54 protein-coding genes (2 of these 54 running past the window's edge) are annotated in these 55453 nt (G+C 72.8%); 27 read left to right on the top strand and 27 right to left on the bottom strand.

The features are described 5' to 3' along the window. Window position 1 carries a 1-nt sliver of a transketolase gene (tkt, locus tag IO40_RS0115205; protein ID WP_016468197.1) on the bottom strand. The gene continues 2075 nt to the left of window position 1, outside the view, so only 1 of the gene's 2076 nt is visible here; the start codon is cut by the window's left edge — 1 of its three bases falls inside, at window position 1; the stop codon falls past the left edge of the window. 488 nt (window positions 2-489) lie between these two features. Here tkt and IO40_RS0115200 point away from each other — a divergent pair, with 488 nt between their 5' ends. Next, on the top strand, window positions 490-1449 hold the full coding sequence (locus IO40_RS0115200) for a heme o synthase (RefSeq protein WP_174500696.1): 960 nt from the start codon (window positions 490-492) through the stop codon (window positions 1447-1449). A 136-nt stretch (window positions 1450-1585) separates the two neighbouring features. On the opposite strand, the gene IO40_RS0115195 is transcribed toward IO40_RS0115200, so the two are convergent. From IO40_RS0115195 to IO40_RS0115180, 4 genes are all read right to left on the bottom strand, one after another. After that, the gene (locus IO40_RS0115195; protein WP_031175550.1) at window positions 1586-1906 is read right to left on the bottom strand and encodes a hypothetical protein; all 321 of its coding nucleotides are present in this window, start codon (window positions 1904-1906) and stop codon (window positions 1586-1588) included. 150 nt (window positions 1907-2056) lie between these two features. Next, entirely contained in the window at window positions 2057-3097 is a 1041-nt protein-coding gene (locus IO40_RS0115190; RefSeq protein ID WP_033228485.1) for a COX15/CtaA family protein, read from the bottom strand. Window positions 3098-3184: 87 nt separating this feature from the next. Next, window positions 3185-3901: an ABC transporter permease gene (locus IO40_RS0115185; RefSeq protein ID WP_041968860.1), complete on the bottom strand. Its 717-nt coding sequence runs from the start codon at window positions 3899-3901 to the stop codon at window positions 3185-3187. 56 nt (window positions 3902-3957) lie between these two features. Beyond that, complete coding sequence (locus IO40_RS0115180) at window positions 3958-4884, bottom strand: ABC transporter ATP-binding protein (protein ID WP_016468192.1); 927 nt, start codon at window positions 4882-4884, stop codon at window positions 3958-3960. 175 nt (window positions 4885-5059) lie between these two features. Here IO40_RS0115180 and IO40_RS0115175 point away from each other — a divergent pair, with 175 nt between their 5' ends. The 12 genes from IO40_RS0115175 (at window position 5060) to IO40_RS0115120 (ending at window position 14855) form a co-directional block, all read left to right on the top strand. Next, a complete protein-coding gene (locus IO40_RS0115175; RefSeq protein ID WP_016468191.1) occupies window positions 5060-5935 on the top strand; it encodes a helix-turn-helix transcriptional regulator in 876 nt (291 codons plus the stop codon). After that, on the top strand, window positions 5932-7353 hold the full coding sequence (gene sufB / locus IO40_RS0115170) for a Fe-S cluster assembly protein SufB (protein ID WP_016468190.1): 1422 nt from the start codon (window positions 5932-5934) through the stop codon (window positions 7351-7353). The genes IO40_RS0115175 and sufB overlap by 4 nt, the downstream gene beginning before the upstream one ends. A gap of 159 nt (window positions 7354-7512) precedes the next feature. After that, a complete protein-coding gene (gene sufD, locus IO40_RS0115165) occupies window positions 7513-8694 on the top strand; it encodes a Fe-S cluster assembly protein SufD (protein ID WP_031175547.1) in 1182 nt (393 codons plus the stop codon). Further along, complete coding sequence (locus IO40_RS0115160; RefSeq protein ID WP_016468188.1) at window positions 8691-9017, top strand: non-heme iron oxygenase ferredoxin subunit; 327 nt, start codon at window positions 8691-8693, stop codon at window positions 9015-9017. Before sufD ends, IO40_RS0115160 begins: the two co-directional genes overlap by 4 nt. A gap of 7 nt (window positions 9018-9024) precedes the next feature. Then, window positions 9025-9789: a Fe-S cluster assembly ATPase SufC gene (gene sufC / locus IO40_RS0115155; protein ID WP_016468187.1), complete on the top strand. Its 765-nt coding sequence runs from the start codon at window positions 9025-9027 to the stop codon at window positions 9787-9789. Continuing rightward, entirely contained in the window at window positions 9786-11042 is a 1257-nt protein-coding gene (locus IO40_RS0115150) for a cysteine desulfurase (protein ID WP_030408647.1), read from the top strand. The genes sufC and IO40_RS0115150 overlap by 4 nt, the downstream gene beginning before the upstream one ends. 9 nt (window positions 11043-11051) lie before the next feature. Then, window positions 11052-11525: a Fe-S cluster assembly sulfur transfer protein SufU gene (sufU, locus tag IO40_RS0115145; protein ID WP_030408648.1), complete on the top strand. Its 474-nt coding sequence runs from the start codon at window positions 11052-11054 to the stop codon at window positions 11523-11525. Continuing rightward, window positions 11522-11851 carry a metal-sulfur cluster assembly factor gene (locus tag IO40_RS0115140; protein ID WP_016468184.1) on the top strand — a complete coding sequence of 110 codons (330 nt, stop codon included), beginning with the start codon at window positions 11522-11524 and terminating at the stop codon, window positions 11849-11851. The genes sufU and IO40_RS0115140 overlap by 4 nt, the downstream gene beginning before the upstream one ends. 112 nt (window positions 11852-11963) lie before the next feature. Then, window positions 11964-12284, top strand: coding sequence for a DMT family transporter (locus IO40_RS0115135; protein ID WP_016468183.1), 321 nt, complete (start codon window positions 11964-11966; stop codon window positions 12282-12284). Further along, window positions 12284-12841, top strand: a complete 558-nt coding sequence (locus tag IO40_RS0115130) for a TetR/AcrR family transcriptional regulator (protein ID WP_016468182.1) — start codon at window positions 12284-12286, stop codon at window positions 12839-12841. The genes IO40_RS0115135 and IO40_RS0115130 overlap by 1 nt, the downstream gene beginning before the upstream one ends. Window positions 12842-12895: 54 nt before the next feature. Beyond that, a complete protein-coding gene (gene dapD, locus IO40_RS0115125) occupies window positions 12896-13885 on the top strand; it encodes a 2,3,4,5-tetrahydropyridine-2,6-dicarboxylate N-succinyltransferase (RefSeq protein WP_016468181.1) in 990 nt (329 codons plus the stop codon). Between the two features lie 67 nt (window positions 13886-13952). Then, a complete protein-coding gene (locus tag IO40_RS0115120; RefSeq protein ID WP_031175546.1) occupies window positions 13953-14855 on the top strand; it encodes an EI24 domain-containing protein in 903 nt (300 codons plus the stop codon). A 48-nt stretch (window positions 14856-14903) separates the two neighbouring features. Here the strand turns inward: IO40_RS0115120 and IO40_RS0115115 are convergent, their stop codons facing one another. Then, on the bottom strand, window positions 14904-16742 hold the full coding sequence (locus tag IO40_RS0115115; protein WP_030408651.1) for an endonuclease/exonuclease/phosphatase family protein: 1839 nt from the start codon (window positions 16740-16742) through the stop codon (window positions 14904-14906). A gap of 459 nt (window positions 16743-17201) precedes the next feature. On the opposite strand from IO40_RS0115115, the gene IO40_RS0115110 reads away from it, so the two are divergent. The 3 genes from IO40_RS0115110 to IO40_RS0115095 all read left to right on the top strand — a co-directional run bounded on the left by IO40_RS0115110 (window position 17202) and on the right by IO40_RS0115095 (window position 22768). Further along, the gene (locus tag IO40_RS0115110) at window positions 17202-18830 is read left to right on the top strand and encodes a hypothetical protein (RefSeq protein WP_031028601.1); all 1629 of its coding nucleotides are present in this window, start codon (window positions 17202-17204) and stop codon (window positions 18828-18830) included. A 949-nt stretch (window positions 18831-19779) separates the two neighbouring features. Further along, window positions 19780-21054, top strand: coding sequence for a YeeE/YedE family protein (locus tag IO40_RS0115100; RefSeq protein WP_016468176.1), 1275 nt, complete (start codon window positions 19780-19782; stop codon window positions 21052-21054). 172 nt (window positions 21055-21226) lie between these two features. Then, complete coding sequence (locus IO40_RS0115095) at window positions 21227-22768, top strand: MFS transporter (RefSeq protein ID WP_016468175.1); 1542 nt, start codon at window positions 21227-21229, stop codon at window positions 22766-22768. Here IO40_RS0115095 and IO40_RS0115090 read toward each other — a convergent pair. Both IO40_RS0115090 and IO40_RS0115085 read right to left on the bottom strand, forming a co-directional pair. Continuing rightward, complete coding sequence (locus tag IO40_RS0115090) at window positions 22755-23327, bottom strand: DUF1648 domain-containing protein (RefSeq protein WP_031028600.1); 573 nt, start codon at window positions 23325-23327, stop codon at window positions 22755-22757. The two genes, IO40_RS0115095 and IO40_RS0115090, sit on opposite strands and share 14 nt — an antisense overlap. Window positions 23328-23378: 51 nt before the next feature. Then, the gene (locus IO40_RS0115085) at window positions 23379-23594 is read right to left on the bottom strand and encodes a hypothetical protein (protein ID WP_031028599.1); all 216 of its coding nucleotides are present in this window, start codon (window positions 23592-23594) and stop codon (window positions 23379-23381) included. Between the two features lie 206 nt (window positions 23595-23800). Here IO40_RS0115085 and IO40_RS0115080 point away from each other — a divergent pair, with 206 nt between their 5' ends. Then, window positions 23801-24997: a TerD family protein gene (locus tag IO40_RS0115080; RefSeq protein ID WP_030408657.1), complete on the top strand. Its 1197-nt coding sequence runs from the start codon at window positions 23801-23803 to the stop codon at window positions 24995-24997. Between the two features lie 106 nt (window positions 24998-25103). On the opposite strand, the gene IO40_RS0115075 is transcribed toward IO40_RS0115080, so the two are convergent. From IO40_RS0115075 to IO40_RS0115065, 4 genes are all read right to left on the bottom strand, one after another. Continuing rightward, window positions 25104-25547: an SSI family serine proteinase inhibitor gene (locus IO40_RS0115075; RefSeq protein WP_016468170.1), complete on the bottom strand. Its 444-nt coding sequence runs from the start codon at window positions 25545-25547 to the stop codon at window positions 25104-25106. A gap of 115 nt (window positions 25548-25662) precedes the next feature. After that, window positions 25663-25740, bottom strand: coding sequence for a 50S ribosomal protein bL37 (locus IO40_RS39810; protein ID WP_374117516.1), 78 nt, complete (start codon window positions 25738-25740; stop codon window positions 25663-25665). Window positions 25741-25851: 111 nt separating this feature from the next. Then, window positions 25852-27324 carry a peptidoglycan D,D-transpeptidase FtsI family protein gene (locus tag IO40_RS0115070; RefSeq protein WP_016468169.1) on the bottom strand — a complete coding sequence of 491 codons (1473 nt, stop codon included), beginning with the start codon at window positions 27322-27324 and terminating at the stop codon, window positions 25852-25854. A 63-nt stretch (window positions 27325-27387) separates the two neighbouring features. Then, window positions 27388-28938, bottom strand: a complete 1551-nt coding sequence (locus tag IO40_RS0115065; RefSeq protein ID WP_051173452.1) for an MFS transporter — start codon at window positions 28936-28938, stop codon at window positions 27388-27390. Window positions 28939-29098: 160 nt separating this feature from the next. Here IO40_RS0115065 and IO40_RS0115060 point away from each other — a divergent pair, with 160 nt between their 5' ends. Further along, the gene (locus IO40_RS0115060) at window positions 29099-29914 is read left to right on the top strand and encodes a YihY/virulence factor BrkB family protein (protein ID WP_041968933.1); all 816 of its coding nucleotides are present in this window, start codon (window positions 29099-29101) and stop codon (window positions 29912-29914) included. A 27-nt stretch (window positions 29915-29941) separates the two neighbouring features. Here the strand turns inward: IO40_RS0115060 and IO40_RS0115055 are convergent, their stop codons facing one another. Beyond that, complete coding sequence (locus IO40_RS0115055) at window positions 29942-30736, bottom strand: SDR family NAD(P)-dependent oxidoreductase (protein ID WP_031028598.1); 795 nt, start codon at window positions 30734-30736, stop codon at window positions 29942-29944. 85 nt (window positions 30737-30821) lie between these two features. Between IO40_RS0115055 and IO40_RS0115050 the strand changes: the two genes are divergently transcribed. After that, the gene (locus IO40_RS0115050) at window positions 30822-31667 is read left to right on the top strand and encodes a helix-turn-helix transcriptional regulator (RefSeq protein ID WP_031175545.1); all 846 of its coding nucleotides are present in this window, start codon (window positions 30822-30824) and stop codon (window positions 31665-31667) included. Window positions 31668-31710: 43 nt separating this feature from the next. Here IO40_RS0115050 and IO40_RS0115045 read toward each other — a convergent pair whose 3' ends face one another. After that, window positions 31711-32277 carry a TetR/AcrR family transcriptional regulator gene (locus IO40_RS0115045; protein ID WP_016468164.1) on the bottom strand — a complete coding sequence of 189 codons (567 nt, stop codon included), beginning with the start codon at window positions 32275-32277 and terminating at the stop codon, window positions 31711-31713. Between the two features lie 143 nt (window positions 32278-32420). On the opposite strand from IO40_RS0115045, the gene IO40_RS0115040 reads away from it, so the two are divergent. After that, a complete protein-coding gene (locus IO40_RS0115040) occupies window positions 32421-33368 on the top strand; it encodes a TIGR03564 family F420-dependent LLM class oxidoreductase (protein ID WP_016468163.1) in 948 nt (315 codons plus the stop codon). Window positions 33369-33413: 45 nt separating this feature from the next. Here IO40_RS0115040 and IO40_RS0115035 read toward each other — a convergent pair whose 3' ends face one another. From IO40_RS0115035 to IO40_RS0115020, 4 genes are all read right to left on the bottom strand, one after another. Then, a complete protein-coding gene (locus IO40_RS0115035; protein ID WP_016468162.1) occupies window positions 33414-34070 on the bottom strand; it encodes a response regulator transcription factor in 657 nt (218 codons plus the stop codon). Further along, window positions 34067-35317, bottom strand: coding sequence for a sensor histidine kinase (locus IO40_RS0115030; protein WP_234336530.1), 1251 nt, complete (start codon window positions 35315-35317; stop codon window positions 34067-34069). Before IO40_RS0115030 ends, IO40_RS0115035 begins: the two co-directional genes overlap by 4 nt. Before the next feature lie 160 nt (window positions 35318-35477). Beyond that, window positions 35478-36701: a hypothetical protein gene (locus tag IO40_RS33575; RefSeq protein WP_135566623.1), complete on the bottom strand. Its 1224-nt coding sequence runs from the start codon at window positions 36699-36701 to the stop codon at window positions 35478-35480. A 143-nt stretch (window positions 36702-36844) separates the two neighbouring features. Then, on the bottom strand, window positions 36845-37615 hold the full coding sequence (locus IO40_RS0115020) for an IclR family transcriptional regulator (RefSeq protein WP_016468159.1): 771 nt from the start codon (window positions 37613-37615) through the stop codon (window positions 36845-36847). 213 nt (window positions 37616-37828) lie between these two features. Between IO40_RS0115020 and IO40_RS0115015 the strand changes: the two genes are divergently transcribed. Beyond that, entirely contained in the window at window positions 37829-38893 is a 1065-nt protein-coding gene (locus tag IO40_RS0115015; protein ID WP_016468158.1) for an aminotransferase class V-fold PLP-dependent enzyme, read from the top strand. Between the two features lie 189 nt (window positions 38894-39082). Here IO40_RS0115015 and thpD read toward each other — a convergent pair whose 3' ends face one another. The 4 genes from thpD to ectA form a co-directional block, all read right to left on the bottom strand. After that, entirely contained in the window at window positions 39083-39982 is a 900-nt protein-coding gene (thpD, locus tag IO40_RS0115010) for an ectoine hydroxylase (protein WP_016468157.1), read from the bottom strand. Between the two features lie 125 nt (window positions 39983-40107). Continuing rightward, on the bottom strand, window positions 40108-40512 hold the full coding sequence (locus IO40_RS0115005; RefSeq protein ID WP_016468156.1) for an ectoine synthase: 405 nt from the start codon (window positions 40510-40512) through the stop codon (window positions 40108-40110). An 80-nt stretch (window positions 40513-40592) separates the two neighbouring features. Then, on the bottom strand, window positions 40593-41861 hold the full coding sequence (ectB, locus tag IO40_RS0115000) for a diaminobutyrate--2-oxoglutarate transaminase (RefSeq protein ID WP_016468155.1): 1269 nt from the start codon (window positions 41859-41861) through the stop codon (window positions 40593-40595). 89 nt (window positions 41862-41950) lie between these two features. Beyond that, window positions 41951-42466: a diaminobutyrate acetyltransferase gene (gene ectA / locus IO40_RS0114995; RefSeq protein ID WP_016468154.1), complete on the bottom strand. Its 516-nt coding sequence runs from the start codon at window positions 42464-42466 to the stop codon at window positions 41951-41953. Window positions 42467-43117: 651 nt separating this feature from the next. Between ectA and IO40_RS0114990 the strand changes: the two genes are divergently transcribed. The 6 genes from IO40_RS0114990 (at window position 43118) to IO40_RS0114960 (ending at window position 49597) form a co-directional block, all read left to right on the top strand. Beyond that, a complete protein-coding gene (locus tag IO40_RS0114990) occupies window positions 43118-44218 on the top strand; it encodes an amidohydrolase family protein (protein ID WP_016468153.1) in 1101 nt (366 codons plus the stop codon). Window positions 44219-44323: 105 nt separating this feature from the next. Continuing rightward, on the top strand, window positions 44324-46237 hold the full coding sequence (locus IO40_RS35875; protein WP_041968938.1) for a carboxyl transferase domain-containing protein: 1914 nt from the start codon (window positions 44324-44326) through the stop codon (window positions 46235-46237). A gap of 236 nt (window positions 46238-46473) precedes the next feature. Further along, complete coding sequence (locus IO40_RS0114975) at window positions 46474-47076, top strand: hypothetical protein (protein ID WP_016468151.1); 603 nt, start codon at window positions 46474-46476, stop codon at window positions 47074-47076. Window positions 47077-47181: 105 nt separating this feature from the next. Further along, complete coding sequence (locus IO40_RS0114970) at window positions 47182-47919, top strand: DsbA family oxidoreductase (protein WP_016468150.1); 738 nt, start codon at window positions 47182-47184, stop codon at window positions 47917-47919. Between the two features lie 41 nt (window positions 47920-47960). Beyond that, the gene (locus tag IO40_RS0114965) at window positions 47961-48374 is read left to right on the top strand and encodes a DnaJ family domain-containing protein (RefSeq protein ID WP_030408672.1); all 414 of its coding nucleotides are present in this window, start codon (window positions 47961-47963) and stop codon (window positions 48372-48374) included. Between the two features lie 110 nt (window positions 48375-48484). Next, on the top strand, window positions 48485-49597 hold the full coding sequence (locus tag IO40_RS0114960; protein WP_016468148.1) for an FAD-dependent oxidoreductase: 1113 nt from the start codon (window positions 48485-48487) through the stop codon (window positions 49595-49597). A gap of 57 nt (window positions 49598-49654) precedes the next feature. Here the strand turns inward: IO40_RS0114960 and IO40_RS0114955 are convergent, their stop codons facing one another. The 5 genes from IO40_RS0114955 to IO40_RS0114935 form a co-directional block, all read right to left on the bottom strand. Continuing rightward, on the bottom strand, window positions 49655-51421 hold the full coding sequence (locus IO40_RS0114955; protein ID WP_137016910.1) for an MOSC domain-containing protein: 1767 nt from the start codon (window positions 51419-51421) through the stop codon (window positions 49655-49657). 318 nt (window positions 51422-51739) lie between these two features. Next, the gene (locus IO40_RS0114950; RefSeq protein WP_031175541.1) at window positions 51740-53053 is read right to left on the bottom strand and encodes an alpha/beta fold hydrolase; all 1314 of its coding nucleotides are present in this window, start codon (window positions 53051-53053) and stop codon (window positions 51740-51742) included. 108 nt (window positions 53054-53161) lie between these two features. Next, window positions 53162-54241: an Rv2231c family histidinol phosphate aminotransferase CobC gene (gene cobC, locus IO40_RS0114945; RefSeq protein WP_016468144.1), complete on the bottom strand. Its 1080-nt coding sequence runs from the start codon at window positions 54239-54241 to the stop codon at window positions 53162-53164. Continuing rightward, complete coding sequence (locus tag IO40_RS0114940; RefSeq protein ID WP_016468143.1) at window positions 54238-54720, bottom strand: cobalamin biosynthesis protein; 483 nt, start codon at window positions 54718-54720, stop codon at window positions 54238-54240. Before IO40_RS0114940 ends, cobC begins: the two co-directional genes overlap by 4 nt. Continuing rightward, a protein-coding gene (locus IO40_RS0114935) for a cobyrinic acid a,c-diamide synthase CobB (protein ID WP_016468142.1) crosses the window boundary here: on the bottom strand, window positions 54717-55453 show its 3' portion. The gene runs 736 nt beyond the window's last position; the window shows 737 of its 1473 coding nt (coding positions 737-1473); its start codon lies off the right edge, out of view — the gene reads right to left on this strand; it ends in the stop codon at window positions 54717-54719. The genes IO40_RS0114940 and IO40_RS0114935 overlap by 4 nt, the downstream gene beginning before the upstream one ends.

Below are 55453 nucleotides of genomic sequence, written 5' to 3'. Positions count from 1 at the left end.
CCCTGCGTCAGGGCTCCTCTCCACATGTTCGATGGCCGGTGTGTGCGCTCACCGGGCGGTGTCGAGCGTACCGCTGCGGGGACGTGCGGCTTTTCGACAGGTCACTTCGTGGCCACCGCCCCGTCTCCGCCGACATTCACCGGAACGCGGGAAGAGATATGTGCTATTCCCACCGATTGGCGGCGTCGCCGTCGCGGTACCACTCCCAGGGTCACGTCTGTTCCCCTTATTCGCCCGCCGACACGGCTCATCCGCCGCCCCGTCCGCCCACCGGAGCGGCACTCGGCCCCGCGGCCTTCCCCGCGACCTTTCCCCGTCCGACGGCCGTCGTCCCGCCCGGTGGCGCCCCCGCCGGACGGGGCCAACACGGGCGACCCCCATGACGGGCGAGGTATCGCCAACGTCTAAAGTGGCGTGGTACGCGCGAGCTTGGCCCGGGCCTGCACCTTTTTCCTGCGTGCACCCGTGATGCCGGCTCGCTGGTTCCTAATGAGGCGATCAGGGGTGTCCGTGACGGCCGTCGAATCCCGTCCCGCGGGGGCGGTGGAGCCCAGCGGCCATCGGCCGCTCGGTGCCCGTGTGAAGGCGTTCATCGAGCTGACCAAGCCGCGGGTCGTCGAACTGCTCCTCATGACCACCATCCCGGTCATGTTCCTGGCGGCCCAGGGCGTGCCGAATCTGAAGCTCGTGGTGGTCACCTGCGTCGGCGGCTATCTGTCCGCGGGCGGTGCCGCCGCGCTGAACATGTACATCGACCGCGACATCGACGCGCTGATGCACCGCACCGAGCGCCGGCCGCTGGTCACCGGCATGGTCCGGCCCTGGGAGTGCCTGGTCTTCGGCATCACCCTCGCCGTGGTCTCGACCCTGCTGTTCGGCCTGCTGGTCAACTGGCTGTCCGCCGCACTGTCGTTGGGCGCGCTGCTGTTCTACGTCGTCGTCTACACGATGATCCTCAAGCGGCGTACGTCGCAGAACATCGTGTGGGGCGGCATCGCCGGCTGCATGCCCGTCTTCATCGGCTGGTCCGCCGTCAAGAACGAGGTCAGCTGGGCCGCCCTCATCCTTTTCCTGGTGATCTTCTTCTGGACGCCGCCGCACTACTGGCCGCTGTCCATGAAGGTCAAGGAGGACTACCAGCGGGCCGGCGTGCCGATGCTCCCGGCGATCGCCAACAACATCACCGTCGCCAACCAGATCGTCGTCTACAGCTGGGCGATGGTCGTGGTCTCCCTGCTGCTGTGGCCCCTCGGATACGTCGGCTGGTTCTACCCGCTGGTCGCCGTGCTGGCGGGCGGCCTGTGGCTGTGGGAGGCCCACGCCCTGCGGGCCCGCGCCCGCGCGGGGCTCACCGGCGCCAAGCTCAAGGAGATGCGGCTCTTCCACTGGTCGATCACCTACGTCTCCCTGCTGTTCGCCGCGGTCGCCATCGACCCGTTCCTGCACTGAGACCCGCGGCTCCTGCACTGAGACCCGCAGTCGTACGGGGCTTCCGGCCCTGGTACGGCGCACGAAGGGGCCCCTCCCGGCACTCGTCCGGGAGGGGCCCTTCCGCTGTTTCACCCTGGTGCGCCTGCCCCGTCCGTCAGCGGTTGGCGGGGCCGCCCACCTGGATGCCCGCCATCCGGGACCACTCGTACGGCCCCGTCCGCATGTGCTCGGCCATCTCGCCGTCGAAGCTCTCCTTGAGGGTGATCCCCGCCCGCTCGGCGGCCGTCCGCGCCGTCTCCTCGGAGGGCGCCATCAGATCGCCCCAGGTGCCGTCGCCAGCGACCAGGGAGAGGCGGAAGCCCATCTGGCCCACGTAGGCGATCTGTCCCTCGGCGCTGCCGCCGTGCCGCCGCGCGAAGGCGCCGATCCGCTTGGCGAGCCGGTCCGCCTGCTTGCTGCTGTCTGCTGCTGCCATGCGGCAGATGCTACCGATGGGTAGCCCATCGGGCGAGAGGGGGCGGAGCACTCCCGGCGGGAGAACGGCGAAGGCGCCGCCACCCCCGCGAGGGGACGACGGCGCCTTCGTGCCGCTGGGCGGACGTGCGGGCGGACGCGCTGTGCGGACTCAGCCGGCGACGGGGGCGGCCGGCGCGTCCGCGCCGTCCGGCGACGAACGGTCCGGGCCCGCCCCGGCCTGCGTGGGACGGACCCCGTCCTGCGGCGACGGCGCCGGGAGCGCGGCACGCTCCCGCGTGGACAGCAGCACCCGCAGCACACCGATCCACACCAGCGTCGAGCCCAGCAGGTGTGCGCCCACCAGGAGCTCCGGCATGTCGTTGAAGTACTGCACGTACCCGATGAGGCCCTGCGCGAGCAGGACGAGGATCAGGTTCCGCGCGGTGCGCCGCGGTCCCACGGGCGCGTCCATCACGCGCAGACCGGCGTACAGCAGCAGCGCCAGGACCACCACGATCCAGGCGAACACCGCGTGCGTCTGCGCGGCCAGCTCCACACTGACCGGCATCCGCTTCACATCGCTGCTGTCGCCCGCGTGCGGGCCCGCACCCGTCACGACGGTGCCGACGATCATGAGGCACCCCGCGAAGAAGGTGAGCACCCCCGCCAGCTTGCGGACGGGGCCGCCCACCAGCGGGCGGGGCGGTGCGTCGCCCTCCCGTACGCGCAGCCAGGTCAGCGTGGTCACCGTCAGCAGTGCCGAGGCAGCCAGGAAGTGACCGGCGACCACGAACGGGTTGAGCTTCACCCACACCGTGATGCCGCCGACCACGGCGTTGGACATCACGACCCAGAACTGGGACCAGGCCAGCCGGCTGACCCCCTTGCGGGCCGGCTTCACCGACCGTACGGCGATGATCGTCCAGCCGACCGCCGCGGACAGCACCCAGGTCAGCATCCGGTTGCCGAACTCGATGGCGCCGTGGACACCCATCTCCGACGTGGCGGTGAGGCTGTCGTCGCTGCACTTGGGCCAGGTGTCGCAGCCCAGGCCCGACCCGGTGAGCCGCACCGCGCCGCCGGTCACCACGATGAGGATGCTCATCAGCAGCGCGGCGAGGGCGGCCCGCTCCACGGTGCGGGGGGAGGGGGTCCAGCGCGCGGCGATGTACGCGATCGGGTTACGTACGAATTCGAGCAGTTTCGGCACGGAGCCATGGTAGGGCGCCGCTTGTGCGCGCTTTCACGAGGGGCCCGGCAAGGCATCCGCCCGGGGCGGGGCGTCACCGCGCCGCGGTCACTCCCATTTGAAGAACCGCGCCGCCGCGCCCAGCCCGAGCACCGCCCACACGGCGAGTGAGGCCACATCGCCCCAGGGCAGCCCCGCGCCGTGCTGGAGCACCTCGCGCAGTCCGTCCGAGAGGGCGGAGATCGGCAGCAGCTGGAGCACGCTGTGGGCGGCGGCCGGGAACTTGTCCAGCGGCACGATCACACCCCCGCCGACCAGCAGCAGGATGAAGACGAGGTTGGCGCCCGCCAGCGTCGCCTCCGCCCTGAGCGTCCCGGCCATCAGCAGCCCCAGCCCGGAGAAGGCGGCGGTGCCCAGCAGCAGGAGGAGCGCCACGGCGGCCGGGTTGCCGTGCGGCGACCAGCCCAGGGCGAGCGCCACCACGCTCAGCAGCAGCACCTGGAGGGCTTCGATGACCAGCACCGAACAGGTCTTCGCCGTCATCAGGCCCCAGCGCGGCAGCGGTGAGGCGCCCAGCCGTTTGAGGACGCCGTAACGGCGCTCGAACCCGGTGGCGATGGCCTGCCCCGTGAAGGCCGTCGAGAGCATCGCCAGCGCGAGGATGCCCGGGGCCAGGAAGTCGACGCGCGAGCCCTCGCCGGTGTCCACGATGTCCACGGCGCTGAAGAGCACCAGCAGCAGCGTGGGGATGATGACGGTGAGCAGCAGCTGCTCGCCGTTGCGCAACTGGGTCCGCGTCTCCAGCAGCGCCTGGGCCCGCACCATGCGCGGCAGCGGCGCGGCCCCCGGTCGCGGGGTGTGGGTCCCCGGGGATGCGGCCGTCACGAGCGCAGCTCCTTCCCGGTCATTTCGAGGAAGACGTCCTCCAGCGTGCGGCGCTCCACCGAGATGCGGTCCGGCATGACGCCGTGCTGGGCGCACCAGGAGGTGACGGTGGCCAGCAGCTGGGGGTCGACCGTGCCGGTCAGGCGGTAGCTGCCGGGGCTCAGCTCCGTCGCGGCGGTGTCCGGCGGCAGCGCCTTGAGTAGGGATTCCAGGTCCAGTCCGGGGCGTCCGGTGAAGCGCAGGGTGTTCTCGGCGCCGCCTTTGCACAGCACGTCGGGGGCGCCCTGCGCGATGACCTTGCCGCCGTCGACGATGGCCACGTCGTCGGACAGTTCCTCGGCCTCGTCCATGTAGTGCGTCGTCAGGACGACCGTCACCCCGTCGGCGCGCAGGTCGCGCACCAGTTCCCAGGTGGCGTGGCGGGCCTGCGGGTCCAGTCCGGCGGTGGGCTCGTCGAGGAAGACCAGTTCGGGGCGGCCGACCAGGGCGAGGGCGAGCGCCAGCCGCTGCTGCTGGCCGCCGGAGAGCCGGCGGTAGGGGGTGCGTCCGCAGCTGCCCAGGCCGAGGCGTTCGACGAGCGCCGGCACGTCCAGCGGATGGGCGTGGAGGGTGGCCATGTGGCGCAGGGTCTCCTCGGCGCGTGCCGTGGGGTAGATCCCGCCGCTCTGGAGCATCACCCCGATCCGGGGCCGCAGCTCGGCACCTTGGGTGACGGGGTCCAGACCGAGGACCCGCACGGTGCCCTCGTCCGGACGGCGGTATCCCTCGCAGGTTTCGACGGTGGTCGTCTTGCCCGCGCCGTTGGGGCCCAGGACGGCGGTGACGGTGCCTTGCGCGACGGTCAGGTCGAGTCCGTCGACCGCGGTCTTGTCGCCGTACCTCTTCACCAGCCCCGCGACTTCCACGGCCGCTGAACTTCGCATGGGAGGCAGTCTAAGGAGGCGTGCCCCGGCCTCCCCGCGCGGGCTGCGCCGGTTAGGCACGCCTTACGTGACGCACCCCATCACGGCTGGTCACGGGCGGCGCTTGCCCGGCTCGGACGAATTAAGCAACAATGACGTTGTGAAAAAGAGGGAGAAGGCTCGGGAGGACCGACCGATGGCCCGGCGGGCCACCGGCGGAGCCGCCGCGTCCGGCACCTCGGCAGCACAGACCCAAACCACCCAGGATGAACAGCACGGCACGCGGAACAAGGTCGCGCGCTCCATCCTCGACCACGGCCCGTCCACCGCGGCCGAGCTGGCGCAGCGCCTGGAGCTGACCCAGGCCGCCGTCCGCCGGCACCTCGACGCGCTCGTCGCCGAGGGCGTCGTGGAGGCCCGGGACAAGCGGGTCTACGGCTCACGCGGCCGGGGACGTCCCGCCAAGGTGTTCGCCCTCACCGACTGCGGACGGGACGCCTTCGACCAGGCGTACGACCAGCTCGCGGCCGACGCCCTGCGCTGGATCGCCCAGCAGGCCGGCGGCGGCCGGCTCGGGGACGCGGCGGTCGCGGCGTTCGCCCGTGCCCGCGTCGAGGCGCAGGCCGAGAAGTACCACGCGGCACTCGCCGGCGTGCCCCCCGAGGACCGTGCCCGGGCGCTGGCCCGGGCCCTGTCGGAGGACGGGTACGCTGCCACGGCGCGGGAAGCGCCCGCGCAGGCGGGTGAACAGCTCTGCCAGCACCACTGCCCGGTGGCCCACACGGCGGAGCAGTTCCCCCAGCTGTGCGAGGCGGAGACGGAGGTCTTCTCCCGCCTGCTCGGCACGCACGTCCAGCGTCTGGCGACCATCGCGCACGGCGACGGGGTGTGTACGACCTTCATCCCCGGGGGACAGCCGAAGACCTCGGCGCAGCCGCCCGCGTCACGGCCGCGGGCCACGGCGCCGCCCGCGACCAGTACCGCCAGCAGCACCATCCAAGCCAGCAAAGCCAGCAAAGCCAGCACCAGCACCGCCACCAACGCGCAACAGGCCGGGAGGAACCCCGCATGACCGCTCCTACGGACACTGCCCACCCCGAGCTCGAGGGGCTGGGCAAGTACGAGTACGGCTGGGCCGACCCGGACGCCGCGGGCGCAGCCGCCAAGCGCGGCCTCTCCGAAGAGGTCGTCCGCGACATCTCCGCCAAGAAGAACGAGCCCGAGTGGATGCTCAAGCTCCGGCTCAAGGGGCACAAGCTCTTCGAGAAGAAGCCGATGCCGAACTGGGGCTCGGACCTGTCGGGCATCGACTTCGACAACATCAAGTACTTCGTCCGCTCCACCGAGAAGCAGGCCCAGACCTGGGACGACCTGCCCGAGGACATCAAGAACACCTACGACAAGCTCGGCATCCCGGAGGCGGAGAAGCAGCGCCTGGTCGCCGGTGTCGCCGCGCAGTACGAGTCGGAGGTCGTCTACCACCAGATCCGCGAGGACCTGGAGAAGCAGGGCGTCATCTTCCTGGACACGGACACCGCGCTGCGCGAGCACCCGGAGCTGTTCCAGGAGCACTTCGGCACCGTCATCCCGGCCGGTGACAACAAGTTCGCCGCGCTGAACACGGCGGTGTGGTCGGGCGGTTCCTTCATCTACGTGCCGAAGGGCGTGCACGTGGACATCCCGCTCCAGGCCTACTTCCGGATCAACACCGAGAACATGGGCCAGTTCGAGCGGACGCTGATCATCGTCGATGAGGACGCCTACGTCCACTACGTCGAGGGCTGCACGGCGCCGATCTACAACTCGGACTCGCTGCACTCGGCCGTCGTGGAGATCATCGTCAAGAAGGGCGGCCGGTGCCGCTACACGACGATCCAGAACTGGTCGAACAACGTCTACAACCTGGTCACCAAGCGCGCCGTGGCCTACGAGGGCGCGACCATGGAGTGGGTCGACGGCAACCTCGGCTCCAAGGTGACGATGAAGTACCCGGCGGTCTACCTCATGGGTGAGCACGCCAAGGGCGAGACGCTGTCCGTCGCCTTCGCCGGCGAGGGCCAGCACCAGGACGCGGGCGCCAAGATGGTCCACATGGCCCCCCGCACCTCCTCCAACATCGTCTCCAAGTCGGTGGCCCGCGGCGGTGGCCGCACCTCCTACCGCGGTCTCATCGAGATCGGCGAGGGCGCCGAGGGCTCCAAGTCCAACGTGCTGTGCGACGCGCTGCTGGTGGACACCGTCTCGCGCTCGGACACCTACCCCTACGTCGACGTCCGCGAGGACGACGTGACGATGGGCCACGAGGCGACCGTCTCCAAGGTCAGCGACGACCAGCTCTTCTACCTGATGAGCCGCGGTCTGGCCGAGGACGAGGCCATGGCGATGATCGTGCGCGGCTTCGTCGAGCCGATCGCCAAGGAGCTGCCCATGGAGTACGCGCTGGAGCTGAACCGGCTGATCGAGCTGCAGATGGAGGGCGCGGTCGGCTGACGCCGGCCCTCCCGGCGGGTCGCCGGCGGTCCCGCACGGCCGTCGGCGCCCCGCCGGGGCCGCTCCTCGACCGGCTGTCGGCCGGCAGGCGCCCCCAGGTTGGCCGCCGTCGCGGCGGAAGAAGAATGAGACCCCCAGGAAGCGAGCAGTACGGATCCCATGGCTGAGGCCCAGAACATTCCGGCTGGTTCCAGCACCGCCGGAGCCATCGCGGTGGCCGCAGAGTCCACCACCGCCACGAGGATGAGCGCCCCGCCGTCCTTCGACGTGGCGGACTTCCCGGTGCCGCACGGCCGCGAGGAGGAGTGGCGCTTCACTCCGCTCGACCGGCTCAAGGGCCTGCACGACGGCACCGCGCAGGCGACCGGGAGCATCAAGGTCGACGTGTCGGTGCCCGACGGTGTCACTGTCGAGTCCGTCTCCCGCGACGACGCCCGTATCGGCCGCGCCGGCAAGCCGGTGGACCGGGTGGCGGCCCAGGCCTTCTCCTCCTTCGAGAAGGCGTCCGTCATCACGGTGCCCAAGGACGCGGTGCTGACCGAGCCGGTGCGGGTGAGCCTGCACGGCGAGGGCGGCGTCACCTACGGGCACACCGTCTTCGACGTGGGCGCCTTCGCCGAGGCCGTCATCGTCATCGACCACACCGGTGACGCGGTCCGCTCGGCGAACGTGGAGTTCGTCGTCGGCGACGGCGCCAAGGTCACCGTCGTCTCCGTCCAGGACTGGGACGACACCGCCGTGCACTGTTCGCAGCACAACGCGCTGGTGGGCCGCGACGCGACGTTCAAGTCCGTGGTGGTCACCTTCGGCGGCGACCTGGTGCGGCTCAACCCGCGCGTCAGCTACGGCGGCCCCGGCGGCGAGGCCGAGCTGTACGGGCTGTACTTCACCGACGCCGGCCAGCACCAGGAGCACCGTCTCCTGGTCGACCACGACACCCCCAACTGCCGCAGCAACGTCGCCTACAAGGGCGCGCTCCAGGGCGACGACGCGCACGCGGTGTGGATCGGGGATGTGCTCATCCAGGCCGAGGCCACCGGGACCGACACCTACGAGCTGAACCGGAACCTGGTGCTCACCGACGGCTCGCGGGTCGACTCGGTGCCGAACCTGGAGATCGAGACCGGCGAGATCGTCGGCGCCGGCCACGCCTCGGCCACCGGCCGCTTCGAGGACGAGCAGCTGTTCTACCTGATGGCGCGCGGCATCTCCGAGCGCGAGGCGCGCCGGCTGGTGGTGCGCGGCTTCTTCGCCGAGCTGGTCCAGCACGTGGGCCTGCCCGACCTGGAGGAGCGGCTGCTCGCCAAGATCGACGCCGAGCTGGAGGCGTCCGTCTCATGAGCGAGGAAGGCTTCGAACGCGTCGCGTCGCTCAGCGAGCTGGAGGACGACACCCCGCTGCGGGTGGAGCTGGACGGGGTCCCGGTCTCGGTGGTCCGCACCGAGGGCGAGGTCTTCGCCATCAACGACATCTGCTCGCACGCGAACGTGTCGCTCTCGGAGGGCGACGTGGAGGACTGCACCATCGAGTGCTGGCTGCACGGTTCGCGCTTCGACCTGCGGACCGGGAAGCCCTCCGGACTGCCCGCCACCCGCCCCGTCCCCGTGTACCCCGTAAAGATCGAAGGGGACGATGTGCTCGTCTCCGTCACACAGGAGTCCTGAAGTCCCCATGGCAACGCTTGAGATCAACGACCTGCACGTCTCCGTCGAGACCGAGGGTGGCCCGAACGAGATTCTGCGCGGCGTCGACCTGACCGTGAAGCAGGGCGAGACGCACGCGATCATGGGCCCGAACGGCTCCGGCAAGTCGACGCTGGCCTACTCGCTGGCCGGCCACCCCAAGTACACCGTCACCGGCGGCTCGGTGAAGCTCGACGGCGAGGACGTCCTGGAGATGTCCGTCGACGAGCGCGCCCGCGCCGGTGTCTTCCTCGCCATGCAGTACCCGGTCGAGGTCCCCGGTGTCTCCGTCTCCAACTTCCTGCGCACCTCCGCCACCGCCATCCGCGGCGAGGCCCCCAAGCTGCGGACCTGGGTCAAGGAGGTCAAGGAGGCCATGGAGCGGCTCTCCATCGACCCGAAGTTCGCCGAGCGCAACGTGAACGAGGGCTTCTCCGGCGGTGAGAAGAAGCGCCACGAGATCCTCCAGCTGGAGCTGCTCAAGCCGAAGATCGCGATCCTGGACGAGACCGACTCGGGTCTGGACGTCGACGCGCTGCGTGTCGTCTCCGAGGGCGTCAACCGGGTCCGCGAGACGGGCGAGGTCGGCACCCTGCTGATCACCCACTACACCCGCATCCTCCGCTACATCAAGCCCGACCACGTGCACGTGTTCGCCAAGGGCCGCATCGTCGAGTCCGGCGGCGCCGAGCTGGCCGACAAGCTGGAGGAAGAGGGCTACGAGCAGTACGTGAAGGGTGGTGCCACTGCGTGACACAGCTGCCGGGCCTGCTGGACACCGAGGCCATCCGCAAGGACTTCCCCGTCCTGGACCGCCAGGTGCACGACGGGCGCAAGCTCGTCTACCTGGACAATGCCGCGACCTCGCAGAAGCCGACCCAGGTGCTGGACGCGCTGGCCGACTACTACGAGAAGCACAACGCCAACGTCCACCGCGGCGTGCATGTGCTGGCCGAGGAGGCCACGGCGCTGTACGAGGGCGCGCGCGACAAGGTCGCCGCGTTCATCAACGCTCCCAGCCGTGACGAGGTGATCTTCACCAAGAACGCCTCCGAGTCGCTGAACCTGGTGGCGAACATGCTCGGCTGGGCCGACGAGCCCTACCGCGTCGAGCGGGACACCGAGATCGTCATCACGGAGATGGAGCACCACTCCAACATCGTTCCCTGGCAGCTGCTGTCGCAGCGCACGGGCGCGAAGCTGAAGTGGTTCGGCCTCACCGACGAGGGCCGGCTGGACCTGGCCGGGATCGAGGAGCTGATCACGGAGCGCACCAAGGTGGTCGCGCTCACCCTCGTCTCCAACATCATGGGCACCTTCAACCCCGTCGAGGACATCGTGCGGCGGGCGCAGGAGGTGGGCGCGCTGGTGGTGGTGGACGCCTCCCAGGCGGCGCCGCACATGCCGCTGGACGTGCAGGCCCTCCAGGCCGACTTCGTGGCCTTCACCGGGCACAAGATGTGCGGCCCCACCGGCATCGGTGTGCTGTGGGGGCGCCAGGAGCTGCTCAACGACCTGCCGCCGTTCCTCGGCGGCGGGGAGATGATCGAGACCGTCACGATGCACTCGTCGACGTACGCTCCGGCCCCGCACAAGTTCGAGGCCGGCACCCCGCCGATCGCCCAGGCGGTCGGGCTGGGTGCCGCGGTGGACTACCTGACGTCGATCGGCATGGAGCGGATCCAGCAGCACGAGCACGCGCTGACGGAGTACGCCGTGCGCCGGCTGAAGGACATCCCGGACCTGCGGATCATCGGCCCCACCACGGCCGAGGACCGCGGCGCGACGATCTCCTTCACGCTCGGTGACATCCACCCGCACGACGTGGGGCAGGTGCTGGACGAACAGGGCATCGCGGTCCGCGTGGGCCACCACTGCGCCCGTCCCGTCTGCCTGCGGTACGGAATTCCCGCGACGACGCGAGCGTCGTTCTATCTGTACTCCACGCCCGCCGAGGTGGATGCCCTGGCGGACGGCCTGGAGCACGTTCGGAATTTCTTCGCATAGGGGCTGTCGGTGAAGCTGGACTCGATGTACCAGGACGTCATCCTGGATCACTACAAGAACCCGCACGGGCGTGGACTGCGCGAGGGCGATGCCGAGGTGCACCACGTCAACCCGACGTGCGGTGACGAGATCACCCTGCGGGTGCGGTACGACGGCGAACGGATCGAGGACGTCTCGTACGAGGGCCAGGGCTGTTCCATCAGCCAGGCCAGCGCCTCGGTGCTCAACGAGCTGCTCGTCGGCAAGGAGCTGTCCGAGGCCCGCAGGATCCAGGAGACCTTCCTGGAGCTGATGCAGTCCAAGGGCCAGCTGGAGCCGGACGACAGCATGGAGGACCTGCTGGAGGACGCCGTGGCGTTCGCCGGGGTCTCGAAGTACCCGGCGCGGGTGAAGTGCGCCCTTCTGAGCTGGATGGCGTGGAAGGACGCGACGGCACAGGCGCTGGGGACCGCAGCCGACTCGGCCAAGGAGAAGACCGCATGACCGAGATGACCACCAAGCCCGCGAGCGAGGACGAGGTCCGCGAGGCGATGATGGACGTCGTCGACCCCGAGCTGGGGATCGACGTCGTCAACCTCGGCCTGGTCTACGGCATCCACATCGACGACTCGAACGTGGCGACCATCGACATGACGCTCACGTCGGCGGCCTGCCCGCTGACCGACGTCATCGAGGACCAGGCCCGTTCGGCCACCGAGGGGATCGTCAACGAGCTGAGGATCAACTGGGTCTGGATGCCGCCGTGGGGCCCCGACAAGATCACCGACGACGGCCGCGAGCAGCTGCGGGCGCTGGGCTTCAACGTCTGAGCGACCCGCCCGGGCCTTCGTGGACGGCCGCGCACCCGCTGGGTGCGCGGCCGTTCGTCTGTCCACCAGCTTTTGCGTACACCCGTACGCATCGTTGTGTACGCTCGTACGTATGGTGTATGTGACGCTGGCGGGCGCGATCCTCGCCGAGGTGCTGGGAACGACGGCGATGAAGTACAGCGACGGCTTCAGCAAGCTGGTGCCCTCGCTGGTGACGGCCGCCGGATACGTCGTGGCGTTCGTACTGCTCGCCCACACCCTCAAGACCATGTCCGTGGGCACCGCCTACGCCATCTGGTCCGGCGCGGGGACGGCGGCCATCGCCCTGATCGGCATGGTCTTCATCGGGGAGGCCGTCACCGCCGCGAAGATCCTCGGGCTGCTCCTGGTGATCTGCGGGGTCGTCGTCCTCAACCTGGACGGCACCCACTGATGGTCCGGCGGTACGACCCCGAGCGGCGCCAGCGGATCATCGACGCGGCCATCCGCATCGTGGAGCTGAAGGGCATCGCCGCCCTCAGTCACCGTGCCGTCGCCGCCGAGGCGAACGTCCCCCTCGGCTCCACCACCTACCACTTCGCGAGCCTCGACGAACTGCTGCTCGCCGCCCTGGAACAGGTCAACTCCGAGCCGCAGACCACCATCGAGAGCTGGGGCAGCCGGCTCTCGAAGGACGTTCCCCTCGCCGACGGGCTGACTGCCGTGCTGGAGGACTACGCCTCCGAAGGGCGCGGACGGATCCGGCTGGAGTACGAGCTGTACCTGGCCGCGCTGCGCCGCCCTCTGCTCCAGCCCGTCGCCGCCGCCTGGCTGGACGACATGGTGACCGTGCTGGCCCGGCACACCCCCGATCTGCCCACCGCCCGCGCCCTGGTCGCGATCATCGACGGCCTGCTGCTCCAGTACCTGCTCACCGACCGGCCCTTCGACCGGGCGGAGGTGCGCGCCGCGCTCGCCCGCGTCCTGGGGGAGCAGGGTGACGCCCCGTGACCGGTCGGTGGACCGGTTCGTCATCCTCCGCCGAATCCGGATAGCGTTCGAGATATGACCGAAGCACCCAACCCCAGCACCACCGGAGCCGTCGCCGCCGGCCTGGCCACCATCGCGGCCGACGGCACCGTCCTGGACACCTGGTTCCCGCAGCCCGAGCTGGCCGCCGAGCCCGGCCCGGCCGGTACGGAACGGCTGAGCGCCGAGCGCGCCGCCGAGCTGCTCGGCGGGGAGGCGCCGCAGGCCCTGGGCGAGGACCCCCGCCGCGGGGTCGAGATCGTGGCCGTCCGCACGGTCATCGCCGCCCTGGACGACAAGCCGCTGGACGCCCACGACGTCTATCTGCGGCTGCACCTGCTCAGCCACCGGCTGGTCAAGCCGCACGGCGTCAGCCTGGAGGGGCAGTTCGCCCACCTGGCCAATGTCGCCTGGACCAACATCGGCCCCGTCCCGGTGGACAAGGTCGAAGAGGTACGGCTCGCCGCCCGGGCCTCCGGCACCTATCTGACCGTCACCAGCGTCGACAAGTTCCCGCGGATGACGGACTACGTCGTCCCCAAGGGTGTGCGCATCGGCGACGCCGACCGGGTCCGCCTGGGCGCCCACCTGGCCGAGGGCACCACCGTCATGCACGAGGGCTTCTGCAACTTCAACGCCGGCACGCTGGGCACCTCCATGGTGGAGGGCCGCATCAGCGCGGGCGTCGTCCTCGGGGACGGCACCGACCTGGGCGGCGGCGCCTCGATCATGGGCACCCTCTCCGGCGGCGGCAAGCAGGTCGTCTCCGTGGGCGCGCGCTGCCTGATCGGTGCCGAGGCGGGCCTCGGCATCCCGCTGGGCGACGACTGCGTGGTCGAGGCGGGGCTCTACGTCACCGCCGGCACCCGTATCACCCTGCCCGACGGCCAGATCGTCAAGGCCCTGGAGCTGGCCGGCGCCGACAACCTGCTCTTCCGCCGCAACTCGGTGACCGGCACCGTCGAGGCCCTGCCGCGCAGCGGCTCGTGGGGCGGCCTCAACGAGGCGCTGCACAGTCACAACTGAGCACCGATCGCGAAGGCCGCGTAACAGCTTGAGCATGCGCATGCCCGCAAGCCATAGGCTTGCGGGCATGCGTGATCTTGGGGCTGGACTGCGGTACTTGGGACAAGGCCAGCGTTGGGTGCTCACCCACGGCAGATGGTTCGGGTTCGGGCTGCTGCCCGCGCTGGTCACCCTCGTCCTCTACGCCGCCGCGCTGACCGGTCTGGCCTTCTGGGCCGACGACATCGCCGCCTGGGCGACCCCCTTCGCCGACGACTGGGGCTCGCCCTGGCAGACGGTGCTGCGTACCGTCTTCGCCGTACTGCTGTGGATCGCCGTACTGATGCTGGCGGTGCTCAGCTTCGCCGCCGTCTCGCTGCTGGTCGGTGAACTGTTCTACGACAAGCTCTCGGAGAAGGTGGAGGAGGACGCCGGAGGGCTGCCCGAGGGCGTCGTGGAACTGTCCCTGTGGCGCGAGCTGTGGCTCGGACTCACCGACAGCCTGTACGTGCTGTGGCGCACCCTGCGCTGGACGGTGCCGCTGTTCCTCCTCGGTTTCGTGCCCGTCGTCGGCCAGACGGTCATCCCCGTGCTCGGCTTCTGCGTCACCGGCTTCTTCCTCACCCTGGAACTGGCGTCCGTCGCCATGCAGCGCAGGGGCATCCCCGTACGGGAACGGCTGGCGATGCTGCGCACCCGGCGGGGGCTCGCCCTCGGCTTCGGGGTACCGCTCGCCCTGCTGTTCCTCGTCCCCCTGGTGGCCGTCTTCCTGATGCCGGGCGCCGTCGCCGGGGCCGCGCTGCTGGTGCGGGACCTGACGGGGACGGACGGGAGGGGGCCGGACTCCCGTGCGCCGGGCCAGCCCCAGCCCCAGCCGCAGCCGCACCTGCAGACGCAGCCGTATCCGCAGGCACACCCGTATCCGCAGGCGCAGGCCGGGCCGCCGCCCTCCCCGGCGCCGGGCGGCTCCGTTCCCCCGCACCAGCGGTAGGCGCCGCGCCCGCGCCGCCCCGGCCGGCGGCGGCGCGGGCCGGCCTGCTCAGCGTCGGCGGATCCGTACGACCGACGGGTCGTGGTCGCTGGTCTGGTCGGCGAACTCGGCGTTGATGTGGACGATGTCGTACTCGGGACGGCCCGCGCCCGGGCTGGTCAGCAGATGGTCCAGCGTCTGCGAGTTGCCGTTGAAGACGTAGCCGTACCGCTCGTTCGCGGGCAGCCGCTCCAGCGGGCTGGTCAGCGCCTTCCCGGAACGCAGCGCGTCCAGCGTGGGCGAGAAGGAGAAGTCGTTGAAATCGCCGCCCGCGACGACGAGGGCGTCCGGGTCCAGTGCCCGGATGTCCCGGACGAAGGCGTTCAGCAGCTTGCCCTGCTCGATGCGCTGCGGCTCCGAGTGCCGGGCGGGCGGCTGGAAGCGGCCCTCCAGCGGCTGATCCCCGTCCAGGTCGCCACCGCCCTTCGAGCTGAAGTGGTTGGCGATCACGAAGACCGTACGGCCGCGGAAGCGGAACTCGCCCGCCAGGGGCTTGCGGCTGGCCCGCCACGCCTCGTCCTGCGGGGCGATCCGGCCGGGCGAGGCCGACAGTGCGGGCCTGCCGTTCTCCTCGACGACCTTCACCGGTGTCGTCGCGTCCCCGCCGGGCCGGTCCACGAACGAGACCCGCTTCGGGTTGTAGAGGAGCGCGACCCGGATGTTGCCGCCGGGCTGGCCGCCGTCCGCCTTGTCGACCGGGTCGATCTGGCGCCACGCGTAGGAGGGGCCGCCCGCCTTCTCGACAGCTTCGGTGAGCAGGGTCATGGTCTCCTCCGCCCCGACCGTGCCGTCGTCCTGCGGCCCGGTGTCGTCCTGCACCTCCTCCACGGTCACGATGTCCGGCGAGGACAGATGGGTGACCAGGCCCTCCGCGAGCCGCCGGAACTTCGCGGGCTCGGAGGCGGGGGAGAGGTTCTCCACGTTGTAGGTGGCCACCGCCAGTTCGTCCGCGCGCTGCTTGCGGGTGCGCTCGCGCTCCAGCTGGTTGTCGCGGTGCGTGCCCAGGGTGGTGGCGCGCAGCGTGTAGCCGCCGAACTGCTCGTAGTCGAGCGGGCCTTCGGTGGTGCCGCGCAGCTCATCGCCCACGTTCGCCCGGGGGAAGGGGCGGGCGTCCAGCGGCAGCAGCGAGGAGACCTTCACCCGGGCGCCGTTCTGGTCGTCGTACGAGCCGTACAGGGTGCCGCCGCGCGGGGTCGGGTTCTGGTGCCGGTCGGTGGTGACCCACAGGTCGTGGTAGCGGCTGGTGGGCCCGGTGACGCGGACATCGCGGACGGCGACCCGCATGCCCTCCAGTGATTCGTACCGGTCCAGCGCGTACCGGCCGGGCCGCAGCGCGAGATCCTCGATGCTGCCGCCACCGGCCCGGGGCGCGTAGGGCTTCGGCACGGAACGCGGGGTGAGCCGGAAGGCACGCGGGAGGGGGCGGCCCGTCCCGACGGTCCGCCAGTCGGCCCGGGTGAGCTCCGTGAGCGACTGGCCGCCTGCCTGCTCGCCGCCCGGGTAGTACTCGCTGACCTGGCCGGAGACCCGCAGGGCGTCGCCGATCGCCACGCCGGGGCTCTCCCGGCCGGTGAAGACGAAGATCCCCTCACTGGTGGCCGGATCACGGTCCGGACGGGGGTCCTGGAGCCAGAACCCGCGGGACGAGCCGAAGTCCCGCACCCCGGTGACGACGCCGGGCACCTCGCTCACGTGCTGCCCCGCGAGGGGGGAGATCCGGGTGGTGCCCTGGATGTCGTGGATGCGCGGGTGCGCCGCGGCGGCGGCCGGTGCCGGGGCGGTGGCCGCCGAGGCGGACAGGGCCGGCAGCGTGGCGCATACGGCGGCGGCGGTCAGTGCCGCGGCCATCCGCAGCCGGGCGGCGCGGCGGCCGGGACCGGACGGGGACGGGACGGACGCCGCCGACGGCGGTGGGGAAGAGGGTGCGGTGCGGGACGGCACGGGTTCCTCCGGGGTGCTGGCGGATGTGAGCGGACACGGGCGGAAGCGAGCGGGTGTGAAGGGGTGCGGAAGGAGCGGACGGGACCGGCGGAGCGGGGTCGGTGAGGCACGGGATGGGCGCGGGACGTCAGCGGCTCGGGGACATGCGTCCGGGCACGGATGCGGCCGGACGCGGGCAGTGTCAACGCGCGTAAAGCATGGCGGGCGAACAGCAGTTGTCAAGGTCGTGACAGAAGGCTGACGGTCCGGGCCGCCGGGACGTCACAGTGACCGTGCACGATTCGGGCGGCGGTGGACACAAGCCGTCTACGCTGGTCCCCGCACCGTCCGGCTCCGCCGTAGGACCCCTAGGAGATGAACCCGCACATGACCGGTGACGACCGTCCCACCCTGCCGCCCGTACGGCTGCCCTCCGATGCCGAACTGGCACGGGACGCGCTGGCCGCACCGCTGCTCGCCCGCGCCGTCGAACTCACCCGCTGGGCGCGGCAGGCCGCGGCGGACGGGGTCCCGGTCGGGGCGGGCGGCGAACTGCTGTCCGAGCAGCTCAAGGACGCCGCCGCACATCTGGGACTGACCGGTGACGAGGACGCCCCGGCGCTCGCCGCGGACGCCTGGGACTTCGCCGTGGACACCGGTCTGCTGCTGGTGGAGGAGGAGATGTCCGAGGCCGGCGGCGGCGAACCGGGGACGGGCGAACCGGGCGGGGACGAGGTCTTCGGACTGGCGACGCCCGACGCCGACCTCGGCGGACTGACCGGTGCCCCCGACGCGGCCGTGCCCGCCCCCGCCGAGATCCTCGACCTGTGGCGCAGCGGCCTGGAGACGGTCCTGGCCGACGCCGCCACGCCCAGCTTCGAAGAGCTGCTCGGCGGCGTCGAGGGCGCGATCGGCGAGGACGGCGAGATCGACCCGGACGCCATCGACCCGGACGCACTCGACTGGGACATGGACGAGGAGAGCGAGGCACTCGACGGCGCCCTGGGCAACCTCTACCTGCTCACGGCCACCGACCCGGCCGTCGGCGCCGGCGCGATGGTGCCGCTGCCCGTGCTGGCCGCCTCCATGATCGTCCCCGAGGGGATGGACGAGCCCACCGACGAGGTGCTGGAAGAGGTCTCCTCGGCGATGATGCGGCTGGACGAACAGTTCCGCATGCTGGCGCCGACCGGGCTGGTGGAGTACCGGCCGGTGGACGAGGCCCTCACCCAGGAGGCGGGCGAGGGCGAGGAGGTCCCCGAGTTCGGCGAACTGGGGGAGGAGGACGTCTCCCGCTACGGCATGGTGCGGCTCACCCCACTGGGGCTGTACGGCGTACGGGAGCGGATGCGGGAGGCGGGCCTCGACGTCCCCGCCGTCGGCGACCTCGCCCACGCCGGGGCCGACCGGCTGCTGGCGGCCCTCCCCGTCTACACCGAGGAGAACGCGCGGCGCGAGATCGAGCTGTGGTTCGCCGCGCGCACCGGGACGGAGGCCGACGCGTCCCAGGATGCGGACGGTGCCGAACGGGATGCGGACGAAGCCCCCGCCCCGGTGGGCACCCTGGGCGCCGCCCGCGAACTGCTGGCGGCGGCACGCGGCACCGACGAGGGAGCACCGGTACGCCGGCTCGCCTGCCAGCAGGCCCTCTCCCTGGCGGGGCACGAGGCCGAACCCGCACTGCGCGAGGTGCTGGACGACCGGCAACTGGGCGGACTGGCCCGCGTCTGGCTCGCCGAGCACGCCACGGGAGAGGTGCCGCAGCCGGACGAGGAGATGGTCTTCTGGCTGACCATCGACACCATCGCCGCCCAGGTCGCCACCACCGGCGAGCCCGAGGAACTGCGCGAGCTGGTGCGGGACCTGGTCGACCAGCACACCGGGTTCTTCGACAAGGCGTGGCGGGTGGACCACCCGGCGACCGCCGATGTGCTGGAGACGATGGGACGGGTGCACCCGGACAAGCACGTCGCCAAGACGGCCCGCAAGGCAGCCTTCAAGGCCCGCTCCCGCTGAATCGGAGCGTGGCTATGCGTTGAACCGGGGCGGCTTCGCGTTGAACCGGGTGCTGGTTTCCCGCTGTGGCGGGGTGCGTCTCCGGGTGGGCCGGGTGCGGTTTTCCCGCTGTGGCGGGGCACGTCTCCCGGCGCGCCGGGTGCACCGGTCCGTATCGCCCGCGACCCGGCGCGCGGGTGGGAGGGCCTGCCCGGTGACGACCACGGCCCCGGCGCGGCGGGGCCACCGGGCTGGGGCCGTCTCGTTGTCGGCGCGGTGTGTCCGTCGCGCCGGGGCTGTCTCGTTGTCGGCGCGGTGTGGATCCGCCGCGCCGGCGACGGCACGGCCGGGTGGGCCGTCTTGCTGCCGATGCCGCCGCGCTGCCGACGCGGCCGTATGCAGGCTGCCGGGCTGGGGGCGTCGTGCCGCCGGTGCGGCCGTGCCGGAACCGCCGCGCTGCCGGTGGGGCTGGGTGGGGGCCGCCGGGCTGGTGTCGTCGTGGTGCCGGTACGGCCGCGCCGGTTTCGTCGCGCTGGCCGGAACGGCCGGGGGAAGTCCGCGCCGTGCCGGGCTGTCGTGCTGTCGGCGGTGCCGGGGCGGGCCGTCGTCGGTGTGGGCCGGTACGGCGGGGGAGCGTCGGCCGCCCTGCCGGAAGAGGGGGCGGCCCTTCGTCGTCCGTTCTGTCTCACATCTCGTCTCGCAGCGCGAGACGAGGGGGTGCGGAATCGGCCATGTCGATTACCGTTGCCCGCATGTCCGGACCCGCGTGCCTGCTGGCGCTCGAACTCACGCTCTTCGCGGCCACCGCGTGGAGCGTGGACGACGCGCTCTGTCGCCGTCCCCACCACTGACGGCGCCCCGCAGGTCGGCACGCCTCTGTGCGTCCATGACCCGTCTCGCTGAGCGAGACGGTCTCTCGGTGCCGTCACCGCTGTCCGTCCCGCCCGCCTCCCGCTCGCACGGAGACCCAGTGACGACCGCTCCCTCTCCCGCACGTACCAGCACGCTGCTGGCCCCCGCTCCCACCCGGCTGCCCGCTCCCGAGGCGCCCGCCGCACCCGCCGTACGCCGGGTGCCGCTCGTCGTCTCCCTGGTGATCGGGCTGGCGCTGACCGGCTACGTCTGGTCGGCGCACGGCACCAAGCCGGGCATTCTGCTGCTGCTCGGCATCGCCCTGGGCGTCGGGCTCTTCCACTCGCGCTTCGGCTTCACCTCGGCCTGGCGGCAGCTGATCGCCGTCGGCAACGGCACCGGGCTGCGCGCGCATGCCCTGCTGCTCGGTACGACCGCCACCCTCTTCGCCCTGGTCATCGGCACCGGGACCGGGTTGTTCGGGGCGGCGCCCGCACCGAGTGCCGGGCCGATCGGTGTCGCCCTGCTGGTGGGCGCCTTCCTCTTCGCCGTCGGTATGCAGCTGGGCGGGGCCTGCGCCTCCGGGACGCTGTTCGCCGTCGGCTCGGGGCAGAGCACCATCGTGCTGACCCTGGGCGGCTTCGTCGTCGGGTCCACCCTCGCCGCCTGGCAGTACGGCCTGTGGAGCGATCTGCCCGCCGTCGACCCGGTGCTCTTCTCCGACCACCTGGGCTGGGCCGGCTCGCTCGCGGTGACGCTGGTGCTGCTGGCGCTCGTCGTGCTGGTCTCGCGCCGGGTGCAGGCGCGGCGCAACCCGCCGCCCATCGGTGTGCCCCCGTCCGCACGAGGCGCGTTGGCGCGGATCGTGCGCGGTTCGTGGCCGCTGGCCGCCGGCGCGTTGGTGCTCGCGGTGCTGGGCGCGGCCGTGCTGCTGGTCTCGGGCGGCGCATGGGGTGTGACCAGCGCGTTCGCACTGTGGGGCTCGAAGCTGGTGGGCGTACTCGGCGGCTCGCCCGAGCACTGGGCGTACTGGCGGCAGCCGGGGCAGGCCCAGGCGCTGTCCGGTCCCGTGCTGGCCGACAAGACCAGCCTCACGGACCTCGGCATCATGATCGGTGCGGCGGTCGCCGCTGCTGCCGGCGGGGTGTGGACCCTGCACAAGGGCGTGGCCTGGCGTACGGCGGGCGCGGCCGTGCTCGGCGGCATCCTGATGGGCGTCGGGGCCCGGCTGGCGGGCGGCTGCAACATCGGCGCGTACCTGGCCGGTATCGCATCAGGTAGCCTGCACGGTTGGATCTGGGGCGCTGTCGCGCTGGTCGGCACCTGGGTCGGTCTGCGACTGCGTCCGCTGGTCGGTCTGGCCAACCCGAAGCCCGGCGACGGCGTCTGCTGAGCCGCCCGGCCCCCCCCGGGGTCCTCGGGCTGCGTCACCCCTGGTCAACTCGGCGTCTGTGTGGCTGTCACGTGTGTGACGCGGCGAGTCCGGCAACCCGGTTCCGGGATCCGCTCGGCCCTTTCCGTACGATCGAGCAGATCCAGCCTTTCGGCCATACGGAACAAAGGGTGTGAATGCCGACGTGACAGAGAGCCCCAAGCGACAACCGGGGGGCAAGGCGGCGGCGGCCCGGCACGTACCGCACGCGGTCGCCGAGCTGCCCCGTCAGGTGCGCGACGAGCTGGTGCGCAGGATGCGGCGCAAGGGCAGGCCGTTCACCAAGGACGACGTGCAGGTCGTCGAAGCGCCCATGCTCAAGCGGGCGGTGTCCGCCTCGGCGCTCGGCAACTGCATGGAGTGGTTCGACTTCGGCGTCTACAGCTACCTGGCCGCCACCATCGGCAAGGTCTTCTACCCCGGAGCCTCCGACGCCGCCCAGCTGCTCGCCTCGTTCGCGACCTTCGCCGCCGCCTTCGTCGTCCGGCCGCTCGGTGGCCTCTTCTTCGGCCCGCTCGGTGACAAACTGGGCCGGCAGAAGGTGCTCGCCGCCACGATGATCCTGATGGCGTTCGGCACCTTCCTGATCGGTTTCATCCCCAGCTACGCCACCATCGGGATCGCCGCGCCCATCCTGCTGCTGGTCGCCCGTATGCTGCAGGGCTTCTCCACCGGCGGTGAGTACGGCGGCGCCACCACCTTCATCGCGGAGTTCTCCCCCGACCGGCGGCGCGGCTTCCTCGGCAGCTGGCTCGACTTCGGCACGTTCGTCGGGTACGCGCTCGGTTCGCTCCTGGTCACGGTGCTCAACCTGGCGCTGACCGACGATCAGATGCTCTCCTGGGGCTGGCGCATCCCGTTCCTGATCGCCGGACCGCTGGGCCTCATCGGTCTGTACATGCGGCTCAAACTGGAGGAGTCCCCCGCCTTCCAGCAGCAGTTGGACGAGCACGACCAGAAGCTCGCGGAGCGGGAGACCAACCGGCACGAGTTCCGCACCATCCTGCGCAGGCACTGGCAGCCGCTGCTCATCTGCATCGGTCTCGTGCTGCTGTACAACGTGACGAACTACATGGTCACCGGCTATCTGCCGACCTATCAGACCGAGGTGCTGGGCAGGGGCGGCACGACCTCCGACATCCTCGTACTGGTCGGCATGGTGTGGGTGGTCGTCCTGATCACCTTCATCGGACGGCTGAGCGACCGGGTGGGCCGGCGTCCCGTCTACCGCTGGGCGGCCGTGGGCCAGATCGTGCTGGCCGTCCCCGCCTTCCTGCTGATCCGCGCCGACGGCTGGCTGCTGCCCGCCCTCGGGGTGCTGATCCTGGCCACGCTGCTGGCCGGGTTCGCCGCGCCCTCGGCCGCCACACTGCCCGCGCTCTTCCCCACGAGCGTGCGCTACGCCGCCATGGGCATCGGCTTCAACTTCTCCGTCGCCGCGTTCGGCGGTACGACGCCGCTGATCACCGAGGGACTGGTCAGTGCGACCGGCAACGACCTGGTGCCGGGCGCCTATCTGATCGTCAGCGGTCTGATCGGTCTGCTCGCCGTACGGTTCATGCCGGAGAGCGCCGGCGTCCCGCTGCACGGTTCGCAGCCCATGGTGAGCACCGAGCAGGAGGCCAAGGACCTGATCTCGACCAGCCAGCAGTTGCAGACGCTCAGCCGGAAGTAGGCGGTCCGCCGCGGCGCCCCGCGGCCGGTGCCGCCCGGTCCCGGAGAGCCGTCAGCAGGACGGCGCCGACACCCACCGCCATCGGCGCCAGCACCAGGACGAGGAGCTGGGACGTCGCGGTCTCGTGCTGCGGGTCGGTGCTCCACATGGCGGTGCAGGCACCGGCCATCGTCAGCCCCACGCAGAAGGCGAGGAAGAGCTGGGCCCGGGCGAGCCTCCGCGCTCCCGCCCGGGTCGCCGGCCGGTTGACGAAGGGCGAGACGGAACGTCCGGGCGGCAGCTCGGAGCCGGGTGTCATCCGCAGCGTCGCGTACGCGGTGCCAGCCATCACCACGAGCATCCCGGCCGGGACGAGGACGGGGAGGAAGACGCTGAACACCGACTTGTCGGCGTACTGGTCCACTCCGTCGCTGCCGAAGTGCTGCGGCACCCGGTCGGGCAGATCGGGGTAGACGACGATCCCCCACACCACCAGGCCGAGCACCACCAGGAACCCCGGCAGCAGCCACAGCCAGGGGAAACGGGTGTCCTCCGCCTTCTGCTGTCCCTCCCGGTGCATGCCGCCCCTCCCCTTGCCGCGTCGGCGCGTCCCCCGCGCCCGGCGGTCCTCCTAGTCGGCTTCGCGGCCCCAGACGAGATGGTTGCCGCCCTGCCATTCGATCACTGATTCGTCGTACAGATCGACAGTAGCGACATCGAGGCCGGCCCGGCTGAGGTATTCGATCAGATCGGTCAGACCGTAGGCGGTGCCCAGCGGCTCGCCGTGTGCGGTGACGTGCCGGCCGCCGCCGGGCAGGGGCGGGTGGACCACTATGACCGAGCTCATGCCTTCCAGGTTGCGCCCCTCCTGGCCACGCTGCACCTCGGCCGCGCCGTCCCCCGCCCCTGGCCGGCCGGGCGTGGGGCGGCAACGGGTGGTGAGGGCCCGGACCGCCCGGCCGCTGGCCGGGCGCGCGCCGTCACCCGTACGGCCGTGACCGAACGGTGTCTCGGCAAAGGAACCGCAAAGCGCGGCTGGTCGTTACCTTCGGCATGACCGCAATGACTCCCGGCTCCAATCTGCCGCTGACCGCGCAGCGCGTGGCGGTGGACGTGACCGCACCCACCAAGCTCGACGTCTCGGCCCTGCTGCTGAGCCCGCAGGGCAAGGTGCGTTCGGACGACGACTTCGTCTTCTACAACCAGCCGACCGCGCCCGGCGTGACCCACAGCAGCGGCGCCGCCGACACCATCACGGTGGAGACCGGAGCCGTTCCCGCCGAGATCGAGAAGGTCGTCGTCACCGCGAGCCTGGACACGCCCGGTGCCACCTTCGCGGGCACGGAGCCCACCGCCACCATCCGGGACGCGGCCGGCGGCACGGTGCTCGCCACCTTCACCCCGCCGCAGCTCGGCTCCGAGACGGCGCTGCTGGTCGTGGAGCTGTACCGCAGGAACGGCGCCTGGAAGGTGCGTGCCGTAGGCCAGGGCTACGCCGACGGGCTGGGCGGGATCGCCACCGACTTCGGGGTGAACGTGGAGGAGCCCGCGGCCCCGGCCGCCGCGCCCGCCGCACCGGCGCCCGCCCCGGCCGCTGCCGCCGCCCCGGCACCGGCCGCTCCCACCGCTCCCGCCGCGCCGGCCTCGGCGCCCGCGGCGCCGGGGAAGATCAACCTGGACAAGGGGCGGGTCAGCCTCCAGAAGAACCAGACGGTCTCGCTGGTCAAGGGCGGCCGGCCGCTGCTCACCTCGGTGCGGATGGGGCTCGGCTGGGAGCCGGTCTTCCGGGCCGGGCGCCGCGCCAAGGACATCGACCTCGACGCCTCGGTGATCGCCTACGACGCCAACCGCAAGAAGATCGACGCCTGCTACTTCGGCAAGCTCGCCATCCTCGGCGGCGTCATCCAGCACTCCGGGGACAACCTCACCGGTGACGGCGCCGGGGACGACGAGGTCATCACTGTCCACCTCGGCGATCTGCCGCCCGAGGTGACGGGGCTGGTCTTCACCGTCAACTCCTTCTCCGGGCAGAAGTTCACCGACGTCGCCAAGGCGTACTGCCGGCTGCTGGACGCCGGCGGCGGGGAGCTGGTGCGGTTCGATCTGACGCACTCCGAGCCGCGGACCGGTGTGCTCATGGCGAAGTTCATCCGGCAGTTCTCCGGGGAGTGGGAGATGACGGCCCTGGGCGAGTTCGTCGACTCGCGCACGGTCCGCGGCATGGTCAAGCCGGGGGCCGCCGCACTGTAGGCGGACGCGCACGAGCGAGCACGGGGGCGGGCCCGGGTGGGGCCCGCCCCCGGCGCGTGGGGCCGCCCGGCCTCCTGCGGTGTGCTGCGGTGACGCGGGGCGGGCGTCAGAAGGCGAAGAGAGGGCCGGTCGCCCGCTGCATCGCGCACGCGTTCGGGTAGGTCTTCCGCCACGAGACGTGCTTCCCCCGGTGGGTGCCCTCGGCGGTGACGGTCACCGGGGCGAACCGCAGGGTGCAGAAGCCGGGTGCGGCGCGCAGTGCGGCCGGGTCGCCGCCTGCCCTGTCGAGTGCCGCGCACGCCTCGGCCGCCCTCGGGTGGCGGCCGTGCGGTACGGGCTCGCACAGCAGACGGACACCGCGGACAAGGGTGTGCCGGGCGTCGGAGACGGTCAGCAGGAGACCGGGCCGCACGGTGGGCTCCGGGACGGGTCTGCCCGTGCCGGGGGCGAGCGGGTGCGCGGCGGCGCTCTGGGCGGTCAGCAGGGGGAGGGCCGCGACGGCGGCGACAACGGTGCCGGCGAGACGCCGGGAGAACGTTCGAGTGTGCATACCCGCACAACGAGGCGGGCCGGGCCGGGGGTACGGCGCCAACTGCGCGTAGGTTGACCCGCGTTGGTCCTGGGGGTTCCCCGCGTGCGGGGCCGCCGCACGCGGGGAACCTTGCTCAGGACTGGGGCCGACGGCCGTGGTTGGCCGCGTTCTTACGGCGGGCCCTCTTCTTGCGCCGACGCTTGGACGACATGGCGACTCCTTTCCGCGGGGCGGTGGGTTTCCTCCGCGTTTCTACCACTTCGTGCGCTCCCTGTCAGACGGCGGCCCCTCTTCGCACCGCCCGCCGGACCGCCGTGCGGCCTCAGCCCAGCGCGGCCCGCATCATCTTCTTCGCGATGGGTGCCGCCAGACCGTTGCCGCTGACCTCGGCTCGGGCCGCGTCGGAGTCCTCCACCACGACGGCCACCGCGACCTGCTTGCCGTCGGCGTTCTGTGCGTAGGAGGTGAACCACGCATACGGGGTGCCGCTGTTGTCCACACCGTGCTGCGCCGTACCCGTCTTGCCGCCGACCGTCATGCCGTCGATCTGCGCGTTGCTGCCGGTGCCCTTCTCGACCACCGTCCGCATCGCGGACCGCAGCTGTGACGCGGTGTCCTGGCTCATCACCCGGTGGCTGTCCGGGTCCTCGAACGACTCCAGTGTGTGCCCGGAGGAGTCCTGCACCCGGGAGACCATGTGCGGATCGACGAGTTCGCCGCCGTTCGCGATGGCCTGGGAGACCATCGCCATCTGGAGCGGCGTCGCGGTGACCTCGAACTGGCCGATGCCGGACAGCCCCGTCTGGGCGGCGTCCATTTTCTTGGGGAAGTTGGAGGTGGCGGCGCGGACCGGGACATCCTGCTTCTCGTCGTCGAAGCCGAACTTCTCGGCCTGCTTCCGCACCTTCCCGGCGCCCAGGTCCGTGGCCAGCTTGGCGAAGACGTTGTTGCACGAGTAGCGCAGCGCGGTCCGCAGGCTGGCGTTCTCGCACGGCGCGGCCTTGTTCTCGTTCTCCAGCGGCGTCGAGGTGCCCTTGAGGGTGTACGGGTCCGGGCTGCGGGTCGGTTCGTCCACGGACGAGTACAGCCCGTCCTCCAGCGCGGCGGCGGCCACGACCAGCTTGAAGGTGGAACCGGGCGGCACCGCCTGGCGCAGCGCGCGGTTGAGCGTCGGCTTGTCGTCGTCCTTGTCGTTGCCGTCCCGCGCGGTCAGCTTCCGCCAGGCCGCGTCGTCGTCCTTGCCGCTGCCGCTGATGGTGGACGGGTCGAAGGAAGGGGTGCTGACGACGCCGAGCAGTTCGCCGCTCTTGGGGTCGACCGCCACGGCGGCGCCCTTCTTGCCACCGAGCGCCTCGAAACCGGCACGCTGCACCTTCGGGTCGATGGTGGTCAGCACATCTCCCGGCTTCGCGGAGTCGCCCGTCAGCAGGTCCAGCGGGCTCTTGAGGCGGTCGTCGCTGCCGTTGAGCACGTCCTGGTAGATGCCCTCCAGCTGGGTCGCGCCGCGCACCTGCGAGGAGAAGCCGGTGACCGGGGCGTAGAGCGCGCCGTCGGTGTACGTGCGCTCGTAGCGCATGTCGCCGCCGTGCGCGGAGCGCTGTGAGCCGGTGACGGGTCTGCCGCCCACGATGATGTCCCCGAACGGCTGTGCGTACTCCTGGATCATGTTCCGTCGGTTCTGTTCGTCGTCCGCGAGCGCGTCGCCCTGCACCATCTGCACCCAGGTGACCCGCACCAGCAGGGCCAGCACCAGGAACAGCGTGACGAGGCCCGCACGCCTGATTGTCCTGTTCATCCCGCAGGAGAACGCGAACGGGCCGGGCGCGGGTTCCTGCGCCGGACGCTTCTCAGGACTTTCTCATCCCGGCTGGTCACCGCCGCCCGGACCGGAGCCGTCGCGCGGGGCGTCCCCGGACCCGTCCCGCGGGGCGTCGCGGGAGCCGCCGTGCGGGGTGCTTCCGGGTCTCTCGCGCCGCGCGCCGTCCCCGGAACCGTCGTGCGGGGCTCTTCCGCTGTCCGCCGCGGTGCGGGCCGAGGCGTCGGCGGTGGCGACGTCACGCGGATAGGTGCGCAGCGCGGGCAGCCCGAGCAGGCTGGCGGCCAGCAGCGGGAGGAGGGCCAGCAGCAGGGTGTACTCCAGGGCGTGCCGTCCGGCGAAGACGTGGTCCGCGACGAAGCCGAACAGTGTCGGGGCCATCGCCTCGCTCAGCGTCCGCAGCACGGTGCGGGTGCCCTCCGCGGTGCCCCACAGCAGGGGCGGCACGATGTCCAGCCGCGCCGCGTCCAGCGGCGGATTCACCGCACCCAGCAGCGCCGTGCCGCCCACCAGCAGCGGCAGCGCCACCGCCAGCGACGTGGTGTGCAGGGCCGGCGCCACCAGCAGCGGCACGCCCAGCAGACAGACGACCGGCACCAGGATCCGGGCATTGAGGTACCCGCTCTCCAGCAGCCGGTCGGCGAACCGTCCGCCCAGCAGCACCCCCGCCACCCCGCCGGCCCCCACCACCAGCACCAGCGACCCGGCGACCGACGTGCTGACGCCGTACTGGTCGGTGGTGAAGACCGTCGCGAAGGCCCGCAGTCCCGCGAAGAAGAAGTAACCGAGCGCCGAGGCGACGATCAGCACCACATTGGTGGGGATGCGGACCACGTACAGCACCAGACGCCAGGGCGGCAGCGTCCGCGGGTCGGTTCGCAGCACCAGCCGCTCGTCGGGTGCCACATCGGCCCGCGCCCTGGCCTGCCGGGCCGGACCGGTGGGCCCCTCGTCATCGGGTGCGCCGGAGTGCCCCGAGAGGCCCTGCTGGCCGCCGCGGGCCGGCTCGGGCAGCCGAACCAGCGCCCAGACCAGGGCGACGGTGGGCAGCACCAGCCACCAGAACGCGTACCGCCAGCCCAGTGTGCTGCCGACCACCCCCGAGATCGCGAACCCCAGCGCCGTGCCGAACAGCTCCCCGCCGACGACGAAACCCAGCATCCGGGCGCGCCGCCGGGCGGGGAAGAAGTCCCCGACCAGCGAGTTGACGGCCGGGCCCGAGCTGGCCGTGACCGCGCCGAGGAACGCCCGCGAGACCAGCAGCCACCCGTAGGAGACCGCCGCACCCGAGGCGAGCATCGCCAGCCCCCACAGCGTCGCGGTGACGGCCAGCAGACGGGTGCGCGGCACCCGGTCGGCCAGCAGCCCGAACGGCACCGTGCAGGCCGCCCCGACGAAGGCGACCACTGACACCAGCAGCCCGATCGCGGCGTACCCGATGCCGAAGGCGTCCTGGAGCGGGCCCGCCATCGCCGAGACGGTTCCCTTGTCGGCGCCGTCCAGCGCGAGCACCGAGGCCATCGTCAGCACGCTGCGGGCCGCGGCACGGTCACCGAAGAGGCGTTCCGTCCGCTTCCGGAGACTGCCGCTCACAAAAGGCACGTGTCTCCTATGTCACCCCCGGCACCCGCGTAAAACAGCGGGCCGCCGGCATCGGGGCGGGGCGGCGTGGCAGGAGTCCCGGCGGACCGCTCCGCTGGGATAATGACCAGCCCCTGAGGGAGGTGCGGGCGTGTCAGGTCGGTGGCCGGCCTTGAAACAGCGTGCGGAGCGGTCCCTGGGCGGACGCCTGTGGCGGCACGGCACCGATTTCGAGCTGATGCGCCGTGCCATGGCCTTCGGCACCCTCGGCTTCGTCTCGATGGTCCCGCTGCTGATCGTGGTCGCCGCCCTCGACCCGGTCCACCACGCGGGGTTCGAGGAGTGGATCGTCAACGGGATGGGGCTGGAGAACCGGTCGGCCTCCCGCGCCGTGCACCGGCTCTTCTCCGCCCCGCAGCAGGTCATCAGCACCACCAGCGTGCTCAGTGCCGTCCTGCTGGGGGTGTTCGGACTGAGCTTCGCGGCCAGTGTGCAGAGCAGCTACGAACTGATCTGGGCGCTGCCGCCCGGCCGCTGGCACAAACTGTGGCGGCAGGGCGTATGGCTCGCCGCGCTGACCGCCTTCCTCTTCGCCGAGGTGGAGAGCGAGGCGGTCCTGCGCAACGGTACCGCCGAGATCGTCACACGGGTGGCGCTGACCGTCGTCTTCGGGGTGCTGTTCTTCTGGTGGGGGCAGTACCTGCTGCTCGGCGGCCGGGTGCGGTGGTCGGCGCTCTTCCCGGGCGCGGTGGCCACCATGGTGGGCCTCGCCGGGCTGCGGGTCTTCTCCTACCTCGTCTTCTCGCCGCTCATCATCAGCAGCACCAAGACCAACGGCCCCGCCGGGACGCTGCTGATCGTCCAGTCCTGGCTGATCGGTGTCGGCTTCGTCGTCCTGGGCGGCCCGCTGGCCGGCCACAACTTCCACATGTGGCGCGTCCACCACCGGGACCGGCAGCGCAAGGCCGCCGGCCGGGCCCGGCGCTAGAGCGGACCAGGGCCCGGCGCACCCCCGTCAGGCGCCGGCGCCGCCGTCGACCGGCAGGATCGCGCCGGTCACGTACGAGGCCCGGTCGCTGAGCAGCCATGCCGCCGCCTCGGCGATCTGCCGGGGCTCGGCCATCCGGCCCAGCGGGATCGCCGCGGTCATCCGCTCGACGATGCCGGGAGTCGCCGCCTCCCAGGTGTCGATCATCTCCGTGGAGGTGCCGCCCGGGGTGATGCCGTTGACCCGGACGCGGTCACCGGCCCAGTTGACCGCCGCGGTTTCGGTGAGGCTGTTGAGCGCGCGCTTCATGGCCCCGTAGGCGGGCAGGGCGGGGTTCGCGCGGCGGCTGCCGATGCTCGACGTGTTGACGATCGCCCCGCCGCCGCCCCGCCGCATGAGTGCCGCCTCGGCGGTCATGGCGGTCCACTGCGCACGGAAGTTCACGGCGAACTGCTCGTCGATGTCCTCGTCGGCGGTGGTCTCGACCGGACCGAACCGCCGCTGGGGCACCGCGCCGTTGTTGAAGGCGCCGTCCAGCCGTCCGTGCAGCTCCTCGACGCGGTCGACGGCGGCGCGGACGCTCGCGGAGTCGGCGAGGTCCATGGTGACGGCGTCGGCCGCCCCGCCGTCCGTACGGACCTCCTCCACGATGCGGCCGAGGGCGCCGGTGCTGCGGGCGGCGAGCACGACGGCGGCGCCCTCGGAGGCGAAGAGCCGGGCCGCGGCGGCCCCGATGCCGCGGCTGGCTCCGGTGATGAACAGGACCTTGCCGGTGAGCAGGCCGATGGGTGCGCTGTCGGCGGTGTTCGTGCGGTTCGTCATGGCAGCAGCCTCCGGCGGGCCGCCGGCCGGATGCAGGCACAGGCTGTACCAGGATCCGGCGCCGGACCGCGCGCACACTTGCCGTATGGACAAGCAGGAGCTCGGGACGTTTCTCCGCAGCCGCCGCGAGCGGCTGCGCCCGCAGGACGTCGGCCTTCCCTCCGGCCCCAGGCGCCGCACCCCGGGCCTCCGCCGCGAGGAGGTGGCGGTTCTCGCGCACATCTCCACGGAGTACTACGTCCGGCTCGAGCAGGGCAGGGCGCCACGTCCCTCGGGTGACGTCCTGGCCGCGCTCGCGGGAGCGTTGCGGCTCACCGAGGCGGAATCCGGCCACCTCCACCTTCTCGCGGGCACCGCGCCGAACCGTACCGGGCTGCACCGGCGTGACGTCCGCCCCAGCATCCTGACGCTCCTGGAGCGGCTGCCGCAGACGGCCGGCTTCGTGATGTCCGCCGTGTTCGAGGTCCTCGCCTGGAACGACCTCGCAGCCGCGCTCATGGAGGACTTCGCCCCGCTCGCCCCCGAGGACCGCAACCTCGCCCGCCGGGCCTTCCTCGGGCACACCGATGCGGCGCTCTACGGGGTCTCCGACGCCGCCGACTTCCGGCTGGGCGTCGTGGCGCAGCTCCGCGCCGCCCTCGCCCGTTATCCCGCCGATCCCGCGGTGACCGGCCTCGTGGGCGAACTGGCCGAGAGCAGTGGTGACTTCACCCGGCTGTGGGAACGGCAGGACGTGGAGGCCGCACCGGCGCTCACCAAGACCTTCCGTAACCCGGCCGTGGGGGAGGTCACCGTCGCCTGCGACACGCTCGGCCTCGTCGACCGTGACCAGTACCTCGTCCTGTTCAGCGCGCCGCCGGGGTCCCCCGACGCCGATGCCCTTGCTCTGCTGAACGTCCTGGGAGCACAGGCCGGCCACGGCCTGCGGTAGCGCCGCAGCGGGCCGGGGTGTGCCGATCCGCGGCCGGTCGGCGCTACCAGGTGCGTGCGGTGCGGCGCAGGTCCTCGAAGCTGGCGCGCAGGTGGTGCGCGAGCGTGCCCTCCTCCGGGTCGGCCAGCCACCGGGCCGCGCCGAGTTGGTGCGCGGCGGCACAGACGGAGGCGGTCAGCGTGGCCGCCGGGTCGGGCAGACCGCGTGCGCGCAGTGCGCCGGCGATCGCCTCGCCCAGGGCCGCCACCTTCGCCCGTTCGCGTTCCCGCAGATCGGCATGTGCGTCGAGGAGCTGCCTGCGGCGCTGTGCCGCCTCCCGGTGCCGGTCGAACCAGTCGCTGCCGGCGGTGAAGGCCGCGAGGACCGCGTCGAGCGGGGACTTCTCCTCGGGTGCGGCGGTCACCGCTTCGCGGATCCCGGCGATGAACGCGTCCTGACCGGGGAAGAGCACTTCGCGTTTGTCGGCGAAGTGGTTGTAGAAGGTGCGCTCGGTCAGTCCGGCCCGCGTCGCGATCTCGGCGACTGTCGTGCGTTCGTAGCCGCGCTCGGTGAACAACTCGATCGCGGCTTCCTGGAGCCGTTCCTGCGTGCCGCCCGGCCATCGTCCCATGACACGCAGAGTAGTGATTTCAGGTTCTGCAATCAACGTGTACGGTGATTTCAGAATCTGCAATCAATCTGGTGCTGCGGGACAGGGCCGCCCGCCGGGCGGCGGCACACCTCGCGGACCGGAACCGGACGGAGGAGTTCGTGATGGACGCTGCCGGACAGCGGGCGGGAGTGTTCCTGGGAGGCGCGTTCGCGCAGGCCCCCGGAACGGTCAACCTCGTGGACAGCGCTGTGGACCTCGCGCACGAGGTCGCCGACGCGGGCGTGCGCACCGTGTGGTTCGGGCAGGCGTCGGACTACGACGCGCCCCAACTCGCGGCGCTGGTGGGGCGGGCGGAGCCCCGGGTGCACGTGGGCACGTCGGTCGTGCCGATGTACCCCCGCCATCCCCTGCTGCTCGCGTCGGCGGCGAAGACGGCGCAGGCAGCCACCGCCGGGCGGTTCCGGCTCGGCGTCGGACTCGGGGCACGCAATGTGCTGGAACCGCAGTTCGGCCTGGCGTATCCGCCGCAGATCCGGCACCTGCGCGAGTACCTCACCGCGCTGCGCCCGCTGCTGGACGGCGAGGACACCGTCTTCGAAGGGGAGACGCTGACGTCCCGTCCGGTCGGCTCGACGGCGGTGGCCGGGGCCTCCCCGGCGATCCCGGTCCTGGTGGCGGCGATGGGGCCGCGGGCCCTCGCGGCTGCGGGCGAGCTGGCCGACGGGACGCTGCCGTTCCTGGCCGGGCCGCGCACGCTCGCCGAACGGATCGTGCCGGCCGTCACCGAGGCCGCCGCCGCGGCCGGGCGGCCGGCCCCGCAGATCGTGGCCGGGGTGCCCGCGGTGGTCACCGACGATGTCGCGACGGCCCGCGACCGGGTGTCGGCCGCCCTCGGCTTCTACGACAGCATCCCGTCCTACCGGAAGGTCGTCGCCGCCGAGGGCCTGTCGCAGGCGGCGGACCTGCTGGTCGCCGGCGACGAGGAGACCGTCACCACCGGGCTGCGCCGCTATCTCGACGCCGGGGCCACCGAGATCATGCTCACCCACACCGACCTCTTCGGGCAGGAGGAACGCGTACGGACCTGGAACGTCGCCCGGCGCCTGTGAGCCGGGCCCGGACCGGTCACCCGGGCTTGGCCGCCCGGTGAGGCGCTAGCCGGGGGCGACGACCCCGTGCTCGTAGGCGAGGATCACCGCCTGGGTGCGGTCGCGGGCGCCCAGCTTCCCCAGGACGGCGGCCACATGCGTCTTGGCCGTCGCCGTGCTGACGCCGCAGCGGTCCGCGATCTCGGCGTTCGTCAAACCGCGCGCCATCAGCCGCAGCACCGCCACCTCCCGCCCGGTCAGCCGCGCGGTGAGCTCACGGGCGCGCCGGCCGCCGGCGTGGCGGGCCGCCAGGGCACGTACCGCGGAGGGGAACAGCAGCGAGTCACCCCGCGCCACCACCCGTACGCCCGCGATCAGTTCGTCGGCCGTGGCGCGTTTCAGGAGGAATCCGTGGGCGCCGGCCCGCAGCGCGTCGTAGACGTAGGCGTCGTTCTCGAAGGTCGTCAGGATCAGGATGCGCGGGGCCGCCTCGCCCTGTGCGGCCAGCAGGTGCTCCGTTGCGCGGATGCCGTCCACGCGCGGCATCCGCACGTCCATCAGCACCACGTCGGGGCGCAGCCGGCGCACCACGGAGACCGCCTCGTCGCCGTCGGCAGCCTCGCCCGCCACCTCGATGTCCGGCTCGCCGGCCAGGATCGCCCGCAGCGCGGTGCGCACCATCTGTTCGTCGTCCGCGAGCACCACCCGCAGTGCCGGTGTCATGCTGTGGCCCCTCTCGTCTTCCTCGCCTTTGCCCGCACGGGCGGGGCGCCGGGCAGCGGCAGGCGGGCCGACAGCCGCCACAGCCCGCCCGCGCGTCCCGCGGAGGCGGTTCCGCCCAGCAGCGCCGCTCGCTCGGTGATCCCGGCCAGCCCCCGCCCGCCCGCATCGCGGACCGGGCCGGGACCGGGGACGGCGTTGTCCACCGTGTTCTGAACCGTCACGCGCAGCGCCCGCCCCTCCGGGCCCCGCTCCTCGGCCAGGTCGAGCCGCACGGTGGCGCCCGGGGCGTGCCGCAGGGCGTTGTGCAGGCCCTCCTGGACGATGCGGAACGCCTCGGCCGAGACCCGCCCGTCCAGCGCCTCGAGCGGGCCCAGCGCCGGGTCCGTCCGCGCCACCACCTCGGTTCCGGTCGCGCGGGTGCGGGCCAGCAGCGCCTCCAGGCCGGTCGCCAGGGTGGGCCCGGCGTGCCGGTCGTCCCCGTCCGACCGCAGCAGGCCCAGCACCGCGTCCAGTTCGGCCACCGCACCGCGGCCCGTCTCCTCGATCGCGGCCAGGGCCTGCCGCACGAACGCCGGGTCCGACTCCAGTACCCGGCGGGCGGCACCCGCCTGGAGGGCCACCGCGCTGAGCGCGTGCCCCACCGAGTCGTGCAGCTCCCTGGCCAGCCGGTTGCGGTTCGCCAGATCGGCGGCCCGGCGCTCGGCGGCGGCCAGCCGGTCCGCGGGGGTCGGCCCCAGCAGCAGGGGGGCGCAGCGGGCCAGCAGGGTCCCCGCCCCGTGGACGGCCGCCGCCAGCAGGACCAGCAGCGCGGCCCCGGCGACCGGTGCCGTCCACACCGCGTCGCCCGCGTGGTCCCACGGCCATGCCCAGTTGCCCGTCCGCAGGGCCGGGGCGAAGGGCAGCACCAGCAGGACGACGGCCATCGGCGGTACCGCCAGCGACGCGCCGCTCACCACGGCGCCCAGGCCCACGTGGAGCGTGAACCACGCGGCCGAACGTCGCCGGGCCGCCCAGGAGCGGGCCGGACCGACGGCCGGCCAGTGCGCGCGTGGCCCCGGCAGGCCGCACAGGGTGCGGGCAGCCGTCGACTCCAGTGACCGTACGAGCGGCAGCAGTCCGAAGACCGCCGCCGGCGGCAGCGACAGCGCGTACGCGAGTATCTGGGGGAGCGGCCGTGTCACCACGGCCCGTCCCAGGTCCGGCCGGACGACGCCGAGGGCCACCACGGCCAGCAGGAAGAACGGCATCAGCTGGGCGCCGCCCTGCAACAGGTGCACCCACCGCAGCCCCAGCGTCCGCAACCGGCTGCCGTCGCCTCGGTGTTCCGTCCGGACGGCTCCAGCGTCCATCTGCCCGGCTTCCCCCGTCCTGCCCAGCGACCGGTCCGTCATCGCGCCCGCCCGAAGCCTAGCGGCGCGATGCCGGGGTGCCGCCGGGCTGGGGGCCGCCGCCGGCTCCGCCCGCCCGGCCGGCGGCGGCCCGGGGAGTGGTGGCGGCCTGCGCCGTGCCGGCCCGGGGAGCGTCGGCCTGGTGGGTGGGGGCCGGGGGAGTGGCGGCCCGGTGTGTGGCGGCCTCGGGGACACCGGCCTGGCGCGTGACCGGCCGCGGACTGCCGGTCCGGCCGGTGGCCGGACGGGGAGCGTCGGCCCGGTGCACGACAGCCCGGGAAGCGGCAGCCCGCAGCCTGGCTGACCGGACCGCCGCCCGGCGGCGGAGGGCGCGGGCCAGCAGTGCGGTGAACAGCAGCCCGGCCAGCAGTTGCGCGGCGTACGTCCATTCCGCCGCCCGGTCGTCGTGCTGGCCCACCGTCCGGCCGCCGCCCGACAGGGAGCCCAGCAGCAGCCAGCCGCCCCAGCAGGCCAGCACGGCGGAGGCCGTCCCGGCGGTGATCAGCGTCGGCCACAGCCGGGCGCGGGAGCGGCGGGGCGTACCGCCGTGCAGCAGCCGCGCCGTGCCGAGCACGGCCAGCACCGTGTACGCGGCGAAGGTGGCCTCCACGATCCGTCTGTCGCCCGCGCCACCGCTGTCGAGCGCGAAGTCCGTGTGCGAGACCGCGGCGGGCAGCACCGCGAGGACGGCGACGGCGAAGGCGGCCCAGGCGGCGGCGCCCTCGGTGGCGCCCGTGCGCAGCGGGGAGCGCAGCAGTGCGCCCCAGCGCCGGCGCACGTACAGCGCGAACAGTCCGCCCAAGGCGAGGGCTTGCAGGGTGAAGCCCGTGTAGACCAGCGTCCACACCCACCCCTCCAGCAGCCGGCCGGGGTCGCCGTCGCCGGAGCCGCCGCCCGAGCGGAGCACACCGGTGACCGCCTGGAGGGGGAAGGCCACGGCGATGGGCCCCAGCAGTCCGGCGGCACCCCACAGCGGCAGCGCGAGCAGCAACCCGGGGAGCCGCTGTCCGAAGGGGCGGACCAGTGCGAGGACCAGCAGCAGGACGGTGGCGTCCATGGCGACGGTCAGCGCGTTGACGCTCCACAGGGCGGCGCCGCCGTCCCGCAGGGGGCTGCCCTCGGGGATGCCGAGGTGGCCGCCGGCCAGCCAGTTCAGCTTCAGCGTCAGATAGGGGAGGCAGGCGGTCACGGCTCCCGCGGCGAGCGCGGCTCTTGCTCTGTCCATGTCGTCCATGTCGTCCATGTCCTCCACGCTGCCGGGGCGCCGGGCGCGGGACATCGTGCCGGCCGCCGAACGTGCTCGGCCGCGCGGGCGAGGGGGTCCTCCTCGGGGCGGGCGACGGCCCGGGGCGGGCGACGGCCCGGCGCGCACCGCGGCCGGGGATTTCACAGGGCGCGGGTGGCGTGGGCCAGCCGGTCGCGGGCGTCGAACAGGGCCGTCTTGATGCGCTGTTCGTGCGCGGGGGTCAGCCGGGCCGCCGGCACCGAGCAGCTGATCGCGTCGCGGGCCGGGGTGCGGTAGGGGAGCGCGATGCCGAAGCAGCGCAGGCCCAGGGTGTTCTCCTCGCGGTCCACCGCGTACCCCTGTTCCCGCACCAGGTGCAGCTCCTCGATGAGTGCTTCCCGGTCGGTGAGGGTGTTGTCCGTGACGCGCGCCGGGTGCGGCGGCAGCATGGCGCGGACCTCTTCGTCGCTGCGGGCGGCCAGCAGCGCCTTGCCCAGGGACGTGGAGTGGGCGGGCAGCCGCCGCCCCACGCGGGCGAAGGGCCGCAGATAGTGCTGCGACTGGCGGGTGGCGAGGTAGACGACGTCGGTGCCGTCGAGCCGGGCGAGGTGGATCGTCTCGGTGGTCTCCTCCGCGAGCCGGTCGAGGACGGGCCGGGCGGCGGTGACCACCTCGTCGCTGTCGATGTACGAGGAGCCCACCAGCAGGGCGCGTACGCCGATCCCGTACCGGGTGCCGGTCGCGTCCGTCTCCACCCAGCCGAGGTCGGTCAGTGTGCGCAGCAGCATGTAGAGGCTCGACTTGGGGTAGCCGACGGCCTCCTGGACGCCGGCGAGGGTGTGCATGCCGGGCCGGTGTGCGAAGAACTCCAGCAACTCCACTGTCCGCACGGCCGATTTGACCTGCGCGCCCTGCGCCTCCGTACCGGACATCTCCCCTGAACCCCTTGTGTTCGCGTCTGTCCGCGCAGCCCCGCGGCCCGGAAGCGGTCAACCACCAAGATGCCGTTCAGACTACCGACCTGGCCTGCCCGCGCACCGGCCCGGACCCCTCGCGGCCGGCGGTCGGGGGCCGTGGCACCGGCCCGGTGTCCACCCACGGGAACTCGGTGGACGGGCGGCGCACCCCCCGGCGAGACTGAGCGGATGGGTCATCGTCTGCTCGCTGCCGAGTTCACCCCAGAGGTCTGCTACCTCAACACCGCCTCCCACGGACTGCTGCCCGCCCGCACGGTGGCCGCGGTCACCCAGGCCGCGACCGAGATGGCCGCGGGCCACATCGACCAGGTCGCGTACTACGCGGCGGTGGACGCGGCGCGGGCCGCCTTCGCCCGCATCGTGGGTACGACGCCGGACCGCGTGGCCGCGGGCAGCGCCGTCTCCGTCCACATCGGTCTGATCGCCGCCTCGCTCCCGGCCGGCGCCACGGTGCTGGCTCCCGAGGGGGAGTTCAGCTCCGTCGTCAACCCGTTCACCGTCCGCGACGATCTGACGCTGCGCACCGTGCCGCTGGACGAGCTGGCCGGGGCCGTCGACGAGACGACCGCCCTGGTGGCGGTCAGCGCGGTGCAGTCCCGGGACGGGCGCATCGCCGATCTGGCCGCTGTCCGTGAGGCCGCGCGGGCGGTCGGCGCCCGGACGCTGGTGGACGTGACGCAGTCGGCGGGCTGGCTGCCCTTCAGCGCGGACGAGCACGACTACGTCGTGTGCGGCGCCTACAAGTGGCTGCTGTGCCCGCGCGGTACGTCGTTCCTGGTCGTCTCCGGCGAGGCGCAGGAGGCGGGGGCGCTGCGTCCGCTGCACGCCGGCTGGGTCGCGGGCGCCTCCCCGTGGGACGACTGCTACGGGCCCATCGCCCGGCTCGACCCCGACGCGCGGGCCTTCGAACAGCCGGCGCCGTTCCTGCCGTACCTGGGCGCCGCGCAGTCGCTCGCCCTCATCGAGGAACTGGGCGGCCCCGAGACGATCGGCGCGCACGACCGGGCGCTGGCGGCCCGGTTCCGCAAGGGCGTCACCGAACTGGGCCTGGGCCATGAGCCGGTGCCGGGCGACTCGGCGATCGTCGCCGTGCCCGGCCTGGGTGAGCTGTCGGAACGGCTGACGGCCGGCGGTGTGTCCCTCTCCGTCCGCGACGGCAATCTGCGCGCCGCCTTCCACCTGTACAACACTGAGGAGGACGTCGACCTGCTCCTCAGCCTCCTGGAGGGCTGACCCCGGACAGCAGGACCCGGACAGCAGTCCCGGTCAGCAGAACCCGGACAGCAGTCCCGGACAGCAGTCCCGGACAGCAGAACCCGGACAGCAGTCCCGGACAGCGGCTCCGGGCAGCAGTTCCGGACAGGACGAAGGGGCGGGACCGCGTACGGTCCCGCCCCCGCCGTCAGTGGGCCGCCGGCCGGATCACTTCACCGGAGTGAAGTCCCGCGCCCCGATGAACTCGGGACGGCGGACCGGCGCCGCGAAGGGCTCCACCGCCTCGTTCTCCACGCTGTTGAAGACGATGAACACGTTGCTCCGCGGGTACGGAGTGATGTTGTCGCCGCTGCCGTGCATGCAGTTGCAGTCGAACCACGTCGCCGAACCCGGCTTGCCGGTGAACAGCTTGATGCCGTGCGCGTCGGCGAACTTGGTCAGCGCCTCGTCCGACGGCGTGCCCGCGTCCTGCATCTGGAGCGACTTCTTGTAGTTGTCCTTCGGCGTCTCGCCCGCGCAGCCGAGGAAGGTCTTGTGCGACCCCGGCATGATCATCAGGCCGCCGTTGGTCTCGTAGTTCTCCGTCAGCGCGATCGAGACCGACACGGTCCGCATCCGCGGCAGACCGTCCTCCGCGTGCCAGGTCTCGAAGTCGGAGTGCCAGTAGAAGCCCGTGGCGCCGAAGCCCGGCTTGACGTTGATCCGGGACTGGTGCACGTACACGTCCGAGCCCAGGATCTGCCGCGCCCTGCCCACGATGCGCGGGTCACGCACCAGTCCGGCGAAGACCTCGCTGATCTTGTGCACCTCGAACACGGACCGGATCTCCTGCGACTTCGGCTCGACGATCGAGCGTTCGTCGGCACGGATGACCGGATCCGAGGTGAGCCGGTTCAGTTCCGCCCGCAGCTTGTCGACCTCGTCCGGGCCGATCAGCTGGTCGATGGCGAGGAACCCGTCCCGCTCGTAGGCCGCCAGGTCCGGGGCCTCGATCGGCCCCGGAGCACCCGGCTCGGACCACACCACGGGGTCCATCCGCGGCGTCGCCACCTCGGTGGTGCCACGGGTCGGGTACAGGTCGGCGGTGCGCTCGGGTGCGGTGGTCATGGAAGTGCCTTCCTCTCCTCTCGTACGGCCCTGTTCAGTCGGCGGAACGGCCGCGCCGGCGAGACGACGCCCACGCGGCCCGACGGACCGGGAACCGGTCCGGGACGACGCCGGGGGACTGTGGCTCAGTCCTCGTCCGGCTCCGTGAGCAGCGGGTAGACACCGTTCTCGTCGTGGTCCTCCCGGCCGGTGACCGGCGGGTTGAAGACGCACACGCACCGGAAGTCGGTCTTCGGGCGCATCGTGTGCTTCTCGTGCCCGTCGAGGAGGTACATCGTGCCGGGAGTGATCCAGTGCTTCTCGCCGGTCTCGTCGTTGGTCAGTTCCGCCTCGCCCTCGACGCAGAGAACGGCCTCGATGTGGTTGGCGTACCACATCGACGTCTCCGTCCCCGCGTAGAGGATCGTCTCGTGCAGGGAGAAGCCCACCTTCTCCTTCGCCAGGACGATGCGCTTGCTCTCCCATGTGCCCGACTTCGCCTTGATGTGGCGGTCGGTGTTCTCGATGTCCTTGAAGGAACGGACTATCACTGTCTGATGGTGCCTTTCTCTGTGTGTATCACGGAAGAGGCCCGCCCCGGCGTCAGCCAGGACGGGCCGCGTCACGGGGGTCAGGCGGTCTCGCGCACGGCGCGCGCCAGGATGCGCAGCCCCTCGTCCAGCTCGTCGGGCGTGGTGGTCAGCGCGGGCAGCAGCTTGACGACCTCGCTCTCCGGGCCGGAAGTCTCGATGAGCAGCCCCAGTTCGAAGGCGCGGCGGGCCACGGCGTTGGCCCGGTTCTTGTTGTGGAACTCCAGGCCCCACACCAGGCCGCGGCCCCGGTAGTCGGCGACCTCGTCGGCGTGCTCCTCCGCGATGGCCTTGAGCGCCGCCTCCACCTGCTCACCGCGGGAGAGGATCTGCTTCTCCATCTGGCCGTCCGCCCAGTACGTCTGGAGCGCGGCCGTCGCGGTGACGAACGCCGGGTTGTTGCCGCGGAAGGTGCCGTTGTGCTCGCCCGGCTCCCAGATGTCCAGCTCCGGCTTGAAGAGGGTGAGCGCCAGCGGCAGCCCGTAGCCGCCGATCGACTTCGACAGGGTGATGATGTCCGGCTTGATGCCCGCCTCCTCGAAGGAGAAGAAGGCGCCGGTACGGCCGCAGCCCATCTGGATGTCGTCGACGATCAGCAGCATGTCGTGCCGCTTGCACAGGTCCGCCAGGGCCCGCAGCCACTCGGCACGCGCGACGTTGATGCCGCCCTCGCCCTGCACCGTCTCCACGATGACCGCCGCGGGCTTGTTGAGCCCGGAGCCCTGGTCGACCAGCAGCCGCTCGAACCAGACGAAGTCCTCGGTGGCGCCGTTGAGGTAGTCGTCGAACGGCATCGGCGTGCCGTGCACCAGGGGGATGCCGGCGCCCGCCCGCTTGAAGGCGTTGCCGGTCACGGCCAGGGAGCCCAGCGACATGCCGTGGAAGGCGTTGGTGAACGAGACGATCGACTCGCGGCCCTTGACCTTGCGGGCCAGCTTGAGCGCCGCCTCCACCGCGTTGGTGCCGGTCGGGCCGGGGAACATCACCTTGTGGTCCAGACCGCGCGGGGCCAGCACCAGCTCCTGGAACGTCTCCAGGAACGAGCGTTTGGCCACGGTGGACATGTCCAGGCCGTGCGTGACGCCGTCCCGCTCCAGGTAGTCCAGGAGGGCCCGCTTGAGGACCGGGTTGTTGTGGCCGTAGTTGAGGGTGCCCGCTCCGGCGAAGAAGTCGAGGTAGGTGTGGCCGTCCTCGTCGTACATGTGCGCGCCCTGCGCCCGGTCGAAGACGGTAGGCCAGCCACGGCAGTAGCTGCGCACCTCCGACTCCACGGTTTCGAAGACACTGAGGTCCGGCTGGGTGATGGTCACAGCTTGCTCCTGGGAGTGAGTCGCGTGAGGAGAGAAGTCCGCTGGGAGGGCCGGCGACGGGCCTACCCGTGGTGGTTCGGCCGTATACGTCAGCGCTTCGATGCGCCGGGAAACACGACCGGGCCGATCCGGTAGAGCACCTCCGGCAGGTGGCCGTCCTCGGGGAAGAGGCCGGCGTCGAACAGCACGTCCTTGGCGACCGCTGCCGAGTGGCGCTGCGCGTAGGAGGCGAACAACCGGTTCGAGGGGGTGTTGTCCGGGGTGACCGTGGTCTCGATGCTGTCGATGCCGTGCTCCTCGGCGACACGGAGTGTCAGCCCGTCCAGCATCGCCGCCGCGAGTCCGCGGCCCCGGGCCGCCTCGTCGACGGCCACCTGCCACACCAGCAGGGTGCGGGGCCGCTCGGGGCGCAGGTAGCCGGTGATGAAACCGACCGGTTCACCGGACCCGTCCCGGGCGACGACCGAGGTGGCGGCGAAGTCGCGACACCACAGCAGGTAGCTGTAGGAGGAGTTGAGATCGAGGGTCTTGGAGTCGCGGGCGATGCGCCAGATCGCGGCCCCGTCGTCCACACGAGGTGTGTCGAGCTTCAGTCCCTCCGGCATTTCCAGAAAGTCTCTGTGGGCACGTGCATGGTCTGCTTGTGCGGCGGTCATGCGAATTCAATTTACCCAGGAGAATCTGAAAGCGCACGGGGGTGAGGGGTTACGCCAGAAGGGCTGTTTGTGTTATCGCGCGCGGGCGAACGGGCGCACGAGCCCCCGGGAAACCGCCCCCTTTCGCACGATTATGTCCGTATATTGCGGACGCGCTGTGGAGTATGTCACAGTGCGATAACGGCCGTGCGAGGGGTCCGGAATATGCGGTTCACGCGCTAGCGAAATCTTTGCGTTTGAGATGCAGGAAAGCGGGCAGAAGAAGACGGGAACCTGCGCCGGAAAACCTGTGAGGAATACATCGTAAACCCGGGGGTAAACGCATGTCCCGGTTTTCCGTGAGTATGCCTGCGCTTCTCCTCGGGTACCCCCGGGCGCCACTTTTCCGGGGCGCCCGCGCCGCTTCTCCGCCATGCCTGACGCATCCGGCCGGCGGCGCCCCGCCGCCTGTCGCTCCCGCTCGCGCCGGGCGCTGTCCCGCCGGGTGCCGCTCCCGCTCGTGCCGGGCGCTGTCCCACCCCGCACCCCGGCCGCCGGGTGCCGTCCCGTCCCACCCCGCACCCTGGACGGCGCCGTACCCGGCACTCGTACAGTGCGGCCATGAGTGAGCGCGCGAGTCTGCACATCAAGGGGCGGGTACTGGTCGGACCCGAGGAGGTCAGGGACGAACTGTGGGTGGTGGACGGCCGCGTCACCTACCAGCCGCCCCGCTCACCCGCCGTCCACGCCGACCCCCCGACACTGGAGGGCTGGGTACTGCCCGGACTGGTCGACGCGCACTGCCACGTCGGCCTCGACGCCCACGGCCCGGTCGACGCCGGCACCAGCGAGAAACAGGCGCTCACCGACCGGGACGCCGGCGCACTGCTGCTGCGCGACGCGGGCTCCCCCTCCGACACCCGCTGGATCGACGACCGCGACGACCTGCCCCGCATCATCCGCGCGGGCCGCCACATCGCGCGCACCCGCCGCTACATCCGCAACTACGCGCACGAGATCGAACCCGGCGACCTCGCCGCCTACGTGCGCCGCGAAGCCCGCCGCGGCGACGGCTGGGTCAAACTCGTCGGCGACTGGATCGACCGCGCCGAAGGCGACCTCAGCCCCTGCTGGCCCCGCTGGGCCATCGAGGAGGCCATCACCGCCGCCCACGAGGAAGGCGCCCGCGTCACCGCGCACTGCTTCGCCGAGAACTCCCTGCGCGACCTGGTCGAAGCGGGCATCGACTGCATCGAGCACGCCACCGGGCTCACCGAGGAGACCATCCCCCTGTTCGCCGAGCGCGGCGTCGCCATCGTCCCCACCCTGGTCAACATCGCCACCTTCCCCACCCTGGCCGCGGGCGGCGAGAAGAAGTACCCCCGCTGGGCCGCCCACATGCGCGACCTGCACGCCCGCCGCTACGACACCGTGCGGGCCGCGTGGGAGGCGGGCATCCCCGTCTTCACCGGCACCGACGCGGGCGGCTCCCTCGCCCACGGGCTCGTCGGCCAGGAAGTCGCCGAACTGGCCGCCGCCGGCATCCCCGCGCGGGACGCGCTCTCGGCAGCCGTATGGCACGCCCGCGACTGGCTCGGCCGTCCCGGCCTCACCGAGGGCGCCCCCGCCGACCTCGTCGTCTACGCCGCGGACCCCCGCGACGACCTGCGCGTCCTCACCGCGCCCCGGCACGTCGTGCTGCGCGGCCAGGTCGTCCGCTGACGACTCGCCGCCGGACCCCCGCCGTCCTCGCTCCCGGCCGGGAAGGAGCCGGGCCCGGCGGCCGGAGCGGGTGACATGCGGCACCCGGTGCCGCAGGCTGGAGGCATGACACCCACGGGACCCGACGGCGCGAGAGGGGACGGCGGCGGTCGGTCTACGGCCTCGGCACGGGACGTGCTCGCCCAGGTCGCCGACCACTTCCGGGAGTTCGAGACCGGCCCGCCCGCCACGCCCGAACCACCCGACGGACCGCTGGGCTGGCCCGGCTACAACGCAGCGCGGGCCCGCGCCCGGGAACGCACCGGCGAACAGGAGTCCGTGGTGTGCGGCACCGGGCGGATCGGCGCCCGCGAAGCGGTGCTGCTCTCCTTCGAGTTCGGCTTCCTCGGCGGCTCCCTCGGGGCCCGCACCGGTGACCTCGTCGAGACCGCGCACGAGCAGGCCCGCCGGCTGCGGCTGCCCGTCGTCACCCTCGTGGCCACCGGCGGCAGCCGCATGCAGGAGGGCATGCGCGCCCTCAGCCAGCTCCAGCGCGTCGCCCGGCAGACCGCGCTGACCCGCGCGGCGGGGCTGCCGCAGCTCGCCGTCGTCCGCGACCCGACCACGGGCGGCGGATGGGCCACCCTCGCCGCCGGTGCGGACATCGTGCTGGGGCTGCCCGGCGCACAGGTCGCGTTCGCCGGCTCCCGGGTCCGGCCGCCCGACGCGGACCCGGCCGCCTACACGGCGGAGGCCCAGTACGCGGCCGGCCACCTCGACCAACTGGTACCCGCCCACGAGCTGGCCCGGACCCTCGCCCACTGGCTCACCCTCCTGACCGCCGGCCCCCGCCACGCCCCGGACGGCACCCCCGCACCACCCGAACCCGCACCGGTACCGCACGCGCTGACGCGGGGGCGGCACCTCGGGGAGGAGTCGGGGCCGCACCTTGGGGAAGAGGGGGCGGAGGCGCCGCCGCGTCGGCGGGGGGAGCGGGCGGAGGCGCTGCCGTCTGGTGCCGGGGCGCACACCGTGGGGCCCGCGCCCGTTCCTGGGGCTCCCACGGCCGCTCCGCCGTCCGGCGCCGGGGCGCACACGGTGGGGCCCGCACCCGTGTCCGGGACCCCCACCACCGCCCCGCCGTCCGGCGCCGGGACACCTGCTGGCGCCGCACCGCCGCCCGGGCCCGGCGTACGTGCCACGGCCTCGCCACCGGGGGCCGAGGGGTCCGCCGGAGAGGGGCCGCCCGGGCCGGCGGGCGAGCACCCCGCACCCGAGGTGCGGGCCACGGCTTCGCCGCCGGGGTCGGGGCCGTCTGCCCCCGACGCACCCGCCGGAACGGACCGGGCCGCCGCCGAGCCGCAAACGGGCGACGGGCCGCACGCCTCGGTGGAAGGGACCTACGCTGCCGTGGCGCCCGGCAGCGGCATGGCCGCCGTGGCGCGGGCAAGGGCCGCCGGACGGCCCCGCGCCGCCGCCTACCTGGACGCGTACTTCGACAGCCGTGAGGAGATCAACGGCGACCGCTGCGGCGGGACCGACCCGGGCATGCGGTGCGGCTTCGGACTGCGGGACGGGCGGACCGTCGCCTTCGCCGCCCAGTGCGGCACCCCCACCCGGCCCGCCGGATACCGCACCGCCACCCGCCTGCTGCGCCTGGCCGCCCGGCTCGGCATCCCCGTCCTCACCCTCATCGACACGCCCGGCGCCGCCAACGGGCCCGACGCGGAGGCGGCCGGTGCCGGTCCCGCCATCGCAGAGACGTTCGCCGCCGTCGCGGAGTCACCGGTGCCCGTCACCTCGCTGCTGATCGGCGAGGGCGGCTCCGGCGGCGCCCTCGCCCTGGCCGCGCCCGGCCGGCTGTGGGTCACCCCGGACAGCTACTTCTCCGTCATCGCGCCGGAGTCGGCCGCCGCCATCCTCAAACGCGACTCCGGCCGTGTCGCGGAGACGGCCGACGCGCTGCGGCTGCGCCCCCAGGACGTCGTCGCCCTCGGCGTGGCCCGCGGCATCGTCCCGCCGGCACACCACTCTCAGTGACCGTCGGGGTGGCGCCGCATGAGGACGTTGCAGTCGGCGACGGTCGTCCAGTCACCACCCGCCCGGGCGCGGTTCCCGCAGGCTGCCAGCTCCCGGTAATCGGCGACACCGCGTCAGTCCGCGTACGTGAACGGGTATCCACCCAGCAGGCGGAAAGATGGCTGAGCAACGCGGATCTCACCCCGCACGCGAGGAACCGAGCGGACGCCTGTCGAGCGCTGGGAGTGGATGAGGACATGCTTTGGCCAAAGGTTGTGCAGGAGCGCGTCAAGGCAGGCCACGACCGGGAGCTGGTCCACAGCTACCCGTACCGTTCCGCGTGCCCGTCCACGGTCTGGTCCGAACTGGTCGAAGCGGCGAGCGGAGAGGTGTTCCTCGCCGGTTACACGAACTATTTCTTCTGGACCCAGGTCCCGCACTTCGCCGACACGGTCAGGCGCAAGGCGCATGCCGGATGCCGCGTCCGCTTCCTGCTCGGGGACCCGGACGGAGAGGTGACCAGGCAGCGCGAGGAGATCGAGGACGTGGCGCTGTCCGTGTCCACGCGCATTCGCATCACGCTGGAACATCTCGACCGTCTCGGTTCGCTGCCCGGTGTGGAGACGCGGGTCTCCGCCCCGCCGGACGCGGTCAACCACGTGAGCCTGTCCGTGTTCCGGTTCGACAACGAGGCACTGGTCACGCCCCACCTCGCGCGTCTCGTCGGCCACGACTCCCCGCTGCTGCACCTCCGCCGACAGGGCGCCGGGGGAATGTTCGACCGCTTCGCGGAACACGCCGAAGAACTGTGGAGCCGTGCGCTTCCCTGCGACCCAGCGGCCAGCAATGAGAGCAGGTGACGGTGACGGCATCTCGACGCCGAAGCGTGGTCACAGGCTGGAACGCTCCGTTTTCGGACCGCACAAGTGCGGAATAGGCACCGGGCGTCCGCTGTTCCCCCGCGTATGCGTGTGGAGATCTGGGCGGACATCGCCTGTCCGTGGTGTTACATCGGCAAGGCCCGGTTCGAGAAGGGGCTGGCGGCCTTCGCTCACCGGGACGAGGTCGAGGTGGTGCACCGTTCCTTCGAGCTGGACCCGAACGCGGACGGTCCCGGCGGTGAGCCGGTCGTGCGGCACCTGGCGGACAAGTACGGCTTGAGCCCCCAGGAGGCTCAGGCCGCCGAGGCGCGGGTCGCCGAGGCCGCGCACGGCGAGGGGCTGGGCTATGAGCTGGGCCGGCTGACGGCGGGCTCCACCTTCGGGCTGCATCGCCTGCTGCACCATGCCAAGGAGCAGGGGACGGCCGTGCACAGCGCCTTGCTGGACGCTTTCTACCGGGCGAACTTCGCCGATCTGCTGCCGCTGGGGGACGCGGAGACCGTGGTCGCCGTCGCCACCGGGGCCGGGCTGGACGAGGCGGAGGTGCGGCGGGTGCTGGCCGACCCGGACGCGTACGCCGCCCAGGTGCGGGCCGACGAGCGGGAGGCGGCCTCCCTGGGTGCCACCGGCGTACCGTTCTTCGTGCTGGACCGCCGCTTCGGGGTTTCCGGGGGCCAGCCCGCCGAGGTCTTCACCCGGGCTCTGGAGCAGGCGTACGCGGCGGCGGGCGGCCTCGTCCAGGTGGCCGGGGCGACGGCCGGGCACGAGGACGCACCCGTGTGTGCGGACGGTTCGTGCGAGGTGCCCGCGCACCGGCACTGACCCGCGCCGCCGTGCGCGGACCCGAGGTGAAGGGAACGGGGATGACGGAACGCAAGCCCCCGGGCGTCGGCTTCGAGACGTGGGCCGACCGGCAGATCCGGGAGGCCGAGGAGCGCGGCGAGTTCGCGAACCTGCCCGGTGCGGGCAAGCCGCTGCCGGATCTGGACGCTCCGTACACCGAGCAGTGGTGGGTGGAGCGCAAGATGCGCGACGAGAACTTGTCGTACCTGCCGCCGTCGCTGGTGCTGCGCAAGGACGCGCAGGAGGCGGAGGAGCGAGCTGCCCGGGCGCGTTCCGAGGCGGAGGTCCGGGCGATCCTGACGGACATCAACGTCCGGATCGAGGAGGCCGTGCGCACGCCGCCGGAGGGGCCGCCGCACCGGCTGGTCCCGTTCGACGTGGAGCGTGCCGTGCGGCGGTGGCGCGCGGAGCGATCGCACAGGGATTCGCGTTAATCGTTGGTGCCTGTTCGGACGGATGTGCTTTCTTTGCGCATGTGCCCGGAAGATCCGTGCGTCTTCCCGCATCTTCCGGCGAATCATCCGTCTGTAGAGAGGACAGTCCCATGGCCTCCCCTTCCCACCCCCGTGTCGCCGTCGTCGGAGCCGGTCTCGGGGGTCTCGTCTGTGCCCGTGTCCTGCAACGCCACGGCCGGCCCGTCACCGTCTTCGAACGGGACGTGTCCGCCGGTGCCCGGCCCCAGGGCGGCAGTCTCGACATCCACGCGGGCACCGGGCAGGCGGCGCTGCGCGCAACGGGTCTGCTCGACCGGTTCCGCGCCGTCTCGCGTCCCGAGAGCCAGGGATGGCGGCTGCTCGACCCGGTGACGGCGGCGGTGCTGCCCGTCGCGGGGCCCCCGGCGCACGACGACGACAGCCCGGAGATCGACCGCGGCCAGTTGCGCGGCCTGCTCCTGGACTCCCTCGCCGAGGGCACCGTCCGGTGGGGCAGCGCCGTGGCGGGCGTCACCCCGCTGCCGGACGGCACGTGGCGGCTCCTGCTGGACGACGGGAGCTGCGAGGAGGCCGATCTGGTGGTCGGCGCCGACGGTGCCTGGTCGCGGGTCCGCCCGGCCCTGTCGGACGCCACGCCCGACTACGCCGGGGTCACCTTCGTCGAGGCCGGCTTCGAGGACTGCGAGGCCCGTCACCCCGAGGTCGCCGAACTCGTCGGCGAGGGCACCATGCTGGCGGGCAGCGGCGGCAAGGCGCTGCTGGCCCAGCGCAACAGCAAGGGGCACGTCCGCGTCTACGCCGCCTTCCGGGCCCCGCACGACTGGCACGTGGCCGCCGGCGTGGACGTCGGGGACACGGCTGCTGTCCGCGCGCACCTGCTTGGGGTGTTCGAGGGGTGGCACGAGAGCCTGCTCGGCCTCGTACGGGGCAACGACGGCGGGTTCGTGAGCCGGCCCGTGTTCGTGCTGCCCGTCCCGCACGTGTGGGAGCACCGGTCCGGCATCACGCTGCTGGGTGACGCCGCGCATCTGATGCCCCCGGTGGGGCTCGGCGCGAATCTCGCCATGCTCGACGGTGCCGAACTTGCCGAGGCCCTCGTCGCCGGGTCCACCGTGGAGGACGCCGTGCGCGCCTACGAGGAAGTGATGCTGTCCCGTTCGGCACAGGCCGCCCGGGACTGCGCCGCGCTCCTCGACGATCTCCTCCCGTCCGACGCGGCCTGAGCCCGCGTCGCGGCCAGTCGGCCCGCGCCGGGGCGGGGCTCGGGCTGCCGGGGGCGGTCACAGGTCGATGTCGGTGTCCTCCGCCGGTACGGCCACGCACAGCAGCGCCGTACCGGGGTCGGGCGGCAGCGCGGGCGGCGTGGGGTAGACGACCCGGCCGCCGCGCAGCGGCCTGGCGCAGCTCCGGCAGGCCCCGGCACGGCAGCCGGACGGGACGGTGAGGCCCTGGGCCTCGGCCAGCTCCGAGAGGCTGCCGTCCGCGGGCTGCCAGCGTGCGACCCGGCCCGAGGTGGAGAAGGAGACCTTGAAGGGGCCCTCCGGGGGCTCCTGCGGGGTGATGCCGGACGATCCGGGGGAGACGAACACCTCCTGGTGGACGCGTTCTGCGGGGATTCCGGCGGTGGTGAGCGCGCGGCGGGCGGTCTCCAGGAAGGACGGGGGCCCGCACAGGAAGGCGGTGGCCGCCGGGTCCGCGTCGTCGAGCACCGGGCGACCCCGCTCCGCGTGCCACTCGGCGGCTTCCCGGTCGCCGGTCCTGGTCAGGTGGAGCCGGGTGCGGGCGTGCGGCAGCCGTTCGGCGAGTGCCAGCACCTCCGGCCACAGCGCCAGGTCGTCGGGGCGGCGCGCGGTGTGGACCACCTCGACGCGGCGGGCGGGCTGTTCGGCCGCGCAGCCGCGCAGCAGGGCGACGGTCTGGGTGATGCCGATGCCGGCCGAGGCCAGCAGCAGCGGCCGGCCGGGCTCGTCGTCCAGGACGGTGCCGCCGTGCGGCCCGGAGAGGGTCAGCAGGGTGCCCGGGCGGGCGTGGCTGTGCAGATAGGACGACATGCGCCCGGAGGGCTCCCGCTTGACGGTGATGCGCAGCCTGTCCGCGTCGTGTGCCGAGACGGTGTAGGCCCGCCACAGCGGACCGTCGGGTGTGTGGGCGGTGACCACAACGTGCTGGCCGGGGCGCGGGGCGTCGCGCTCGCCGGCCAGCGGGTCCGTCAGCCACAGGCTGACCGCACCGTCGCCGTGCCGGACGCGTTCGTCCACCCGGGCGCGGCGCGGCCAGGAGCGGGGTCCGGGGCCGCCGTGCAGCGGTGTCGGCCGTCCCCGTCCCGTCAGTTCCACCGGGTCGCCGCCGCGTACCGTGCCGGCCCGCACCACCCGGGCCCGCAGCCCGCAGTACAGGTGCCCGAACCGGGTGGCCAGCTCCGCCGGGACGTTGAGGTCCCGGTGCGCGCGGCCGGGCACCACGCTCGTGGCGGCGCACCGGTTGATCGGGTGGAGCACTTCCAGTTCGGCGTCGCCGACGGTCAGGCGGGCCCCGGGAAGGTCCAGCTCGGCCCAGGCGGGCAGGCCGGCCAGCAGCAGGTTGGCGCGGAACCTGAGCGGGTCGACGGGGCGGCCGACCGTCTCGGCGAGGGCTTCGACGGAGGCGAGGTTGACCAGGGAGACGGTGCCCCGGTCGTCGCAGTAGCCCTCCCGGGCGCGGTGCAGCTCCGCCCCGCCGAACCAGTCGGTGTCGGCCACCTTGCCGGGGGAGGGCGGGTCCAGCGGGACGGTGAGGCCGGACCAGACGGGGTGCGTCAGGGTGGCCTCCCGGGCGTCCTCGTCGATCCGGACCCGGCCGTCCGCGGGATCGGGCGCGGCGCAGAGGGTGTGGAAGTGTCTGGTGGACGCCCAGCCGCCGCCTGCCGGGACGGGGCGCCGGGCGAAGGCGAACACGCGGTCGCCGGGGACGCCCCGGCCCGGGGACAGCCGGGCCCGGTCGAGGTCGTGGCCCGGCAGTCCTTTGACGGGGTGCCTGACGATGCGGGCGATGCGGGCGAGTTGCGGCACGGTCTGCACTCCCTCGGGTCGTGGGGAGGACCGGGTGCCCATCGCGGGAGCCCGTCCACACCGGTACCAGGGGGAATTCCGCACCCGGTGGTGCGGCATCACCGCGACTCGCCCGGCTGCCGTACGCACCGTCCGCCGTCCGGCTGGCCGGGCCCGGGCCCGGCTTGCGGCCCGGCCCCGGCAGTGTTCCCGCCGTGTTCCGGCAGGTTTCCGGCAGCGCTCTGGCGGTGTGCTGACTCGCACGCCGGGGCCCCGTGTCCGGTTCGCCAGCGGCGTCGGGGGCGCCGGCGTGTGCTCAGGCCGCGCCGGCGCCGCCGCTCACACCTCGCCCCGCGCCACTCCGATCAGCCGTTCGAGGACGGCGCCGCGGCTGACGCGGAGCGCGTCGTGCTCCCACTCGTTGGTGATCCAGGTGCGGACGCCGGGCACGGCGCGTGCGGTGGCCAGCGAGTGGTCGCGGTCGACGTACATGTCGTCGTGGTAGACGGCCGCGTACACCGGCACCTCGTTGGCCGCCAGCCGCTCCGTGTCGTACAGGTCGGGCCAGTCGCCCCGCTCGGCCAGCAGATGTGCGGCCTCGCGCAGCGGCACCAGCGCCGGGTCGAGGTCGAACATCCACGGGTAGATCATCTCGCCGGTGAACAGCACCGGCCCGTCCCCCTCCAGCGCCCGCGCGGCGTCGAAGGCGGGGAACTCCCCGCGCACGCGCTGCGCCGCCCAGCGGGTGCCCTCGCCGCTGACCGAACGCTGGGCGTAGATCGGCTCGTGCAGCGCGGCAAACAGCGGGTTGGCCGCCAGCGACACCTGGGCCCGTACGCCTTCGAGGAAGGTGTCGGAGAGCCGGGGGCCCTGCGGGGTGCGCACGAACGGGTCCTCCAGCAGATAGTGGAGGGTGTGCGAGCCGGAGCCCTGGCCCAGCAGCATCCCGAGGAACTGGAAGCGCTCCACCGTCAGCCGGCTGCCGTCCGGGAGCCGTACGTCGTGCTCGGCCAGGTGCTCGGCGATCCGGCGCACCGTCCCGACATCCTGCGCGTAGCGCTCGTAGTGCGCCGCGTTCTTGGCCGCCACCCGCGGATAGGCGGCGCGGTAGACCTCGTCCGCGCTCACCCGCAGCCCCGGCAGCCCGCCCGTCACGAACGCCTCCCGCAGGTGTCCGGGGGCGAGGGAGAGGTAGGCCAGGGTGCAGAACCCGCCGAAGCTCTGGCCGAGGGTGGACCAGCAGCCGTCCTCGCCCAGCAGCCGCTCGCGCACCAGTTCGGCGTCGCGGACGATGGCGTCGGCGCGGAAGTGCGCCAGATAGGCGGCCTGCTGCTCGGGTGTGCCGCGCGCCGCGAGCGTCTGCCGGTTCGCCGGGGTGGAGCGGCCGGTGCCGCGCTGGTCGAGCAGGAGAACCCGGTAGTGGCGCAGCGCCACCTCCAGCCAGTCGGAGCGGCCCACCGGCCGGGGCCCGCCGGAGCCGGGGCCGCCCTGGAGGAACAGCAGCCACGGAAGCCGGTCGTCCTCGTGCCCGGCGGCCACCACCTCGCGCGCGTACACCTCGATCTGTTCGCCGTCCGGCCGGTCGTGGTCGAGGGGGACGGCGAAGACGTGGTCTCTCAGCACGGTGCCGGGGTGCCGCAGGGTGGCGGGCATGTTCTGCTCCTCCGAAGGTCGGTGCGGGGGTGGCCGGTCCCATTCGATCAGGTGACCGCAACTGTCCGGGAGCGGGCCGACAGCGGGCGTCAGCCGGCCGCGAGGGAGTCAGGAGGCGTCGGGCAGCGAGGCGAGCGCGCTTTCGAGTGCCGCCGCGAAGCGGTCGCTCGTCGCCGGGTCCCGCACCGCCATGCGGAACCACTCCGTGCCCAGGCCGGGAAAGGTGTCCCCGCGCCGTACCGCGAACCCCAGTTCGCGCAGCCGCTCCCGTACCGCCGCGCCCCGCGGGTGCCGCACCAGCAGGAACGGCCCCTGCGGGCAGGGCGTGGCCTCGCCGATCCCCGCCTCGCGCAGCCCGGCCAGACGGGCGCGCAGATGGTCGCGGTCCCGGGCGAAACGCCGGGCGGCCTCCTCGGCCTCGGCCAGCGCACCGGGGGTGCTGCACGCCTCGGCGGCCGTCAGCGCGGGCGCCGAGACGGGCCACAGCGGCTGGTGGCGGGCCAGCGTGCGGACGGTCTCCGGGTCGCTGAGCACATAGCCGACACGCAGCCCGGCGAGCCCCCACGTCTTGGTGAGGCTGCGCAGCACCACGGTGCGCCCCGGCAGGGTGCCCAGCAGCGGTACGAGGGACTCGCGTTCGCCCGGCACCGCGTCCACGAAGGCCTCGTCGACGACGAGCGTGCGCCCCTCGCGGGCCAGCCGCGCCAGACCGGCGGCCGGGTGCAGCACGGAGGTCGGGTTGGTGGGGTTGCCGACCACCACCAGGTCCGCCGCGTCCGGCACCGCCGCCGGGTCGAGCCGGAAGGCGTCCTGGGGGCGCAGCAGCACCCGCCGCACCCGGTGCCCGGCGTCGCGCAGCGCGGCCTCCGGCTCGGTGAACTGCGGGTGCACCACCACCGGGCAGCGGGCCGGCAGCGCGCGGGCCAGCAGGACGAACGCCTCCGCCGCGCCGGCCGTCAGCAGCACCTGGTCGTCGGCCAGCCCGTGCCGGACGGCGACCGCGTGACGGGCCGGTGCGCCGTCCGGGTAGGCGGCCAGCGTCTCCAGCGAGGCGGCCAGCCGCTGCCGCAGCCAGGCCGGGGGCGTGCCGGTGCGCACGTTGACGGCCAGGTCGGTCAGCCCGGCGCCGGCGCCGCGCACCTCCGCGTCGCCGTGGTGGCGCAGCCCGGTGTCGGCGAAGGTGGTCATGTGTCGCTCCCGGGGACGGTGAGGGCGGCCACGGCCGCGGTGGCCCGTGCGGGCACGCCGTCGCCGGGCCGCGAGGTGGTCTTGGGCACCAGCAGCGCGGGGGCGCCGCCCTGGACGAGTGAGCCGGGGCCGCCGCCGCCCGCCAGCAGGGCAGCCGCCTCGGCGACGGAGGGGGTGCCCACCGCGGTCCGGGCGAAGCCCGAGGGGTGCGGTACCCGGACGCGGGCCAGCGCCCGCGCGTCGTAGGCCAGCAGCGGCAGCGCCAGGCGCCGCGAGACGGCCAGCAGGCCGGGCTCCGCGGCACGGGCCAGGACGGTCGCCAGTGCCGTGACGTCCCCGGGGGCGAGGCCGGCGGTCGCCAGCACGGCGGTGACCAGGCCGTGCACCTCCTCGGCCGTCACCCCGGCGCAGCTGCCGATGCCGACGGTGACGAGACGGGGGCCGGGTCGGGGGCCGGGGTGGGTGCCGTCCGGCCTCACGCCGTGCTCCTCGTACTGCCGACGCCCTCCCCGGTGCCGCCCGCCTTCGCGACGTCGGCGGCCTTCCCGGTGCCGCCCGCCTCCCCCGTCCCGGCGGCTTCCCCGGTACCGCCCGCCTCCCACCGCCGGGCGCACCCGGCCACGAAGCGGGCGGCCATCGCCGGGGCAGCCGCCCAGTGGACGTGCAGGTAGGAGGCGTGCACCTGGTGCTGCGCGAAGCCCTCGGCGCGCCGCTCGGGCGCCACCAGTCCCCAGGCGGGTTCCGGGCCGGCGCCGGGCACCAGTTCGGTGCGGTGGAACTCGTGGCCGCGCACCCGGGTGCCGGCCGGGGCGAGCACGTTGTCGGTGACGGCCACGGCCTCCCGGTATCCGAGGGTCAGCCGCTCCGCCATCCGTGCGCGGGCGTCGAGCACCCCGCACATGGGGGCGCCGTCGAGTTCGCGTGCGAGGTACAGCAGTCCGGCGCACTCGGCGGCGACCGGCCCGCCGAACGCCGCGATCTGCTGCCGCAGGGGTCGATTTTCGGACAGTTCCGGGGCGTACACCTCGGGGAAGCCGCCGCCCACGACGAGACCCGCCGTGCCGTGCGGCAGCGCCTCGTCCCGCAGCGGGTCGAACGGCACCACCTCGGCCCCCGCCGCCCGCAGCAGCTCGGTGTGCTCGGCGTAGGAGAAGGTGAACGCCGCGCCGCCCGCCACCGCCACCCGGGGCCTGCGCCCCACCGGCTCGGCCG

Origin of the sequence: Streptomyces albus subsp. albus, assembly GCF_000725885.1 — a bacterium.
GTDB lineage: Bacteria > Actinomycetota > Actinomycetes > Streptomycetales > Streptomycetaceae > Streptomyces > Streptomyces albus.
The sequence above is the reverse complement of the archived record's forward strand: the minus strand, read 5'-3'. Positions and strand labels throughout refer to the sequence as shown.

What these genes read in the sequence shown, in the direction of transcription:
- IO40_RS0115140 (WP_016468184.1), top strand. Translation starts at nt 11,522, where the DNA reads ATGACCGAGATGACCACCAAGCCCGCGAGCGAGGACGAGGTCCGCGAG.
- IO40_RS0115040 (WP_016468163.1), top strand. Translation starts at nt 32,421, where the DNA reads ATGGACGCTGCCGGACAGCGGGCGGGAGTGTTCCTGGGAGGCGCGTTC.
- IO40_RS0114975 (WP_016468151.1), top strand. Translation starts at nt 46,474, where the DNA reads ATGCTTTGGCCAAAGGTTGTGCAGGAGCGCGTCAAGGCAGGCCACGAC.
- IO40_RS0114990 (WP_016468153.1), top strand. Translation starts at nt 43,118, where the DNA reads ATGAGTGAGCGCGCGAGTCTGCACATCAAGGGGCGGGTACTGGTCGGA.
- IO40_RS0115035 (WP_016468162.1), bottom strand. Translation starts at nt 34,070, where the DNA reads ATGACACCGGCACTGCGGGTGGTGCTCGCGGACGACGAACAGATGGTG.
- IO40_RS0114965 (WP_030408672.1), top strand. Translation starts at nt 47,961, where the DNA reads ATGACGGAACGCAAGCCCCCGGGCGTCGGCTTCGAGACGTGGGCCGAC.
- IO40_RS0115030 (WP_234336530.1), bottom strand. Translation starts at nt 35,317, where the DNA reads ATGCCGTTCTTCCTGCTGGCCGTGGTGGCCCTCGGCGTCGTCCGGCCG.
- IO40_RS0115175 (WP_016468191.1), top strand. Translation starts at nt 5,060, where the DNA reads ATGGCCCGGCGGGCCACCGGCGGAGCCGCCGCGTCCGGCACCTCGGCA.
- IO40_RS0115135 (WP_016468183.1), top strand. Translation starts at nt 11,964, where the DNA reads ATGGTGTATGTGACGCTGGCGGGCGCGATCCTCGCCGAGGTGCTGGGA.
- IO40_RS0115075 (WP_016468170.1), bottom strand. Translation starts at nt 25,547, where the DNA reads ATGCACACTCGAACGTTCTCCCGGCGTCTCGCCGGCACCGTTGTCGCC.
- dapD (WP_016468181.1), top strand. Translation starts at nt 12,896, where the DNA reads ATGACCGAAGCACCCAACCCCAGCACCACCGGAGCCGTCGCCGCCGGC.
- IO40_RS0115090 (WP_031028600.1), bottom strand. Translation starts at nt 23,327, where the DNA reads ATGCACCGGGAGGGACAGCAGAAGGCGGAGGACACCCGTTTCCCCTGG.
- IO40_RS0115070 (WP_016468169.1), bottom strand. Translation starts at nt 27,324, where the DNA reads ATGAACAGGACAATCAGGCGTGCGGGCCTCGTCACGCTGTTCCTGGTG.
- IO40_RS0115120 (WP_031175546.1), top strand. Translation starts at nt 13,953, where the DNA reads ATGCGTGATCTTGGGGCTGGACTGCGGTACTTGGGACAAGGCCAGCGT.
- IO40_RS0115055 (WP_031028598.1), bottom strand. Translation starts at nt 30,736, where the DNA reads ATGACGAACCGCACGAACACCGCCGACAGCGCACCCATCGGCCTGCTC.
- IO40_RS35875 (WP_041968938.1), top strand. Translation starts at nt 44,324, where the DNA reads ATGACACCCACGGGACCCGACGGCGCGAGAGGGGACGGCGGCGGTCGG.
- cobC (WP_016468144.1), bottom strand. Translation starts at nt 54,241, where the DNA reads ATGACCACCTTCGCCGACACCGGGCTGCGCCACCACGGCGACGCGGAG.
- IO40_RS0115015 (WP_016468158.1), top strand. Translation starts at nt 37,829, where the DNA reads ATGGGTCATCGTCTGCTCGCTGCCGAGTTCACCCCAGAGGTCTGCTAC.
- IO40_RS33575 (WP_135566623.1), bottom strand. Translation starts at nt 36,701, where the DNA reads ATGGACGACATGGACGACATGGACAGAGCAAGAGCCGCGCTCGCCGCG.
- IO40_RS0114950 (WP_031175541.1), bottom strand. Translation starts at nt 53,053, where the DNA reads ATGCCCGCCACCCTGCGGCACCCCGGCACCGTGCTGAGAGACCACGTC.
- IO40_RS0115020 (WP_016468159.1), bottom strand. Translation starts at nt 37,615, where the DNA reads ATGTCCGGTACGGAGGCGCAGGGCGCGCAGGTCAAATCGGCCGTGCGG.
- IO40_RS0115110 (WP_031028601.1), top strand. Translation starts at nt 17,202, where the DNA reads ATGACCGGTGACGACCGTCCCACCCTGCCGCCCGTACGGCTGCCCTCC.
- sufD (WP_031175547.1), top strand. Translation starts at nt 7,513, where the DNA reads ATGGCTGAGGCCCAGAACATTCCGGCTGGTTCCAGCACCGCCGGAGCC.
- IO40_RS0115195 (WP_031175550.1), bottom strand. Translation starts at nt 1,906, where the DNA reads ATGGCAGCAGCAGACAGCAGCAAGCAGGCGGACCGGCTCGCCAAGCGG.
- IO40_RS0114970 (WP_016468150.1), top strand. Translation starts at nt 47,182, where the DNA reads ATGCGTGTGGAGATCTGGGCGGACATCGCCTGTCCGTGGTGTTACATC.
- IO40_RS0114960 (WP_016468148.1), top strand. Translation starts at nt 48,485, where the DNA reads ATGGCCTCCCCTTCCCACCCCCGTGTCGCCGTCGTCGGAGCCGGTCTC.
- IO40_RS0115080 (WP_030408657.1), top strand. Translation starts at nt 23,801, where the DNA reads ATGACCGCAATGACTCCCGGCTCCAATCTGCCGCTGACCGCGCAGCGC.
- ectA (WP_016468154.1), bottom strand. Translation starts at nt 42,466, where the DNA reads ATGCCGGAGGGACTGAAGCTCGACACACCTCGTGTGGACGACGGGGCC.
- IO40_RS0115185 (WP_041968860.1), bottom strand. Translation starts at nt 3,901, where the DNA reads ATGGTGCGGGCCCAGGCGCTGCTGGAGACGCGGACCCAGTTGCGCAAC.
- IO40_RS0115180 (WP_016468192.1), bottom strand. Translation starts at nt 4,884, where the DNA reads ATGCGAAGTTCAGCGGCCGTGGAAGTCGCGGGGCTGGTGAAGAGGTAC.
- sufC (WP_016468187.1), top strand. Translation starts at nt 9,025, where the DNA reads ATGGCAACGCTTGAGATCAACGACCTGCACGTCTCCGTCGAGACCGAG.
- sufB (WP_016468190.1), top strand. Translation starts at nt 5,932, where the DNA reads ATGACCGCTCCTACGGACACTGCCCACCCCGAGCTCGAGGGGCTGGGC.
- thpD (WP_016468157.1), bottom strand. Translation starts at nt 39,982, where the DNA reads ATGACCACCGCACCCGAGCGCACCGCCGACCTGTACCCGACCCGTGGC.
- IO40_RS0115115 (WP_030408651.1), bottom strand. Translation starts at nt 16,742, where the DNA reads ATGGCCGCGGCACTGACCGCCGCCGCCGTATGCGCCACGCTGCCGGCC.
- IO40_RS39810 (WP_374117516.1), bottom strand. Translation starts at nt 25,740, where the DNA reads ATGTCGTCCAAGCGTCGGCGCAAGAAGAGGGCCCGCCGTAAGAACGCG.
- IO40_RS0115200 (WP_174500696.1), top strand. Translation starts at nt 490, where the DNA reads ATGAGGCGATCAGGGGTGTCCGTGACGGCCGTCGAATCCCGTCCCGCG.
- IO40_RS0115160 (WP_016468188.1), top strand. Translation starts at nt 8,691, where the DNA reads ATGAGCGAGGAAGGCTTCGAACGCGTCGCGTCGCTCAGCGAGCTGGAG.
- IO40_RS0115050 (WP_031175545.1), top strand. Translation starts at nt 30,822, where the DNA reads ATGGACAAGCAGGAGCTCGGGACGTTTCTCCGCAGCCGCCGCGAGCGG.
- IO40_RS0115085 (WP_031028599.1), bottom strand. Translation starts at nt 23,594, where the DNA reads ATGAGCTCGGTCATAGTGGTCCACCCGCCCCTGCCCGGCGGCGGCCGG.
- IO40_RS0115045 (WP_016468164.1), bottom strand. Translation starts at nt 32,277, where the DNA reads ATGGGACGATGGCCGGGCGGCACGCAGGAACGGCTCCAGGAAGCCGCG.
- IO40_RS0115130 (WP_016468182.1), top strand. Translation starts at nt 12,284, where the DNA reads ATGGTCCGGCGGTACGACCCCGAGCGGCGCCAGCGGATCATCGACGCG.